Annotated in this window: 55 protein-coding genes, 1 pseudogene and 1 riboswitch (2 of these 57 running past the window's edge); of the genes and pseudogenes, 25 read left to right on the top strand and 31 right to left on the bottom strand. The window is 66.3% G+C overall.

Going from position 1 to position 54,841, the window contains the following annotated elements; all coding sequences use genetic code 11:
• The 3 genes in view from galE to cysQ are tightly spaced (each overlapping or abutting the next) and all read right to left on the bottom strand, a layout consistent with a single transcriptional unit that may run on beyond the window.
• Window positions 1-848: the 5' portion of a UDP-glucose 4-epimerase GalE gene (galE, locus tag BMX57_RS08775; protein ID WP_244892197.1), read on the bottom strand. It extends 163 nt beyond the left edge of the window; the window shows 848 of its 1,011 coding nt (coding positions 1-848); its start codon is at window positions 846-848; its stop codon lies beyond the left edge, outside the window.
• Window positions 845-1,645, bottom strand: coding sequence for a 3-deoxy-manno-octulosonate cytidylyltransferase (kdsB, locus tag BMX57_RS08770; protein WP_092365237.1), 801 nt, complete (start codon window positions 1,643-1,645; stop codon window positions 845-847). The genes galE and kdsB overlap by 4 nt, the downstream gene beginning before the upstream one ends.
• Window positions 1,645-2,442, bottom strand: a complete 798-nt coding sequence (gene cysQ, locus BMX57_RS08765; RefSeq protein ID WP_092365234.1) for a 3'(2'),5'-bisphosphate nucleotidase CysQ — start codon at window positions 2,440-2,442, stop codon at window positions 1,645-1,647. Before cysQ ends, kdsB begins: the two co-directional genes overlap by 1 nt.
• A gap of 150 nt (window positions 2,443-2,592) precedes the next feature.
• Between cysQ and BMX57_RS08760 the strand changes: the two genes are divergently transcribed.
• Window positions 2,593-3,390, top strand: coding sequence for an ABC transporter permease (locus tag BMX57_RS08760; protein ID WP_308419731.1), 798 nt, complete (start codon window positions 2,593-2,595; stop codon window positions 3,388-3,390).
• 11 nt (window positions 3,391-3,401) lie between these two features.
• Here the strand turns inward: BMX57_RS08760 and BMX57_RS08755 are convergent, their stop codons facing one another.
• Entirely contained in the window at window positions 3,402-4,004 is a 603-nt protein-coding gene (locus BMX57_RS08755) for an alpha-ketoglutarate-dependent dioxygenase AlkB family protein (RefSeq protein WP_092365228.1), read from the bottom strand.
• A gap of 223 nt (window positions 4,005-4,227) precedes the next feature.
• Between BMX57_RS08755 and dnaK the strand changes: the two genes are divergently transcribed.
• The 14 genes from dnaK to radC all read left to right on the top strand — a co-directional run bounded on the left by dnaK (window position 4,228) and on the right by radC (window position 16,261).
• Complete coding sequence (gene dnaK, locus BMX57_RS08750) at window positions 4,228-6,138, top strand: molecular chaperone DnaK (protein ID WP_092365225.1); 1,911 nt, start codon at window positions 4,228-4,230, stop codon at window positions 6,136-6,138.
• Window positions 6,139-6,214: 76 nt separating this feature from the next.
• The gene (gene dnaJ, locus BMX57_RS08745; RefSeq protein ID WP_092365222.1) at window positions 6,215-7,363 is read left to right on the top strand and encodes a molecular chaperone DnaJ; all 1,149 of its coding nucleotides are present in this window, start codon (window positions 6,215-6,217) and stop codon (window positions 7,361-7,363) included.
• Between the two features lie 152 nt (window positions 7,364-7,515).
• Window positions 7,516-7,860 carry a VOC family protein gene (locus BMX57_RS08740; protein WP_092365219.1) on the top strand — a complete coding sequence of 115 codons (345 nt, stop codon included), beginning with the start codon at window positions 7,516-7,518 and terminating at the stop codon, window positions 7,858-7,860.
• An 88-nt stretch (window positions 7,861-7,948) separates the two neighbouring features.
• Window positions 7,949-8,050, top strand: a riboswitch (TPP riboswitch).
• A 47-nt stretch (window positions 8,051-8,097) separates the two neighbouring features.
• Window positions 8,098-8,901, top strand: a complete 804-nt coding sequence (thiD, locus tag BMX57_RS08735) for a bifunctional hydroxymethylpyrimidine kinase/phosphomethylpyrimidine kinase (RefSeq protein WP_092365216.1) — start codon at window positions 8,098-8,100, stop codon at window positions 8,899-8,901.
• Window positions 8,898-9,875: an FAD-dependent oxidoreductase gene (locus BMX57_RS08730; protein ID WP_092365213.1), complete on the top strand. Its 978-nt coding sequence runs from the start codon at window positions 8,898-8,900 to the stop codon at window positions 9,873-9,875. The genes thiD and BMX57_RS08730 overlap by 4 nt, the downstream gene beginning before the upstream one ends.
• Window positions 9,859-10,053 (top strand): sulfur carrier protein ThiS, encoded by a 195-nt coding sequence (gene thiS / locus BMX57_RS08725; RefSeq protein ID WP_092365210.1) that lies wholly within the window; start codon window positions 9,859-9,861, stop codon window positions 10,051-10,053. The genes BMX57_RS08730 and thiS overlap by 17 nt, the downstream gene beginning before the upstream one ends.
• A gap of 3 nt (window positions 10,054-10,056) precedes the next feature.
• Complete coding sequence (locus tag BMX57_RS08720; protein WP_092365207.1) at window positions 10,057-10,827, top strand: thiazole synthase; 771 nt, start codon at window positions 10,057-10,059, stop codon at window positions 10,825-10,827.
• A complete protein-coding gene (locus BMX57_RS08715; RefSeq protein ID WP_092365204.1) occupies window positions 10,824-11,420 on the top strand; it encodes a thiamine phosphate synthase in 597 nt (198 codons plus the stop codon). The genes BMX57_RS08720 and BMX57_RS08715 overlap by 4 nt, the downstream gene beginning before the upstream one ends.
• Entirely contained in the window at window positions 11,417-12,382 is a 966-nt protein-coding gene (locus BMX57_RS08710; RefSeq protein WP_092365201.1) for a HesA/MoeB/ThiF family protein, read from the top strand. Before BMX57_RS08715 ends, BMX57_RS08710 begins: the two co-directional genes overlap by 4 nt.
• Window positions 12,383-12,404: 22 nt before the next feature.
• Window positions 12,405-13,340 (top strand): ABC transporter substrate-binding protein, encoded by a 936-nt coding sequence (locus BMX57_RS08705; protein ID WP_092365198.1) that lies wholly within the window; start codon window positions 12,405-12,407, stop codon window positions 13,338-13,340.
• Window positions 13,337-14,017 carry a thiaminase II gene (gene tenA / locus BMX57_RS08700; RefSeq protein WP_092365195.1) on the top strand — a complete coding sequence of 227 codons (681 nt, stop codon included), beginning with the start codon at window positions 13,337-13,339 and terminating at the stop codon, window positions 14,015-14,017. Before BMX57_RS08705 ends, tenA begins: the two co-directional genes overlap by 4 nt.
• Entirely contained in the window at window positions 14,017-14,745 is a 729-nt protein-coding gene (locus tag BMX57_RS08695) for an ABC transporter ATP-binding protein (protein ID WP_092365192.1), read from the top strand. Before tenA ends, BMX57_RS08695 begins: the two co-directional genes overlap by 1 nt.
• Complete coding sequence (locus BMX57_RS08690) at window positions 14,742-15,473, top strand: ABC transporter permease (protein WP_092365189.1); 732 nt, start codon at window positions 14,742-14,744, stop codon at window positions 15,471-15,473. Before BMX57_RS08695 ends, BMX57_RS08690 begins: the two co-directional genes overlap by 4 nt.
• Window positions 15,474-15,508: 35 nt before the next feature.
• Window positions 15,509-16,261: a RadC family protein gene (gene radC / locus BMX57_RS08685; RefSeq protein ID WP_092365187.1), complete on the top strand. Its 753-nt coding sequence runs from the start codon at window positions 15,509-15,511 to the stop codon at window positions 16,259-16,261.
• A gap of 4 nt (window positions 16,262-16,265) precedes the next feature.
• On the opposite strand, the gene BMX57_RS08680 is transcribed toward radC, so the two are convergent.
• From BMX57_RS08680 to secA, 3 genes are all read right to left on the bottom strand, one after another.
• Entirely contained in the window at window positions 16,266-17,825 is a 1,560-nt protein-coding gene (locus tag BMX57_RS08680) for a substrate-binding domain-containing protein (protein ID WP_092365184.1), read from the bottom strand.
• Between the two features lie 24 nt (window positions 17,826-17,849).
• Window positions 17,850-18,836 (bottom strand): hypothetical protein, encoded by a 987-nt coding sequence (locus BMX57_RS08675; RefSeq protein ID WP_092365556.1) that lies wholly within the window; start codon window positions 18,834-18,836, stop codon window positions 17,850-17,852.
• A gap of 101 nt (window positions 18,837-18,937) precedes the next feature.
• Window positions 18,938-21,676 (bottom strand): preprotein translocase subunit SecA, encoded by a 2,739-nt coding sequence (gene secA / locus BMX57_RS08670; protein ID WP_092365181.1) that lies wholly within the window; start codon window positions 21,674-21,676, stop codon window positions 18,938-18,940.
• 175 nt (window positions 21,677-21,851) lie between these two features.
• On the opposite strand from secA, the gene BMX57_RS08665 reads away from it, so the two are divergent.
• From BMX57_RS08665 to BMX57_RS08655, 3 genes are read left to right on the top strand one after another with little or no spacing between them, the layout of a single operon-like run.
• Window positions 21,852-22,703: a peptidylprolyl isomerase gene (locus BMX57_RS08665; protein ID WP_092365178.1), complete on the top strand. Its 852-nt coding sequence runs from the start codon at window positions 21,852-21,854 to the stop codon at window positions 22,701-22,703.
• Window positions 22,704-22,708: 5 nt separating this feature from the next.
• Window positions 22,709-23,935 (top strand): bifunctional glutamate N-acetyltransferase/amino-acid acetyltransferase ArgJ, encoded by a 1,227-nt coding sequence (gene argJ, locus BMX57_RS08660; RefSeq protein WP_092365174.1) that lies wholly within the window; start codon window positions 22,709-22,711, stop codon window positions 23,933-23,935.
• A complete protein-coding gene (locus BMX57_RS08655) occupies window positions 23,932-24,330 on the top strand; it encodes a (deoxy)nucleoside triphosphate pyrophosphohydrolase (protein ID WP_092365171.1) in 399 nt (132 codons plus the stop codon). The genes argJ and BMX57_RS08655 overlap by 4 nt, the downstream gene beginning before the upstream one ends.
• A 329-nt stretch (window positions 24,331-24,659) precedes the next feature.
• Here BMX57_RS08655 and infB read toward each other — a convergent pair whose 3' ends face one another.
• The 6 genes from infB to pip form a co-directional block, all read right to left on the bottom strand.
• Window positions 24,660-27,149, bottom strand: a complete 2,490-nt coding sequence (gene infB / locus BMX57_RS08645) for a translation initiation factor IF-2 (RefSeq protein WP_092365165.1) — start codon at window positions 27,147-27,149, stop codon at window positions 24,660-24,662.
• 8 nt (window positions 27,150-27,157) lie between these two features.
• Window positions 27,158-27,784, bottom strand: coding sequence for an RNA-binding protein (locus BMX57_RS08640; protein WP_092365162.1), 627 nt, complete (start codon window positions 27,782-27,784; stop codon window positions 27,158-27,160).
• A 16-nt stretch (window positions 27,785-27,800) separates the two neighbouring features.
• Window positions 27,801-29,426 carry a transcription termination factor NusA gene (gene nusA / locus BMX57_RS08635; RefSeq protein ID WP_092365159.1) on the bottom strand — a complete coding sequence of 542 codons (1,626 nt, stop codon included), beginning with the start codon at window positions 29,424-29,426 and terminating at the stop codon, window positions 27,801-27,803.
• Window positions 29,426-30,016, bottom strand: coding sequence for a ribosome maturation factor RimP (gene rimP, locus BMX57_RS08630; protein ID WP_092365157.1), 591 nt, complete (start codon window positions 30,014-30,016; stop codon window positions 29,426-29,428). The genes nusA and rimP overlap by 1 nt, the downstream gene beginning before the upstream one ends.
• Before the next feature lie 177 nt (window positions 30,017-30,193).
• A complete protein-coding gene (locus BMX57_RS08625; protein WP_092365154.1) occupies window positions 30,194-31,012 on the bottom strand; it encodes an ABC transporter substrate-binding protein in 819 nt (272 codons plus the stop codon).
• Entirely contained in the window at window positions 31,009-31,989 is a 981-nt protein-coding gene (gene pip, locus BMX57_RS08620; protein WP_092365151.1) for a prolyl aminopeptidase, read from the bottom strand. The genes BMX57_RS08625 and pip overlap by 4 nt, the downstream gene beginning before the upstream one ends.
• A 48-nt stretch (window positions 31,990-32,037) precedes the next feature.
• Here pip and ubiG point away from each other — a divergent pair, with 48 nt between their 5' ends.
• Window positions 32,038-32,787: a bifunctional 2-polyprenyl-6-hydroxyphenol methylase/3-demethylubiquinol 3-O-methyltransferase UbiG gene (gene ubiG / locus BMX57_RS08615; RefSeq protein WP_092365149.1), complete on the top strand. Its 750-nt coding sequence runs from the start codon at window positions 32,038-32,040 to the stop codon at window positions 32,785-32,787.
• Window positions 32,788-32,794: 7 nt separating this feature from the next.
• On the opposite strand, the gene BMX57_RS08610 is transcribed toward ubiG, so the two are convergent.
• From BMX57_RS08610 to BMX57_RS08595, 4 genes are read right to left on the bottom strand one after another with little or no spacing between them, the layout of a single operon-like run.
• A complete protein-coding gene (locus tag BMX57_RS08610) occupies window positions 32,795-33,232 on the bottom strand; it encodes a MarR family winged helix-turn-helix transcriptional regulator (RefSeq protein ID WP_092365146.1) in 438 nt (145 codons plus the stop codon).
• 13 nt (window positions 33,233-33,245) lie between these two features.
• Entirely contained in the window at window positions 33,246-34,076 is an 831-nt protein-coding gene (locus BMX57_RS08605; protein ID WP_092365143.1) for a carbon-nitrogen hydrolase family protein, read from the bottom strand.
• Window positions 34,076-34,333, bottom strand: coding sequence for a glutaredoxin 3 (grxC, locus tag BMX57_RS08600; RefSeq protein ID WP_092365140.1), 258 nt, complete (start codon window positions 34,331-34,333; stop codon window positions 34,076-34,078). The genes BMX57_RS08605 and grxC overlap by 1 nt, the downstream gene beginning before the upstream one ends.
• Before the next feature lie 15 nt (window positions 34,334-34,348).
• A complete protein-coding gene (locus tag BMX57_RS08595; RefSeq protein WP_092365137.1) occupies window positions 34,349-35,098 on the bottom strand; it encodes a ComF family protein in 750 nt (249 codons plus the stop codon).
• A 17-nt stretch (window positions 35,099-35,115) separates the two neighbouring features.
• On the opposite strand from BMX57_RS08595, the gene BMX57_RS08590 reads away from it, so the two are divergent.
• Together BMX57_RS08590 and hemH are read left to right on the top strand one after the other, a co-directional pair.
• On the top strand, window positions 35,116-35,946 hold the full coding sequence (locus BMX57_RS08590; protein ID WP_092365134.1) for a methyltransferase domain-containing protein: 831 nt from the start codon (window positions 35,116-35,118) through the stop codon (window positions 35,944-35,946).
• Window positions 35,947-36,005: 59 nt separating this feature from the next.
• Window positions 36,006-37,067, top strand: coding sequence for a ferrochelatase (gene hemH, locus BMX57_RS08585; RefSeq protein WP_092365131.1), 1,062 nt, complete (start codon window positions 36,006-36,008; stop codon window positions 37,065-37,067).
• A gap of 78 nt (window positions 37,068-37,145) precedes the next feature.
• Here the strand turns inward: hemH and BMX57_RS08580 are convergent, their stop codons facing one another.
• Together BMX57_RS08580 and BMX57_RS21090 are read right to left on the bottom strand one after the other, a co-directional pair.
• The gene (locus BMX57_RS08580; RefSeq protein WP_092365128.1) at window positions 37,146-37,328 is read right to left on the bottom strand and encodes a hypothetical protein; all 183 of its coding nucleotides are present in this window, start codon (window positions 37,326-37,328) and stop codon (window positions 37,146-37,148) included.
• A gap of 138 nt (window positions 37,329-37,466) precedes the next feature.
• Window positions 37,467-37,750: pseudogene (locus BMX57_RS21090) on the bottom strand (L,D-transpeptidase); the annotation flags it as partial.
• A gap of 266 nt (window positions 37,751-38,016) precedes the next feature.
• On the opposite strand from BMX57_RS21090, the gene dalA reads away from it, so the two are divergent.
• Window positions 38,017-38,517: a divisome-associated lipoprotein DalA gene (gene dalA / locus BMX57_RS08575; RefSeq protein ID WP_092365125.1), complete on the top strand. Its 501-nt coding sequence runs from the start codon at window positions 38,017-38,019 to the stop codon at window positions 38,515-38,517.
• Between the two features lie 75 nt (window positions 38,518-38,592).
• Here the strand turns inward: dalA and BMX57_RS08570 are convergent, their stop codons facing one another.
• The 7 genes from BMX57_RS08570 to BMX57_RS08540 form a co-directional block, all read right to left on the bottom strand.
• Window positions 38,593-39,057, bottom strand: coding sequence for a PTS sugar transporter subunit IIA (locus tag BMX57_RS08570; RefSeq protein ID WP_092365122.1), 465 nt, complete (start codon window positions 39,055-39,057; stop codon window positions 38,593-38,595).
• A 64-nt stretch (window positions 39,058-39,121) separates the two neighbouring features.
• On the bottom strand, window positions 39,122-39,685 hold the full coding sequence (gene hpf, locus BMX57_RS08565; protein ID WP_092365119.1) for a ribosome hibernation-promoting factor, HPF/YfiA family: 564 nt from the start codon (window positions 39,683-39,685) through the stop codon (window positions 39,122-39,124).
• A gap of 255 nt (window positions 39,686-39,940) precedes the next feature.
• Window positions 39,941-40,699 (bottom strand): LPS export ABC transporter ATP-binding protein, encoded by a 759-nt coding sequence (gene lptB / locus BMX57_RS08560; RefSeq protein WP_092365116.1) that lies wholly within the window; start codon window positions 40,697-40,699, stop codon window positions 39,941-39,943.
• Window positions 40,699-41,157 carry an LptA/OstA family protein gene (locus tag BMX57_RS08555; RefSeq protein ID WP_092365113.1) on the bottom strand — a complete coding sequence of 153 codons (459 nt, stop codon included), beginning with the start codon at window positions 41,155-41,157 and terminating at the stop codon, window positions 40,699-40,701. The genes lptB and BMX57_RS08555 overlap by 1 nt, the downstream gene beginning before the upstream one ends.
• Window positions 41,158-41,198: 41 nt before the next feature.
• Complete coding sequence (locus tag BMX57_RS08550; RefSeq protein WP_092365110.1) at window positions 41,199-41,798, bottom strand: LptA/OstA family protein; 600 nt, start codon at window positions 41,796-41,798, stop codon at window positions 41,199-41,201.
• Window positions 41,799-41,810: 12 nt separating this feature from the next.
• On the bottom strand, window positions 41,811-42,779 hold the full coding sequence (locus BMX57_RS08545) for a KpsF/GutQ family sugar-phosphate isomerase (RefSeq protein ID WP_092365107.1): 969 nt from the start codon (window positions 42,777-42,779) through the stop codon (window positions 41,811-41,813).
• Window positions 42,776-43,390: a ribonuclease D gene (locus BMX57_RS08540; protein ID WP_092365104.1), complete on the bottom strand. Its 615-nt coding sequence runs from the start codon at window positions 43,388-43,390 to the stop codon at window positions 42,776-42,778. The genes BMX57_RS08545 and BMX57_RS08540 overlap by 4 nt, the downstream gene beginning before the upstream one ends.
• Window positions 43,391-43,627: 237 nt before the next feature.
• Here BMX57_RS08540 and BMX57_RS08535 point away from each other — a divergent pair, with 237 nt between their 5' ends.
• Window positions 43,628-45,022, top strand: coding sequence for a hypothetical protein (locus tag BMX57_RS08535; protein ID WP_092365101.1), 1,395 nt, complete (start codon window positions 43,628-43,630; stop codon window positions 45,020-45,022).
• A gap of 45 nt (window positions 45,023-45,067) precedes the next feature.
• On the opposite strand, the gene BMX57_RS08530 is transcribed toward BMX57_RS08535, so the two are convergent.
• Genes BMX57_RS08530 through BMX57_RS08520 form a run of 3 tightly spaced genes read right to left on the bottom strand, consistent with a single transcriptional unit; the run spans window position 45,068 to window position 46,902 of the window.
• Window positions 45,068-45,952 (bottom strand): MBL fold metallo-hydrolase, encoded by an 885-nt coding sequence (locus BMX57_RS08530; RefSeq protein WP_092365553.1) that lies wholly within the window; start codon window positions 45,950-45,952, stop codon window positions 45,068-45,070.
• A gap of 23 nt (window positions 45,953-45,975) precedes the next feature.
• Entirely contained in the window at window positions 45,976-46,416 is a 441-nt protein-coding gene (locus BMX57_RS08525) for a DUF6691 family protein (RefSeq protein ID WP_092365098.1), read from the bottom strand.
• A 3-nt stretch (window positions 46,417-46,419) separates the two neighbouring features.
• Complete coding sequence (locus tag BMX57_RS08520) at window positions 46,420-46,902, bottom strand: YeeE/YedE family protein (RefSeq protein ID WP_342341975.1); 483 nt, start codon at window positions 46,900-46,902, stop codon at window positions 46,420-46,422.
• 239 nt (window positions 46,903-47,141) lie between these two features.
• On the opposite strand from BMX57_RS08520, the gene BMX57_RS08515 reads away from it, so the two are divergent.
• On the top strand, window positions 47,142-47,750 hold the full coding sequence (locus BMX57_RS08515) for a hypothetical protein (RefSeq protein ID WP_229724218.1): 609 nt from the start codon (window positions 47,142-47,144) through the stop codon (window positions 47,748-47,750).
• Here BMX57_RS08515 and BMX57_RS08510 read toward each other — a convergent pair.
• Window positions 47,716-51,069 carry a trifunctional glycoside hydrolase family 18/polysaccharide deacetylase/glycosyltransferase family 2 protein gene (locus BMX57_RS08510; RefSeq protein ID WP_143057914.1) on the bottom strand — a complete coding sequence of 1,118 codons (3,354 nt, stop codon included), beginning with the start codon at window positions 51,067-51,069 and terminating at the stop codon, window positions 47,716-47,718. The two genes, BMX57_RS08515 and BMX57_RS08510, sit on opposite strands and share 35 nt — an antisense overlap.
• A gap of 281 nt (window positions 51,070-51,350) precedes the next feature.
• On the opposite strand from BMX57_RS08510, the gene BMX57_RS08505 reads away from it, so the two are divergent.
• Window positions 51,351-53,912 carry a DUF3131 domain-containing protein gene (locus tag BMX57_RS08505; RefSeq protein ID WP_092365089.1) on the top strand — a complete coding sequence of 854 codons (2,562 nt, stop codon included), beginning with the start codon at window positions 51,351-51,353 and terminating at the stop codon, window positions 53,910-53,912.
• Here BMX57_RS08505 and betA read toward each other — a convergent pair.
• A protein-coding gene (betA, locus tag BMX57_RS08500; protein ID WP_092365085.1) for a choline dehydrogenase crosses the window boundary here: on the bottom strand, window positions 53,909-54,841 show its 3' portion. Its footprint extends 726 nt past the window's final position; only the last 933 of its 1,659 coding nucleotides appear in the window; the start codon falls outside the window, past its right edge — the gene reads right to left on this strand; its stop codon occupies window positions 53,909-53,911. The two genes, BMX57_RS08505 and betA, sit on opposite strands and share 4 nt — an antisense overlap.

The following is a 54,841-nucleotide window of genomic DNA, read 5'->3' as shown; positions in this document are numbered from 1 at the left end:
ACTTCGCGGTTGGTGACGGCCCGGGACTGCTCGATGACCTCCATCACCGAAAAGCCGCTGCCGGTGCCCAGGTTGAACACCCGGCTGCCCTTGCCGTCCTGCAACCAATTCAGCCCCAGAACATGCGCATCCACCAGGTCGCAGACATGTACATAGTCGCGGATGCAGGTGCCGTCGGGCGTGTCGTAATCGGTGCCGAACACGGTCAGCGCGTCGCGCTTTCCGTCGATGGCGTCCAGCATCAGCGGCACAAGATGGGTTTCGGGGCGGTGGAACTCGCCGACCTCGGCCTCGGGGTCGGCGCCGGCCACGTTGAAATACCGGAAGATCACCGATTGCAGACCGTGTGCGGCCTCGAAGTCGCGCAGGATGTCCTCGATCGCGCGCTTGCTGGCGCCATAGGCGTTCAGTGGTTGCTGCGATGTGTCCTCGTCCAGCACCACATTGTCATGCTCGCCATAGGTGGCGCAGGTCGATGAGAACACGAACCGATCACAGCCGGCGGCCACCGCGGCCTCGATCAGGTTGAGCGATCCGGTGACGTTGTTGGCCCAGTAGAGGCCGGGTTGTGCCATCGCCTCGCCGACCTGGCTGAGCGCGGCGAAATGCATCACCGCGGCCGGGCGGTACTGCGCGAACACCGCGTCCAGGCGCGCCCGGTCCAGCAGGTCGCCGCGCTCGAACGGGCCGAAGCGCACCGCATCCTGCCAGCCGGTGACCAGGTTGTCATAGGTCACGGGGGTGTAGCCGGCCGCCGCCAGCGCCTTGCAGGCATGCGAGCCGATATAGCCCGCACCGCCGGTTACGAGGACATTGCCCTTGTCAGAGCCTGTTTCCGCCGCCATCATGCGATCTCCATCGCCGCCATCATCGCCTCCAGGCGGGGAACGTCCTCGGGGTTGTTCAGCTCCCAGAACTGGCGCCCGCGGGCCTCGACCTCGACGCAGAGAACGCGGCGGCCGCTTTCGAGAAAGCGCAGCTGTTCCAGCCCTTCCAGCTGCTCCAGCGGGCCGACAGGCCAGGTCGGATAGCTGGCCAGCGCCTCGGGTCGGTAGGCGTAGACGCCGACATGGTGAAAGACCGGTGTGTCGGCATCGTCGGCATATCGCTCGGGCGTGTAGGGGATCACCTCTTTCGAGAAATAGAGCGCACTGTTGTCGGCGGCGAAGACCGCCGTTGTGCCGCCCACGCGGCCCTGGCGGCGATCATCGAGAAAGCCGTTCAGCGCCGCGCCGTCGCAGCGCAGCACCGGCGTCGCCACGCCCGCGCCGGCCATGTTGCGCAGACCGGCCACCAGTTCCTCGACGAACCAGTGCGGGGTCAGCGGCGCGTCGCCCTGCAGGTTCACGACGATCTCGTATTCCTCGGCCAGCGCGTCCTGCGCCTCGGCGCAGCGCTCGGTGCCGTTCTGGCAGTCGCTCGAGGTCATCACCACCTCGGCGCCGAAGTCCCGGGCGGCATCGCGGATGCGGTCGTCATCGGTGGCCACAACCACCCGGTCGACGCCCGAGACCTGGCGCGCGGCGCGCCATGACCGCTCGATCAGGCTCTGTTTCAGGCCCGTGGCACCCGTGAGCGGCACCAGCGGCTTGCCCGGATAGCGGGAGGACTGGTAGCGGGCGGGAATGACGATGAGGACGGACATCAGGCCTCCTTGAGTTCGACGCCGGGCGCGTGGGCGATGAAGAACGGGTTGGCGTAACCCTCTTTGCCATAGGTCAGCGGGGTGTGATCGTCAAACCGCACCACATGGCCGCCGGCCCCGGCCAGAACCGCGTGACCGGCGGCGGTGTCCCATTCCATCGTGCGCCCGACCCGCGGGTAGAGATCGGCCTCGCCGGTGGCCACAAGGCAGAATTTCAGCGACGATCCTGCGCTCTTGCTGTCCCGGACACGGTATTTCGCGATATAGTCTTCGGTCGCCTGGTCGCGGTGGGATTTCGACGCGACGACCATCAACGCGGCATTATCCGGCCGGGTGACGTGGATCGGATTGGTCTCGCCTGGCGTGGTCGGATCCAGCGCGCCGGTTTCTTCGACCGAAGATCCGTCGGGCAGGGTGTAGAACATCCGCCCCCGCGCCGGGGCAAAGACCACGCCGCGTGTCGGCACACCGCGTTCGACCAGCGCGATGTTGACGGTGAAGTCGCCGCGTCGGTTGACGAATTCCTTGGTCCCGTCCAGAGGATCGACGATCAGGAAGGTCTCGGCCCGTTCGGCATGCGATGCGGACTGCTCCTCGGTGACCACCGCGATGTCGGGAAAGGCGGCGCGCAAACCGGCCGAGATCAGCGCGTCGGCGGCCTCGTCCGCTTCGGTCACCGGGCTGCTGTCGCTCTTTACCTTCACGTCGAAATCGTCGGCTTCGTAGATCTGCATGATCCGCTCTCCGGCCTGGATCGCGAGCCGGCGGATGACGGGAATGAGGTCGCTGTATTTCAAGAAAAGCCTCCGGTTCTGTGCCTTGTTGATCTGTTCGCTTGTCGTTCTTATGATGGCGTGGCAACGGAACGGCAAGAATTCCGTGCGAGATTGCGGGCAGCGTTTCGGGAAAGCCTCTGAGTGTTTCGGTTCAGACAGAATAATTCCTTGTTGAGCGGTGCCTTCACCACCGCCGAACTGATCTTTCATTCCACCGTGAACAACTTGCGTGCGTCGCACAGCAACGCCGTCCTTGCGCTGGTGATCAACATCCTGCGGACGCTGGTCATCTTCGGTTCCTTCTACCTGATGTTCACCATCATCCCCGGTATGCGCAGAGCGGCTGCGATCCGGGGCGATTTCGTGCTTTATCTGATGGCCGGGGTGATGCTCTTCATGGCGCATATCCGGGCTGTGTCCAGCATAATGGGCGCCGGGAATCCCTTGGGCGGCATGATGCTGCACGCGCCGATGAACACGATCATTTCGATCGCTGCGGCGGGACTTTCGGCGCTCTATATTCAGGTATTGTCGATCAGCGTGATCCTGTTCGTCTACCATGCGCTGGTCAATCCGATCGTCATCGAGGATCCGGTCGGCGCCTTCGGCATGTTGCTGATCGCCTGGGGCACCGGATGCGCCTTCGGCCTGCTGCTGCTGGCGCTCAGGCCGTGGCTGCCGACCCTGACCGGGATCCTGGTGACCTTCCACCGCCGCGCCAACATGATCTTCTCGGGCAAGATGGTCCTGGGCAACTCGCTGTCGGGCTACATGCTGCCGCTGTTCGACTGGAACCCGTTGTTCCATGCCATCGACCAGTGCCGGGGCTTTGTCTTCCGAAACTATTTCCCGCAGAACTCCAGTTGGGAATATGCGGTCTGGGTCGGTGTCGGTCTGGTCATGCTGGGGCTGATGGGCGAGTTCTTTACCCGCCGCCGCGTGTCGATCAGCTGGTTCGCCCGGCGCTGACGCGAGCACGGTCAGCCGGCAACCCGCAGGGTCAGGTTGATCCGGCCGCCCTTGGGCAGCAGGCGGGACGAGCCGAAGCGGATGCGGTCGATCCCGTGATATGCCAGCCGGGCTTCGCCGCCCATCACCACCACATCGCCCGAGTGCAGCCAGATCGATTCGGTCTTCCCGCCGCGCGTTGTATTGCCGATCCGGAACAGCGCGTCGTCGCCCAGCGATATCGACACCACCGGCCAGGACAGGTCGGCCTCGTCCCGGTCCTGGTGCAGGCCCATGCGCGCATCGGCGCCATAGTAGTTGATCAGGCAGCTGTCCGGCCGGTGCTCCAGCTCGGTCACCCGGGTCCAGACCCGCAGCACCGGATCCGGGATCGCCGGCCAGGGCGTGCCGCGCGGGTGCCGTGGCTCGTAGCGATAACCGCGCCGGTCCGAGGTCCAGCCCAGCTCTCCGGCGGCACTCATCCGGACCGACAGTTTCTGCCCGCGCCGGGTCTCGGGCGTGGTCAGGGGCGCGCGTCTCAGAACCGGTCGCAGCGCCTCGAGGATGTCGGACTGTGCGGCGGCGTCCAGGCACCCTTTGTGGATGTCGAACCCGCGGACGGACAAACGTGGCATCGGCTGTCTTTTCGATCCTTTCACGCAGCTTTCCAAAAGGTTTTCATATTGCGCCCGGTTTCGTGAAAAGACGCAATTCGCGGTGCTTGCAGGCCCGCGGATACGCCCCTATATACGCCGGGACGCGCAGGGCAGACAGCCGTAGCGCAATGAAATCGGGGCCGGGATGCCGTTGCGGGTTCCGGCCGCGGGAAATCGCCTAAGACGAAAGGGATCGAAACACATGAGCAAGGTTATCGGTATCGACCTCGGGACCACCAACAGCTGCGTCGCCATCATGGACGGTTCGCAGCCCAAGGTAATCGAAAACTCCGAAGGGGCGCGGACGACGCCCTCGATCGTCGCCTTCACCGATGATGAGCGACTGGTCGGGCAATCCGCCAAGCGGCAGGCCGTCACCAACCCCGACAACACGATTTTCGGCGTCAAGCGCCTGATCGGCCGCCGCAATGACGACACGGATCTGGCCAAGGACAAGAAGAACCTGCCGTTCACCGTCATCGACGGCGGCAACGGCGACGCCTGGGTCGAAGCGAAGGGCGAGAAGTATTCGCCGTCGCAGATCTCGGCCTTCATCCTCGGGAAGATGAAGGAAACCGCCGAAAGCTATCTTGGTGAGGAAGTGACGCAGGCCGTCATCACCGTGCCCGCCTATTTCAACGACGCCCAGCGCCAGGCCACCAAGGACGCCGGCAAGATCGCCGGTCTGGAAGTGCTGCGGATCATCAACGAGCCGACCGCGGCGGCGCTGGCCTATGGCCTGGACAAGACCGAAAGCCACACCATCGCGGTCTATGACCTGGGCGGCGGCACGTTCGACGTGACCATCCTGGAAATCGACGAGGGCCTGTTCGAGGTCAAATCCACCAACGGCGACACGTTCCTGGGCGGTGAAGACTTCGACATGCGGATCGTCAACTACCTGGCCGACGAGTTCAAGAAAGAGCACGGCGTCGACCTGACCAAGGACAAGATGGCGCTGCAGCGGCTCAAGGAAGCTGCCGAAAAGGCCAAGATCGAGCTGTCGAGCTCGAGCCAGACCGAGATCAACCAGCCGTTCATCTCGATGGATCCCGGCAGCGGCCAGCCGCTGCACATGGTGATGAAACTCACCCGCGCCAAGCTGGAATCGCTGGTCGGCGACCTGATCAAGCAGTCGCTCAGCCCGTGCAAGGCCGCGCTCAAGGATGCCGGCATCTCGGCCTCGGACGTGGACGAGATCGTTCTGGTCGGCGGCATGACCCGGATGCCGAAAGTTGTTGAGGAAGTGACCAAGTTCTTCGGCAAGGAGCCGCACAAAGGCGTGAACCCCGATGAAGTTGTCGCGATGGGCGCCGCCATCCAGGCCGGCGTGCTGCAGGGCGACGTCAAGGACGTGGTGCTGCTGGACGTGACCCCGCTCAGCCTGGGGATCGAGACGCTGGGTGGCGTGTTCACCCGCCTGATCGACCGCAACACCACCATTCCGACCAAGAAGAGCCAGGTCTTTTCGACTGCCGAGGACAACCAGAACGCGGTGACCATCCGGGTGTTCCAGGGTGAGCGCGAAATGGCGATGGACAACAAGATCCTGGGCCAGTTCAACCTCGAGGATATCCCGCCGGCGCCGCGCGGCATGCCGCAGATCGAGGTGACCTTCGACATCGACGCCAACGGCATCGTGTCGGTCTCCGCCAAGGACAAGGGCACCGGCAAGGAGCAGAAGATCACGATCCAGGCGTCGGGCGGCCTGTCGGACGATGATATCGAGAAGATGGTCAAGGACGCCGAGGAGAATGCCGAGGCCGACAAGCAGCGCAAGGAGCTGGTCGAGGCGCGGAACCAGGCCGAGAGCCTGATCCATTCGACCGAGAAATCGCTGGAAGAGCACAGCGACAAGGTCGATCCCTCGACGGTCGAGGCCATCGAGCTGGCGATTGCCGCGCTCAAGGACGAGGTCGAATCGGACAATGCCGACAAGATCAAGGCCGGCATCCAGAACGTGACCGAAGCGGCCATGAAGCTGGGCGAGGCGATCTACAAGGCGCAGGCCGAGGAGACCGAAGACGAGCCGGCCGCGGCGGATGCGGCGCCCGAACAGGATGACATCGTCGATGCCGAGTTCGAAGATCTCGATGACGACAAGCGCAAATAACAGCTGAACCGGGCCAGGGCGGGCCGGTCCGGATCCCGGGCCGGCCCGACTACGTTGAGGCCAAAGGAAAAAACCCATGGCAAAACGCGACTACTACGATGTGCTCGGCGTGACCAAGGGCGCTTCGCCGGAAGAGATCAAGAAGGCCTTCCGCCGAAAGGCCAAGGAACTTCACCCCGACCGCAACAAGGACGACCCGGACTCCGAGGCGCAGTTCAAGGAGGTCAACGAGGCCTACGACATCCTCAAGGATGGTGACAAGAAGGCGGCCTATGACCGGTTCGGCCACGCGGCATTCGAGAACGGAACCGGGGCAGGGGCCGGGCAGCGGCCCGGCGCGGGTTTCGGCAGCGGCGATTTCTCGTCGGCCTTCTCGGACGTGTTCGACGACCTGTTCGGCGATTTCATGGGCAACCGCGGCGGCGGCGGACGGCGGGCCGCGCGGGGCTCGGATCTGCGCTACAACCTGCGCGTGACGCTGGAGGATGCCTATTCCGGCGCGCAAAGGACGATCCGCGTGCCCACCTCGGTCGCCTGTTCCGGCTGCGACGGGACCGGCTCGTCCGGCGGCGCGGAACCCAGCACCTGCCCTACCTGCTCGGGCATGGGCAAGGTGCGCGCGCAGCAGGGCTTCTTCACCGTCGAACGCACCTGCCCGACCTGTTCCGGCATGGGCCAGATCATCAAGAACCCCTGCGACAAATGCGGCGGCGCCGGCCGGGTCGAGAAGGACCGCTCGCTGAGCGTCAACATCCCCGCGGGGGTCGAGACCGGCACCCGCATCCGCCTGGCCGGCGAGGGCGAGGCGGGGATGCGCGGCGGACCGCCCGGCGATCTCTATATCTTCGTGGAGGTCGCGCCGCATGACCTGTTCGAAAGGGACGGTCCGAACCTTTATTGCCGGGTGCCTGTCAGCATGTCCAAGGCGGCCCTGGGCGGTTCGATCGAGGTGCCGACCATCGACGGCGGCCGCGGCCGCGTGCAGATCCCGGCCGGCAGCCAGTCGGGTCGCCAGATGCGCCTGCGTGGCAAGGGCATGCCCGCCCTGCGGGGTGGCGCTTCGGGCGACATGTTCATCGAGCTGGCGGTGGAAACACCGGTCAACCTGACCAGCCGGCAAAAAGAGCTGCTGCGCGAGTTCGAGGATCTGAGCGAGGACAACAACCCCGAGACCAAGAGTTTCTTCTCGACCGTGAAATCCTTTTGGGACGGGATGAAGGGCTGATCCTGCCCCGATCCGAAAACGCCAGGGAGGCCGTCCGTCTGGGCGGCCTTTTTCTTTGTGACCCGGCCAAAAGCGCCGAATCAGAGTCGATTTGGGCCAATGATGAACTTCGTCGGCCTTCATGCGATAAAGGATCAACAGCGGAGGAAACTATGCCGATTGAAAAGATCTATGCCCAGCTTGCCTGCAGCGATCTGGCGCGGAGCGTCCCGTGGTTCGAAACCCTGTTCGGGGGCAGCCCGGACGCGCGGCCGATGGATGGCCTCGCGGAGTGGCATCATGGAGACCACGCCGGACTTCAGGTTTTCGAGGATGCCTCGAATGCCGGGCGGGGAACGCTGACCCTTATCGTCAGCGATCTGAGGAACGAACACTCCCGGCTGTCCGACGCGGGGCTTGCGCCATCCGCCATTCAACCTGCCGATACGGCGAGCCTCGTCCGGTTGCGGGACCCGGATCGGAATCTGGTGGTGCTTGCGCAGCCCGGACCTGCGTGACGCCGGGCGGAGAGGCCCGGTCCGCGAGTGGAAGCCCCCCCTTATTGCAACGGGGACCTTGAATCTTGCCGCCAAGCCTGAGACTGTATCGCTGCCGTTGGGGTGCCCGTTGAGGCTGAGAGGCGCGTTGCGTCGACCCATCGAACCTGATCCGGGCAATACCGGCGGAGGGAACGGTCTCAGAGTATCGCAGACAGTCCGCCCCGCTATTGCCCGTAAAAAACGCGGAGCAAGTCCATGGCGAAGATCGCCCTCACGATTGCGGGATCCGACAGTGGCGGCGGGGCCGGGATTCAGGCCGACCTGAAGACCATGTCGGCCCTGGGTGTCTATGGCGCCAGTGTCATCACCGCCGTGACCGCGCAGAACACGCGGGCCGTGAGCGCCGTGCATCCGATCCCTGTAGATGTCGTCGGCGCGCAGATCGACGCGGTGCTGTCCGATCTGGATATCGGGGCGATCAAGATAGGGATGCTGGCCACACCCGAGGTGATCGAAGCCGTGGCCGCCCGGATCGCGGCCTATTCCGGCCCGGTGGTGCTGGATCCGGTGATGATCGCCAAATCCGGCGACCTGCTGCTGGCCCGTGATGCGGTCCGGACCCTGCGCGAGCGCCTGCTGTCGCGCGCCAGCTTGCTGACGCCGAACTTGCCCGAGGCGGCCTGCCTGCTGGATCGCATGGTGGCCGAGACGCCGGACGAGATGGCGCAACAGGGGCATGCGCTCTGCGCGCTGGGCGCCGGGGCGGTTCTGATGAAAGGCGGGCACGCCGGCGGAGACACCTGCCGCGATCTGCTGGTGCAGGCCGATGGCAGCGCGCGCGAGTTGGTCGCGCGGCGCCATCCGACCGGCAACACCCACGGAACCGGCTGCACCCTGTCGGCGGCGATCTGCGCCGGACTGGCCCGGGGGCTGGCGCTGGACGAGGCGGTGCGGGCGGCGCATGCCTATCTTCAGGGTGCCATCGCGCGGGCCGACAGCCTGCAGGTCGGTCACGGTCACGGCCCGGTCCATCACTTCCACGCGGTATGGAACCAATGAGACAAGTTGCCATCATGGGAGCGGGCGTTGCCGGGCTCTGCGTGGCCAGCGAGCTGGTCGCGCGCGGCGCCGGGGTCGAGGTCTATGACCCTGCCGGCGGCCCCGGCCCGCAAGCCTGCTCCTGGTGGGCGGGCGGCATGCTGGCGCCCTGGTGCGAATACGAGACTGCCGAGAAACCGGTGTTGCGGCTGGGGCAGGAGGCGATCGGCTGGTGGGCCGAACGAACCCGCGTCGAGCGCCGCGGAACGCTGGTCGTTGCCAACGCCCGCGACCTGCCGGATCTGCGCCGCTTCGCACGCCGCACCGAGGGATTTCGCAAGGTCGACACGGACGAAATCGCGCAGTTAGAGCCTGATCTTGTCGGGTTCGGCCAGGGACTGCTCTTCGCTGACGAGGCCCATCTGGATCCGCGCCAGGCCCTGACGGATCTGCACCGGCAATTGCGCGAGGCCGGGGTTGTGTTCCACCGGAAGCCGGCGCCGCAGGACCTGCCGCTGGCGGTGGATTGCCGCGGTCTGCGGGCGCGCGATGCGTTGCCCGACCTGCGCGGCGTGAAGGGCGAGATGCTGGTGATCCGCTGTCGGGACGTGGACCTGACCCGCCCGGTGCGCCTGCTGCATCCGCGGATGCCGCTCTACGTGGTGCCACGTGGCGACGGGATCTACATGCTGGGCGCGACGATGATCGAGTCCGAGGATGGCGGCCGGATCACCGCGCGGTCCATGCTGGAACTGCTCAGCGCCGCCTATGCGCTGAACCCGGCCTTCGGCGAGGCCGAGATCCTGGAGATCGGCGTTGATCTGCGCCCCGCCTTCGCCGACAACCTGCCGCGCATCCGGCGGCGGGGCCGGGTGATCCATGCCAACGGGCTCTACCGCCACGGCTATCTGATGGCCCCGGCGCTGGCGCGCGGGGTGGCGGGTCTGGTGCTCGAGGACAGACAGACGGAGTTGGTCGATGAAGATCGTGCTTAACGGAGAGCCGCAGGAGGTTGAGGCGCGCAGCTTGGCCGCGTTGCTGGAAGAGGCCGGCATCTCGGGTCGCGTCGCCACCGCGGTGAACGAGGCGTTCGTGCCCTCCGCCCTGCGCTCACGGCACATGCTGGCCGAGGGCGACCGGATCGAGGTCGTCGCGCCGATGCAGGGAGGTTGAGCCATGCGGCGTTTCTATGGTGTCGATTTGCGCGATCCGCTGATGCTGGGCACCGCGCAATATCCGAGCCCGGCGATCCTGGCCGAGGCGTTCCGCGTCTCGGGCGCGGGCGTGGCCACGGTGTCGCTGCGCCGCGAGGGCGCGGGTGGCGCGGGACAGAGCTTCTGGGCGATGATCCGCGAGCTGGGCGTGCGCGTGCTGCCCAACACCGCCGGCTGCCACAGTGTCAAGGAGGCGGTGACGACCGCCCATATGGCGCGTGAGGTGTTCGACACGCCCTGGATCAAGCTGGAGGTGATCGGCCATACCGACAGCCTGCAACCCGATGTGTTCCAGCTTGTCGAGGCCGCGCGGATCCTGACCGGGGAAGGATTCCAGGTGTTTCCCTATTGCACTGAAGATCTGGTGGTGGGCGAGCGGCTGCTGGCGGCGGGGTGCGAGGTGCTCATGCCCTGGGGGGCGCCGATCGGGTCCGGCCGGGGGCTGACCAACGAATATGGCCTGCGCGCCCTGCGGTCCGAGTTTCCCGACGTGCCGCTGGTGGTCGATGCCGGGATCGGCCTGCCCAGCCACGCGGCCCGGGCGATGGAGCTGGGTTACGACGCGGTCTTGCTGAACACCGCCGTCGCCCGGGCCGGCGATCCGGTCGAGATGGCGCGCGCCATGGCGCTGGCCGCCCGTGCCGGACAATCGGCGTATCGCGCCGATCCGATCGAGCCGCGCGACATGGCCACCGCGTCGACCCCGGTGATCGGAAAGGCGTTTCTCACATGACGCTCGACCGGTTCTACCCGATCTTCGAGGACGTGGCCTGGCTGGAGCGGATGCTGCCGTTGGGCGTGCGAGTGGTGCAGCTCAGGCTCAAGGACCGGTCCGAGGGCGAGATCCGCCACCAGATCGCCCGCGCCCGCGACCTGTGCGCCGAACAGGGCGCGGAGCTGGTGGTCAATGACCATTGGCGGGCGGCGATCGACCTGGGGTGCGAGTGGCTGCATCTGGGGCAGGAGGATCTGGACAGTGCCGACCTGGGCGCGATCCGCGATGCGGGTCTGAAACTGGGGATTTCCACCCATGACGCGGCAGAGCTTGACCGCGCATTGGCGCTTGAGCCCGATTACGTCGCCTTGGGGCCGGTCTATCCGACCATCCTGAAGAAGATGAAATGGCACCGGCAAGGCCTGACGCGCGTGACCGAGTGGAAGGCGCGGATCGGGGCGGTCCCCCTGGTCGGCATCGGCGGGTTGAGCGTCGAGCGCGCACCGGGTGTGCTGGAGGCCGGGGCCGATATCGTTGCGGCGGTCACCGACATCACCCTGAACCCGGACCCCGAGGCGCGGGTGCGGCAATGGATCGAGGCCACCAGATGAGCCGCTATGCCCGCCAGATGCAGCTGCCCGAGGTCGGATCGGACGGACAGGCCCGGTTGGCGGCCGCAAAGGTGCTGGTGATCGGCGCGGGCGGGCTGGCAGCCCCCGTCCTGCCGCTGTTGGCGGGGGCCGGAGTGGGGCAGCTGACCATCGTTGATCCGGACGTGGTCGAGATCGGCAACCTGCACCGGCAGACGCTTTTCGCGGAATCCGATTGCGGCCGGCCCAAGGCCGAGGCCGCCGCCCGCTATTGCCGGGCGCTCAACGCGGAAACAACCGCAGATGCCCTGACTCAGGCTCTGACCCCGGCCAATGCGCCCGCGTTGGTGGACGCGGCCGACCTGATCCTGGACTGCGCTGACAGCTATGCGGCCAGCTATACGCTCAGCGATGCCTGCCGCGACGCCGCCCGGCCCCTGATCAGCGCCTCGGTGCTGGGACTGGGCGGCTATGTCGGCGGGTTCTGCGGCGGCGCACCGTCGCTGCGCGCGGTGTTTCCCGATGCGCCCGACAGCGGTGCCAGCTGCGCCACGGCCGGGGTTCTGGGACCGGCGGTGGCGATGCTGGGCGCGATGCAGGCGCAGATGGCGCTGGCGGTGCTGCTGGGCTTTGATCCGTCGCCGCTGGGCCGGATGGTGCAATTCGACGCGCGCACCCTGCGCAGTAGCGGTTTCCGCTTCGACACCGCGCCCGAGCCGCCGGGCGGATTCCGCTTTGTCGCAGCTGAACAGCTGACCGCCGCCGACCGTATCGTCGATCTGCGCAGCGCCGCCGAGGCGCCCATCCCGGTACATCCGCTTGCCGAGCGGCTGGGCGCGGACGACCTGGCCGGTTGCCAAGGCGTGCGCGGTGGTCGGCTGGCGCTGTGCTGCGCCACCGGGCTGCGGGCCTGGCGCACGGCCGAGAGACTGAAACCGACCTGGCCGGACGAGATCGTGCTCGTCGCGGCCGCAACCTCCTGATGACTGAAAAGGAACCACTGACATGAAACGACTGATGACCGCCCTGGCGCTGTTCGCCGCCACACCGGCGATGGCGCAGGACAAGATGACGGTGATGCTGGACTGGTTCATGAACCCCGATCACGGGCCGATCGTCATCGCACAGGAGCAGGGCTATTTCGCCGAACAGGGGTTGGAGGTCGAGGTGGTAGCCCCGGCCGACCCGTCGGCTCCGCCGCGGCTGGTGGCTGCCGGGCAGGCGGATCTGGCTGTCAGCTATCAGCCGCAGCTGCACCTTCAGATCCACGAGGGCCTGCCGCTGAAACGGGTGGGCACCCTGATCGCGACGCCGCTCAATTGCCTTCTGGTGCTCAAGGACGGGCCGGTGCAGACGCCGGCCGACCTCAAGGGGCGCAAGGTCGGGTTCTCGGTGGCCGGGGTCGAAGAGGCGATCCTGACCACGGTTCTGGGCGAACACGGCGTGCGCCTGGACGAGATCGAGATGATCAACGTGAACTTCTCGCTGTCGCCGGCGCTGATGTCGGGCCAGGTGGATGCGGTGATCGGCGCCTACCGCAATTTCGAACTGAACCAGATGGAGATTGAAGGGATCGAGGGCCGGTGCTTCTACCTCGAGGAGGAGGGCGTGCCGCCCTATGACGAGCTGATCTATGTCGCCAATCCCGAGCGGATGGATGCGGGGCGGATCGCCCGGTTCCTGGAAGCCACCGAGAAGGCCACGCAGTTCATCATCAACAACCCCGAAGAAAGCTGGGAGATCTTCTCGGCCACCTCGACCGAGTTGCAGGACGAGCTGAACGAGCGCGCCTGGGCCGACACGCTGCCGCGTTTCGCTCTGCGCCCCGCTGCGCTGGATGCGGGGCGTTATGCGCGGTTCGAGACCTTTCTGAACGAGGCCGGGCTGATCCCCTCGGTGAACCCGGTCGACACCATCGCGATCGACGTGACCGCGCAATGAGTGACGCGGGTTACGGCCGGGCCTTCGGGCTGATGCGCCGCGCCGCCGGCGGGGCATGGCGGGACTATACCCGCCACGCCTTTGTCGGGGGGCTGGGCGACGGGTCGCTGCCCGAGGCGGCCTTTCTGCACTACCTGCGGCAGGATTACGTGTTCCTGACCCATTTCGCCCGCGCCTGGGCGCTGGCGGTGGTGAAATCCGAGACGGCCGCCGAAATGCAGGCGGCGGTGGGCACGGTCAACGCGCTGATCACCCACGAGATGCCGCTGCATGTGGGGATCTGCGCCGAGGCCGGGATTTCCGGCAAGGCGCTGTTCGCCACGCGCGAGCGGCCCGGCAACCTCGCCTATACCCGCTTCGTACTGGATGCGGGTTTCAGTGGCGATCTGGCCGATCTGCTGGCCGCGCTGATGCCCTGTGTGCTGGGTTATGGCGAGATCGGGGCGCGGCTGGCGCAGGAGGCGACGTCGCAGCGCTATCGCGACTGGATCGACACCTATGCGGGATCGGAGTATCAGGAGGCCTGCCGGGCGGCGGGTGCTTTGTTCGATCAGGCTCTGACACGGCGGATCGGCGCGGATTTCGAGGCGTCGCCGCGCTGGGCAAGGCTCTGCGACAGGTTCCGCACGGCCACCGAGCTGGAGATCGGATTCTGGCAGATGGGGATGCAGCCGTAATGGACAGCGCGCCGGAGATCACCTTTGACGGGCGTGCGGACGTGGATGGCGCGGCCCTGTTCGCCCCGCTCGCGCTGCGGCTGGAGGCTGGGCAGTGGACCTGCCTGCTGGGTGGCTCGGGCGTCGGCAAATCGACGATCCTGCGCCTGATTGCCGGGCTCGAAACTGGCGTGCGATTCTCGGGACGCATTGCAGCCAGTGACGGCGCGCCGGTGGCGCGGCGCGTGGCCTACATGGCGCAGGACGACCTGCTGCTGCCCTGGGCCAGCGTCGAGCGCAACATCGGCCTGGGCGCCCGGCTGCGCGGCGAGCGCCAGGACCGGGCGCGCCTCATGGACCTGCTGGACCGGGTGCGGCTGCGCGAGCATCTGGGCAAGCGTCCGGCCGAGCTTTCGGGCGGTCAGCGGCAGCGCGTGGCGCTGGCCCGCACCCTGATGGAGGACAAGCCGGTGATCCTGCTCGACGAGCCGTTCTCGGCGCTGGATGCGCGCACGCGGGCGGACATGCAGGATCTGGCCGCCGAATTGCTCAGCGGGCGCACGGTCCTTCTGGTGACCCATGATCCGGCCGAGGCGGCGCGGCTGGGCCATGCCATCAACGTGATGACGCCCGCGGGTCTCACGCAGGTATCACCCCCCGACGCGCCGGCCCCGCGCCATGTGGACGACCCCGAGACGCTGGGCGCGCAGGGCGCTCTGATGCGCCTGCTGCGGGCCGAGGCGGCATGAAATACGGTGCCGCCCTGATCGCGACGGTGTTCGCCCTGCTGCTCTGGCAGGCGGTGGTCCTGCTGACCGGGCTGCCGCGCTTCATCCTGCCGGGGCCGGCGGTGGTGGCCGAGGCCTGGTGGAGCAACCGCGCGGTGATTGCCGAACACACGCTGGTCACGGCGCTAGAGGTTCTGATCGGGCTGCTGCTGGGCGCGGCCCTGGGCGTGGTGACGGCGATCCAGCTGGCCACCTCGCGGCTGGCGCGGGTTCTGGTGCAGCCGATGCTGGTCTTCACCCAGGCGCTGCCGGTCTTTGCGCTGGCCCCGATCCTGACGCTGTGGATGGGCTATGGCCTGTGGTCCAAAGTGGCGATGGCGGTGCTGATCATCTACTTTCCCGTGACCTCGGCCTTTTTCGACGGGCTGATGCGGACGCCGCGCGGCTATCTGGACCTGGCGCAGACGATGCAGGCCGGCAAGCGGTCGGTGCTGTGGCACATCCGGGTGCCGGCCGCGCTGCCTTCGCTGGCCTCGGGGCTGCGGCTGGCGGCGGTCTATGCCCCGATCGGGGCAGTGATCGGCGAGTGGGTCGGCGCGTCGCGCGGGTTGGGATACCTGATGCTGCTGGCCAATGGCCGGGCCAAGACCGACCTGATGTTCGCGGCGATGCTGACGCTGGGGGTGTTCTCGGTCCTGCTGCATCTGGCGGTGCGGCGGGCGACGATGCGGATGGCGGGCGAGCATTAACCGCCTGGAAACCGAATCGGACCAGCATCCGGGCCATGGATCAGACAGGGTTTCACGAGGCGCGGCAGCTGTTCGACCCGGACGAGGCGCCCGCCCGTCCGGTGGCGGGGCGGCTGCCCTCCTACATCAGGGATCATCGCAAGCGCCTGCGCGAGCGGTTCATGACTGGCGGCGCCGCGGCGATGCCGGACTACGAGTTGCTGGAACTGGCCCTGTTCCGTGCGATACCGCGGCAGGACGTGAAACCGCTGGCGCGGCTGCTGCTGGACACGTTCGGGGATTTCAACCGCGTGCTCAGCGCACCGGCCGAGCGGTTGCGCGTGGTCAAGGGCGTGGGGGATGCGGTGATCTGCGAGCTGAAGCTGCTGGAGGCCTGCGCGCAGCGGCTTGCCCGCGCCCGGGTGATGCAGCGGCAGGTGATCTCGGGCTGGGACGCGCTCTTGGATTATTGCCACACCACCATGGCCCATCGCGAGACCGAGCAGTTCCGGGTCTTCTATCTCGACCGCAAGAACGTGCTGATCGCGGACGAGGAACAGGCGCGCGGCACCGTGGATCACGTGCCGGTCTATCCGCGCGAGGTGGCCAAGCGAGCGCTGGAGCTGAACGCCTCGGCGCTGATTCTGGTGCACAACCACCCGTCGGGCGATCCGACTCCGTCGCAGTCGGATATCGACATGACCGCCCGTGTCGGCGATGCCTGCGCAGCACTGGGGTTGACTCTGCATGACCACATCATTGTCGGGAAATCGGTCGAGCTCAGCTTTCGCGCGCAGGGCTATCTCTGAGCGGTCAGCGGATCCAGACCTCGACCCGGCGGTTGACCTGCCGGCCCCAGTCCGAGTTGTCGCAGGCCATCGGCAGCGCCTCGCCGAAGGCCTCGACTGCGATCTTCACCCGCCCGCGGTCAAATGTCTCGGCACTGTCCAGCACCGCATCGCGTACCGATTCCGCCCTGCGGCGGGCAATGCGCGCATTGGCCTCGGCCGGTCCCTGTCCGTCGCTGAAGCCGACAAAGACCAGCGTCTTGGCGTCATGCGCGCCGGATTCCAGGGCCTGCGCCAATTGCACGATATTGGCCCGCGACTGGGCATCGGGGCGCGAGGATCCGGTCTCGAACCGGAATGACGTGGTCAGGCGCGACATCGGCGACAGGACCGAGACCAGACGCTGCAGCTCGTCCAGCCCGGTCTCGGGGCCGGCCTGCGCGATGGCGTTGGCCAGCCGGTCGCCCTGTGCGCGCAGCGGGATCAGCTCGGGCATCTGGTCCACGAACCCGGCGCGGCGGATGACGATCTGCGCGGCGGGGCTGACCGCATAGGCGAGGAATTCGCGCGCGATCTTGGGCAGGCGCCGGGCCGGCAGATACAGGAACATCGGCGAGTTGAGGGGGTAGTCCTCGGTCTTGATGCTGCGCCGCGTTGCGGTCAGCGAAAAGCCGCAGGCGCCGCTCAGCGTCAGGGCGCGGGCGGGTCCGGTCTCGGCGAAGCTGGCCAGGCCGATGGCAAAGGGATCGGCTGTGACCGCGCGCGCCAGCTGGCTGCTGCGCTTGTGGCGCCGGATCTCAGGCGCCAGGGCGCGGCCGGCTGGTTTCAGCAGCCGGTCCTCGACCGCCTGCGCCAGGCCCGAGCCCGCATCCGGCAGGTGCAGCGCGATGGGTGCGTCGGGCCCGCCCAGTTCGGACCAGTTGACGATCTCACCCGAAAAGACCCGCGCCAGGTCCGGGGTCGAGATCCTGTCGATCGGGTTGTCGGGCGCAACCACCGGCACCATCGCGTCCAACGCCAGAACCCGCGAGCGGTTCGGCCCGGTCAGGTCGCCCATGCCGGCATCGCGGGCAAAGCGGCGTTCCTCGGGCCGGATCTCACGCAGGGCCATCACGATATCGGCCTCGTTGGCCAGCAGGTCGGCAAACCCCTCGTCGGTGGTCGAGACCCGGAACGAGAACCGGGCCACCGGCGACAACCGGTCCGGCTGGCTCAGCCGATAGGTGAAATGCGTGGCATCGTGGCTGCGGCGCTGGGTGCGATAGCCGTTGCGCAGGGCATAGCCCTCGACCAGCGCCGGCAGCAGCACCTCGGCCATCGTGGATGAGCCCGAGAAGGTCAGTTCGGCCACGAAATCGGTCAGGTTCGGGCAACCGGGCCCATCACAGGTGACGCCCGAGGAGTCGACGGTCAGTTCTCCGAACTTTGTATCGACGCGGTAGAACTCGCCGTCGAAGCCCAGCAGGGTGCCGGTGATCTCGACCTTGCCGTCATGCGAGGTCAGCGCGACATCTTCGGCCAGGCCCGGCCGGGCGGCGCAGAAAAGAGAAAGTGCGGCGAAAACCGCCGCACGACACCAAGCCATCTGGAACCTGAATTTGCCTGCGGGTTACTTGGCCGCGATCTTCAGGTCTTCGATCAGATTATTCAACACCAGAAAGTCGCCGGTGGCATCGCAATTGGGCATCGACAGCATCAGGTCGCGGGTGCGCAGCGGGCCTTCGCCGCGCAGTTCCAGCGATTGCGCGGTGATGTCACGGGCGCAGTTGTCGGCCGTGACCTCGGCCTCGATGCTGATCGACACCTCGCCGTTCCGCCCGGCATAGGCGGTCGGAAAGGTGTAGACTTGCGCCAGCTTCGGCGACAGTGTGTCGGTCCGGCCCAGGCGGACCACGGCGCCCGCACCCTTGGCCGCGGAGGCCGCCCAGACATGGCCCGGGCCGCCATAGTCGGCGCCGAATTCGCGGGCGTGCACCTGCAGTTCCACCGGTCCGGCCCATTGCACGGCAACCCGGTCATAGGCGTGCAGGTCGTCGACCCGCGCCTGCACGACATTGCCCTTGCCGTTGTCGAGGGAGATGACGAAGACCGCCTGCCGGCTGAGCGCGGGCACGATGACGTCAAGCGCGCCCTCGGCATCGGTGACTTCGGTGAAGGCCAGGCCGCTGTGGTGGATCGTCACGCGTTGGCCGCCATAGCAGGGCGCGCTGATCGACAGTTCCACGCGCGCCATGGGCAGGACGCTGGCTTCGGCCGCGACCTGGCAGCCCAGGATCGGCACGGCGGGATCTTCGGGCGCGGCCTGTTCCACGCCGGCCATGCTGGCCAGGCGCTCGCCCTCCTGCAAGGGGAGGGTCAGGCGGTCGGGTTCGGGAATCTCGGTCAGCGCCGAGGTCAGAATGATCCCGGTCACGTCGAGCATGGCATAGTCGTCGACATCGGTGGACGGGTTGGGTGCGCGGACCGAAAGCTGCGCCACCGGCGACGGCGCGTGCATCACGCGTTCGGGCTGCGCGGTGCTCTGCATGACGAAGCCGATGCCGAGGGCACATCCGATCGTTCCGCCCCACATCATGACCCTGCGTTTGAAATCCATCCCCATCTCCATCGCCGACTGGCTCATCGTGAACTGTCGTCAACAAAGAGGGCCAAGATGTGACCGGCCTTGGGACTCTTTTTGTCAACCCCGGGGCAAGGTCAGGCCAGGCGTCCGTGGCAGTGCTTGAACTTCTTGCCCGAGCCGCAGGGGCATTTCTCGTTGCGGCCGGGATTGCCCCATGTGGTGGGATCATCCTCGACGAAACCTTGTGCGGCGGGGGCGTCACCGCCGGCCTCGGCCAGCGCCGGTTCGCGCGCCGGCTCGGCTGCCGGTTGTTCGGCGGCCGGCTCCTCGGCGGGCTGTGCCGCGGCTGGCTGGGCGGCCATCTGGGCCAGCATCTGCTTCTGCTCTTCCTCGGTCAGCGGACGCACCCGCGACAATTGCTGCGTGACCGTCTCGCGCAGGCTGTCGAGCATGGATTCGAACAGCTGGAAGCTCTCGTTCTTGTATTCGTTCAGCGGATCGCGCTGGGCGTATCCCCGGAACCCAACGACCGAGCGGAGATGTTCGAGCGTCAGAAGATGCTCGCGCCATTTCGCGTCGATGGTCTGCAGCAGGATCTGCTTTTCGATGTTCCGCATGGTCTCGGGGCCGAACTCGACGGCCTTCTTGGCCATCAGTTCGTCGGTCTCCTTGACCAGCCGCTCGCGCACGACATCGTCGTCCACGCCCTCTTCGGCCAGCCAGTCGATGATCGGCAGGTCGGCACCCAGGTTTTCGATCACCGCGGCATAGAAACCCTCGGCGTCCCACTGGTCGGCATAGGTCTTCGGCGGCATGAACTGGTCGACCAGGTCGTCGATCACCTGGCGGCGCATGTCGCCGACAATTTCCGACAGGTCCTCGGCGGCCATGATCTCGCGCCGCTGGCTGAAGACCACCTTGCGCTGGTCGTTCATCACGTCGTCGAATTTCAGCACGTTCTTGCGCATGTCGAAATTGCGGCCCTCGACCTTGGCCTGGGCCCGTTCCAGCGACTTGTTCACCCAGGGGTGGATGATCGCCTCGCCCTCTTTCATGCCCAGCGAGGTGAGCACCTTGTCCAGCCGCTGGGATCCGAAGATCCGCATCAGGTCGTCCTCGAGGCTGAGGTAGAACACGGTGCGACCCGGATCGCCCTGACGGCCCGAACGGCCGCGCAGCTGGTTGTCGATGCGGCGGCTCTCGTGCCGCTCCGAGGCCATCACGTAGAGGCCGCCCGCCTCGATCACCTTCTGCTTCTCCTCGGCATGCTTTGCCTCTTCGCGCTTGCGCAGCTCGACGGGGTCGGCTTCGGGGTCTTCTGCCAGCGCCGCCAGAACCTGCATCTCGACATTGCCGCCCAGCTGGATGTCGGTGCCGCGACCGGCCATGTTGGTGGCGATGGTCACTGCGCCCAGACGGCCGGCCTCGGCGACGATCTGCGCCTCCTTGTCGTGCTGGCGCGCGTTCAGGACGTTGTGCTTGATGCCTTCCTTGGTCAGCAGCTGGCTCAGCTGTTCCGACTTCTCGATCGAGGTGGTGCCTGCCAGGACCGGCTGCCCCTTCTCGTTCGCCTTCTTGATCTCGGCGATCATGGCAGCGTATTTCTCGGCCACCGTGCGATAGACCTGATCGTCCTGGTCGTCGCGCGCGATCGGCTTGTTGGTCGGCACCTCGACCACGCCAAGACCGTAGATCTCGCCGAATTCCTCGGCCTCGGTGGTGGCGGTGCCGGTCATGCCGGCCAGCTTGTCGTAGAGCCGGAAATAGTTCTGGAACGTCACGCTGGCCAGGGTCACGTTCTCGGGTTGGATGGTTGCGCCCTCCTTGGCCTCGATTGCCTGGTGCAAGCCGTCGGACAGGCGGCGGCCCGGCATCATCCGGCCGGTGAATTCGTCGATCAGCACGACCTCGCCATCGCGGACGATATAGTCCTTGTCCTTGGTGAACAGGATATGCGCGCGCAGGCCCTGGTTCACATGGTGCACCACCGTCGTGCTCTCGGGGTCATAGAGTGTGTGCTCGGGTTCCAGAAGGTCGCGGGCCTTCAGCTGCTCTTCGAGAAACTCGTTGCCCTCGTCGGTAAAGGTCACGTTGCGGGTCTTCTCGTCCAGCTCGTAATGTTCGGGCTTGAGCAGCGGGATGATGGCATTGATCGTGACATAGAGATCCGACCGGTCCTGCGAGGGCCCCGAGATGATCAGCGGCGTGCGCGCCTCGTCGATCAGGATCGAGTCGACCTCGTCGACGATGGCGAAGTTGTGGTGCTTCTGGAACAGCTGGCTCAGTTCCGATTTCATGTTGTCGCGCAGGTAATCGAATCCCAGCTCGTTATTGGTGGCATAGGTGATGTCGCAGCCATAGGCGGCGCGCTTTTCCTCTTCGGGCATGCCCGACCAGATCACGCCGGTGGTCATGCCGAGCGCTGCATAGACCTTGCCCATCCATTCGGCGTCCCGCTTGGCCAGGTATTCGTTCACCGTGACGATATGCACGCCCTTGCCGGTCAGCGCGTTCAGATAGGCGGGAAATGTGGCGACCAGGGTCTTGCCCTCGCCGGTCTTCATCTCGGCGATGTTGCCCTGGTGCAGGAACACCCCGCCCATCAGCTGCACGTCGAAGGCGCGCAGGCCCAGGGCGCGCTTGGCTCCCTCGCGGACATTGGCAAAGGCTTCGGGGATCAGGTCGTCCAGGCTCTCGCCCTCCAGCGCGCGCTTGCGCAGCTCTTCGGTGCGGGCCTTCAGGCCGTCATCGTCCAGCTTGGCGAACTCGTCTTCCAGCGCGTTGATCCTGTCGATCAGCGGGCGGGTCGCCTTGATCTTGCGGTCGTTCGGCGTTCCGAACACCTTTTTGGCGAGCGTTCCGAGTCCCAGCATGTTCACTCCGGCTGATCTGTATCTCTTGGCATTCGAGACAGACTTGTCCGTCCAGCACACAACCCATAGATACGGGGCGAACGGCGGTTCTGTCCAAGGCTTGCAGGCGATGTAAGCGGCAGGCCGAAAAGTGTCAACGCCGCGCCCTGTCGCGGCAAGAGAATAGGAAGAATCCATGCCCAAAGGTCTCACATTTCTGGCATCCGCGACGCTCGCACTTACGCTGGCCATGCCACTGGCCGCCGAAGAGGCGCCCGGGGCCGACACGGTCGTCGCCCGCGTCAACGGCGAAGAGATCACGCTGGGCCACATGATCGTCGCCCGTGCCGGGCTGCCGCAGCAATACCAGCAGCTGCCCGACGAAGTGCTTTACGAGGCGATCATGGACCAGCTGATCCAGCAGAACCTGATGCAGCAGGCGCAGGGCGGCGAGGTTCCCAAGCGGATCGAGCTGCAGCTCGAGAACGAACGCCGGTCTCTGATGGCGGCCGAGCTGATCGAGGGGGTGATGCAGACGGCCACGACCGAGGACGCGATCCAGAAGGCCTATGACGCGGCCTATGCCGACGGGTTCGGCGGCGAGGAATACAACGCCTCGCACATCCTGGTGGAGTCCGAGGACGAGGCCAAGGCGATCCGCGCCGACCTGGAAGGCGGCGCCGATTTCGCCGCCACCGCCAAGGAGAAGTCGACCGGACCGTCCGGGCCCAATGGCGGCGAACTGGGCTGGTTCTCGGAAGGGTCGATGGTGCCGCCCTTTGAGGAGGCGGTGATGTCGCTGGAGAAGGGGCAGATTTCCGACCCGGTGCAGACGCAGTTCGGCTGGCACGTGATCGTTCTGAACGACAAGCGCATGGCCGAGGCGCCCGAGCTGGACGAGGTGCGCGACGAGCTGGCACAGCAGGTCCAGCGCGCGGCGGTCGATGCCAAGGTCGCCGAGCTGACCAAGGGCGCCGAGATCGAGCGCCCGGAGATCGAAGACCTCGATCCCTCGATCCTGAGTGATCTGAGCCTGATCGAGGAGTAATCGCGGTGGCCACGATCACCCATGTCTCGCCGCTGGCGCCAGAGGCGTTTCCCGACCTTCCGGCGATCGGAGGCGTGCGATTTGCCACCGCCGCGGCCGGGGTCAAGTACCAGGATCGGCCGGACGTGATGCTGGCCGTCCTCGATCCCGGCAGCGCGGTGGCGGGGGTGTTCACGCGCTCGTCGACCCGCGCCGCGCCGGTGCTGGACTGCCAGGCCAAGATCGGCGGGGCCAGTGACGGGCCGGCGGCGATCCTGGTCAATTCCGGTAACGCCAACGCCTTCACCGGGCATTACGGACAAAGCTCGGTCGCCGCGGTCACGCAAGCGGTGGCCGAGGCGACCTCGGTGCCGGTATCGCGGGTGTTCACCTCATCGACCGGGGTGATCGGCGAGCGCTTGCCGCATGAGCGGATCGTGGCCCGGCTGAGCGACCTGGCGGCGGGGCTGTCGGCGGGTGCCATCGGCGATGCCGCGCGGGCGATCATGACGACCGACACTTTTCCCAAGGGCGCATCGCGCGAGGTGACGGTTGGCGGCAAGACCGTCCGCATCGCCGGGATCGCCAAGGGATCGGGCATGATCGCGCCCGACATGGCCACGATGCTGGCCTATATCTTCACCGACGCCGCCATCGAACAGTCGAAGCTGCAGGAGATGCTGGGCGCGCTGTCCGACCGGACATTCAACTGCATCACCGTGGACAGCGACACCTCGACCTCGGACAGCGTGCTGGTCTGCGCGACCGGGGCGGCGGGCGTTGACGCCACGGACGATCCCGCGTTCCGCGAGGCTCTCGAGGCGGTGATGCGGGACCTGGCGCAGCAGGTCGTCCGCGACGGCGAGGGTGCCAGCAAGTTCGTCGAGATCCGCGTGACCGGCGCCGTCTCGGATGCCGAGGCAAGGGTGCACGGGCGGGCCATCGCCAACTCGCCGCTGGTCAAGACCGCGATTGCCGGTGAGGATCCCAATTGGGGCCGTATCGTCATGGCGATCGGCAAGTCCGGCGCCACGGCGGATCGCGACCGGCTGAGCATTTCCTTCGGCGACATCCCGGTTGCGGAAAAAGGCTGGGTCAGCCCCGACTACAGCGAAGATGCCGCGGCCGCCTACATGAAAAGGCCCGAACTGGTCATCTCGGTCGATCTGGGGCTTGGCGAGGGCCGGGCCACGGTATGGACCTGCGACCTGACCCACGGATACATCCGGATCAACGCGGATTACCGCTCGTGAAGACGCTGCTGGTGTCCGCGGTGGCCCTGATCGACGTGGACGGGCGCGTGCTGCTGGCGCAGCGGCCCGAGGGCAAGTCGATGGCGGGGCTGTGGGAATTTCCCGGCGGCAAGGTCGAAGAGGGCGAGACGCCGGAACACGCGCTGATCCGCGAACTGGACGAGGAGCTGGGCATCAACACCTGGGAATCCTGCCTTGCGCCGCTGACCTTCGCCAGCCATTCCTATGACGGCTTTCATTTGCTGATGCCGCTGTTTGCCTGCCGCAAATGGGAGGGGATACCGCAGGCCCGCGAAAACCAGGCCCTGTCCTGGGCGCGGCCCGCGGACCTGCGCGACTACCCCATGCCGCCTGCGGACATCCCCCTGATCCCGATCCTGCGCGACTGGCTCTGACGGGCGAACGGGACTCCACCGGCGATTTTACGTTTGCGGCGAAGTAAATCCGGTCTAGGATTTCCGAATTGGGACCTCATCGGGGGGATTGCGGAATGCTTCGCACCATCGTGATGGGCAGTTGCGTGTCTGTGCAGGGCGAATTCGTCCAGTCTCTGCCGGATGGCCGCGTCAAGGTTAGGGTTGGTGACAGGGTATATGTGGGGCGGCCGGTTCAGGCCGCGGCCTGACTGCCTCAAGACCAGGGATCCGGGCGACGCGCCCCGGCACCCGAACGAAAAACGGCGGCCCTTGCGGCCGCCGTTCCCTTGCCTGCCCAGTGGCGCGGATCAGTCGAGCTTGCGCTCGACCTCCTCGCGCTCGAAGATCTCGATCACATCGGCCGGGCGGATGTCCTCGTAATTCTCGAAGGCCATGCCGCATTCCTGGCCGGATTGCACCTCGGCAACTTCGTCCTTGAACCGCTTGAGCGTCTTCAGCGTGCCTTCGTGGATCACCACGTTGTCGCGCAGCAGACGCACACCGGCCGACCGGCGGGCAATGCCCTCGGTGACCAGACAGCCGGCGACCTTGCCGACATTCGAGACCTTGAAGACCTCCTTGATCTCGGCATAGCCGATGAAGGTCTCCTTGATCTCGGCGCTCAGCAGGCCCGATGCGGCGGCTTTCACGTCGTCCACCAGGTCGTAGATCACCGAGTAGTAGCGGATCTCGACGCCCTTCTGGTTGGCGGTGTTGCGCGCCGAGGCGTTGGCCCGGACGTTGAAGCCCATGACCGGCGCGCCCGATGCCTCGGCCAGTCCGATATCGGTCTCGGTGATGGCGCCGACGCCCGAATGCAGAACGCGCACGCGGACCTCGTCGTTGCCGATCTTCTCCATCGCCTGAACGATGGCCTCGGCCGAGCCCTGCACGTCGGCCTTCACCAGGATCGGAAGCTCGTTGACGCTTTCGTCCTCCTTGGCCTTCTGCATCAGCTGTTCCAGAGTGGTCGCGGCACCGGCGGCGGCGCGCTTGTCCTTGGCGGCGTTCGCACGGTATTCGGCGATCTCGCGGGCCTGCGCCTCGGTCTCGGTGACGTTCAGAACGTCGCCGGCCTCGGGCGTGCCGTTGAGGCCCAGCACCTCGACCGGAACCGACGGGCCGGCCTCCTTGACGCGTTCGCCCTTGTCGTTGATCAGCGCGCGGACCTTGCCGTATTGCTCGCCCACGACGAAGATGTCGCCCTGGCGCAGCGTGCCCTTCTGCACAAGGACCGTCGCCACGGGGCCGCGGCCCACGTCCAGCTGCGCCTCGATCACCGCGCCCTGCGCCGCCCGGTCGGGGTTGGCGTTGAGCTCCAGGATCTCGGCCTGCAGGGCGATCGCCTCCAGCAGCTCGTCCAGGCCCTGGCCGGAAATGGCCGAGACCTCGACATCCTGCACGTCGCCTGACATCTTCTCGACGATGACCTCGTGCTGCAGCAGGTCGGTGCGCACCTTGTCGGGGTCGGCGTCGTGCTTGTCGATCTTGTTGATCGCCACGATCATCGGCACTTGCGCCGCCTTGGCGTGGTTGATGGCCTCGATGGTCTGCGGCATGACCGCGTCATCGGCGGCCACCACCAGCACCACGATATCGGTGACCTGCGCCCCGCGCGACCGCATCGACGTGAACGCCGCGTGGCCGGGCGTGTCGAGGAAGGTCAGCACCGCGCCGCTGTCGGTCTTCACCTGATAGGCGCCGATATGCTGGGTGATGCCACCGGCCTCGCCCGCGACCACCTTGGCGTCGCGGATCGCGTCCAGCAGCGAGGTCTTGCCGTGGTCCACGTGGCCCATGATGGTGATGACCGGCGGGCGCGGCTTGAGGTTGCCCTCGTCGTCGTCGATATCGGCGATGACGTCTTCGACATCGGAATCCGAGACCCGCACGACCTTGTGGCCGAATTCCTCGATGATGAGCTCGGCGGTGTCGGCGTCGATGGTCTGGTTCTGCGTAACCATCATGCCCATGTTCATCAGCGACTTGACCACGTCGGCCACGCGCTCGGCCATCCGGTTGGCCAGTTCCGAGACCACGATGGCCTCGGGCAGCTGCACGTCGCGGATCACCTTTTCGCGCTCGATCGGGCCGCCCATCGCCTTCTGGCGGGCGCGCTCCTGCTTGCGCTTCATCGCGGCCATCGACCGCTGGCGGCCGCCTTCGCCGCCGCGCAGCGCCTGGTTCAGGGTCAGCTTGCCGGAGCGGCGGTTGTCGTCGCGGCCCTTGCCGCGCGACTGACGGTCGTCGCGTTCCCGTTCGGGCTTGCGCGCGGCCGCGGGCGGCGGGCCGGACTTGGGCGCGGCCCGGTCGGGCTTGGGCCCTTCCTTGGCAGCCACGGCCTCGGCTTCGGCACGCTTTTCGGCCGCCTCGGCCTCGGCCCGGCGCTGTTCTTCCTGCTCCGCCTTTTGGCGGGCCTTTTCCTCGGCCTCGCGCTGCTCGCGTTCCTTGGCCTCGGCCTCGGCGCGGCGGCGTTCACGCTCTTCGGCGCGGGCCTTTTCCTCGGCTTCGCGCTGCTGCGCCTCCTCGGCCTCGCGGGCCTTGGCGGCCTGAAGCGCCTTCATGCGGCGGTCCATCTCGGCATCCGAGATCCCGGCCGGGCGACGCGACGGGTTGCCAGCGGGCGCCGAGCCGCCGCCGGCGGCGGGTTTCGAGGCGCCCGGCTTGGGAACCACGACGCGTTTGCGCTTGGTTTCCACAACGACATTCTTGGTCCGTCCGTGGCTGAAACTCTGTTTCACGTTCCCCGGTCGGGAGCCACGCAGACCCAATGTCTTCTTGCCGTCACTATCGCTCATAAAGCTACTTATCCTTCCGAGCGGCCCTTGCCGCCGTCATCCGTCGTTTCGCGCAATCCGCGCAAGCGTTGCGCTTCCTCTACAACACGTTTGGCGAGTCCACCAGAGGCCAGCGCCGCATGTATCACTGTTTGGCGTCCAAACGCCATGCCCAATTCATCCGCCGTGAGCCAGCCGATATAGCTGCCGCGATGCGGTGTGCTCAGCTTCGACTTGCCCCGTGCCGAGCCGTCTTCGGCCTGGATCAGGACCCGGGCCTCTTCCTTGTCGAGCCAGGCCTTTACCTTCTCGTATCCGGCCACCGCGTCGCCCGACTTGCGGGCCAGGCTGATCAGCTCGACCACGCGGCGTGCCAGCTGCCGTTCGACCTCCTCGCCCAGATCCTCGGGCACCGTCACCGGCATCTTCAGCCCACGCGCGAACAGCTTCTTGCGCGCGGCGGTGTCGATCGCCTTTGCATCGGCGGCGACATAAACGCCCCGGCCGGGCAGCTTGCCGGCCACATCGGGGACGATCTGCGCGTCGGGACCGGCGACGAAGCGGATCAGCCCGTGTTTCGGGCGCAGCTCGCCGGTGGCGATGCACTTGCGCTCGGGACCGTCGGGCCGGTCCTTGACTGCTCCGCCGCGGCTCACCTCGCGCCCCTCCGGATCAGGCCTCGGCCTCGGCTTCGGTTTCCTCGCCCTCGGCGTCGCTCTCTTCCTCTTCGGACACCAGATCGGCGGGGTCGACCCAACCCAGGTTGATGCGTGCGGTCATGACCATGTCCTGGGCTTCCTCCAGCGACAGGTCGAAGGGTTCCAGGATACCGTCATCCTTGACCCGCTGGCCATCGACCGTCGTCCAGCCGCCGGCCAGTTCCCAGTCGGCGCAGGTGGCGAAATCCTCGAGTGTCTTCACATCGTCCTTCGCCAATGCCTCAACCATCTGGGGGGTCAGGCCCTCGAATTCAATAAGGCTGTCCTCGGCGCCCAGCGCGCGGGCATTCTCGAGCGCCGCCTTGGCCTGCGCCTCGAGGAAGTCGCGGGCACGGGCCTGCAGCTCCTCCGCGGTGCCCTCGTCGACGCCGTCGATCACCAGCAGCTCGTCCTGCTCGACATAGGCCACCTCTTCGAGATTGGTGAAGCCCTCCGAGACCAGCAACTGGGCAAAGAACTCGTCCAGGTCCAGGGTTTCCATGAACAGCTGGGTGCGGATCTCGAATTCCTTCTGACGGCGGGCGGATTCCTCCTCCTCGGTCATGATGTCGATGTCCAGGCCGGTCAGCTGGCTGGCCAGGCGCACGTTCTGGCCGCGGCGGCCGATGGCCAGGCTCAGCTGCTCTTCGGGCACCACCACCTCGATCTTGCCGGCCTCTTCGTCCAGCACGACCTTCGAGACCTCGGCGGGCTGCAGCGCGTTCACCAGGAAGGTCGGCTGATCCTCGTTCCAGGGGATGATGTCGATCTTCTCGCCCTGCAGCTCGTTGACCACCGCTTGAACCCGGCTGCCGCGCATACCGACGCAGGCACCCACCGGGTCGATGGAGTTGTCATAGGAGATCACCGCGATCTTGGCGCGGCTGCCGGGGTCGCGGGCCACCGCCTTGATGTCGATGATGCCGTCATAGATTTCCGGCACTTCCATCTTGAACAGCTCGGCCATGAACTCGGGCGCGGTGCGGCTGAGGAAGATCTGCGGCCCGCGCGGTTCGCGGCGCACGTCCTTGATGTAGCAGCGGATGCGGTCGTTGGGGCGATAGCTCTCGCGGCCGATCTTCTCGTTGCGGCGCAGGATCGCCTCGCCGGTGCCCACATCGACGATGACGTTGCCGTATTCCTCGCGCTTGACCATGCCGTTGATGATGGTGCCGGCGCGGTCCTTGAATTCCTCGAACTGGCGGTCGCGCTCGGCCTCGCGCACCTTCTGCAGGATCACCTGCTTGGCGCTTTGTGCCGCGATGCGGCCCATTTCAACCGGGGGCACCTCTTCGACGAAAGTGTCACCGACCTTGGGATCTTCCAGGTATTGCCTGGCCTGCTCGACGGTCATTTCCGCCTGGTAGTTCTCAAGCTCCTCGTCCTCGACCACGGTGCGCACGCGGGTAAAGGTCGCGCGGCCGGTCTTGCGGTCGATCGCCACCCGGATGTCCATTTCCGAGCCGTAGCGGCTCTTGGCGGCGCGGGCGAGGCTCTCCTCCATCGCCTCGACCACCAGCCCCGGGTCGATCATCTTTTCGCGGGCCACCGCCTCGGCGGTTTGCAAGAGCTCCAGCTGGTTCGCGGACGTGATTGCCATTACTTTGTCTCCTCTTCGGACCCTTCGGTCACGATCTCGTCGAATTCGTCTTCGTTGAGCGCCCCGGCCGCCTTGCGCTGGCGCAGCATTTCCTTGATCAGGTCGTCGGTCAGCACGAGCTTGGCATCGGTCAGCCAGTCGAATTGCAGGCCGATGGTTACCGTGTCGCCGTCCTGGGGAATGTTGATCAGGACCTCGCTGCCCTCGACGCCCGCCAACTCGCCCTTGAATCGGCGGCGCCCGTCGATCAACTCGTCGGTTTCCAGCTTGGCCTCGTAGCCCTCGAACGCGTCGAAATCCTTGATCCGGGTCAGGGGCCGGTCGATGCCGGGGCTGGACACTTCTAGCGTATAGGCATCCAGGATCGGGTCCTCGACATCCAGCGTTGCGCTCACCGCATTCGAGATCTCGGCGCAATCGTCCACCTCGATGCCGCCATCGGGCTTGTCGGCCATGATCTGCAGCGTGGTCTGCTTGCCGCTCATCAGCCGGATGCGCACCAGCTCATAGCCCATGTCCTCGATCACCGGAGAGATGATCTCGGCCAGTCGGCGGTCGATCGCGGCCTTTGCTATCAGGTCGTTCGTCATAGGGTCCAAACACAAAAAAACGGGCGCGCGGCCCGTCGAAATTCCCGGTGGAGCCTTCGGACCAGAACCCGACGCGCCGCTGTTGAGGGGGATATACGCGGGCCGGAACGAGTCTGCAACCCCCGGCTTCCTCTTGCTGCAAATATCCTCGCCGAAGGCATCGCGCGCAGCGCGATTTCAGACCATCCACCACCGTTCCGCGATCCGCCCGTCATCCAGCGGTGCGGTGGCGCCGATCCGGCGCGGAAGCCCGACGGCGGGTGCTATGGCCAGGTCCATCGCCGCCTCGGACGGGTGATAGCGGAAGCGCCCGCGCTCACCCAGGCCGTCCGGGTCGGGCAGGGCGGCCACGTCCACGAACCCGTCGCGCAGCGCCTCGGCGCGCACGGCGGCATCGGGGATCACGATGATCTCCAGCGTGTCGATCCAGCCCGCCTGGCCCTGCCGGTAGTGGCCGGCCACCTTGCGGGCGCGGAAATGGTGGTCGTCGCGGGCCCGTTCCACGCGGTAGCAGCCGGTGCCGTTGGCGTGCTCCAGCGGCGTGACGGTCTCGCCCGCCCGCGGAACGGCAAAGCGGCCCTCCGCCAGCCGCAGCGGCAGATCCGGATCCGGTTCCGCCAGCTCAAGCCGCAGGGCCTTCCGGCCGGTGGCCTCGGCCCGGCCCAGATCGGCGAGCGCCGCGGCGGCATCCTCGACGCGCAGGGGGGTGCCATCGTGAAACACGGCGTCGCCGCGCAGGTCGAAATGCCAGACCCGGGCGCCGGTCTCGGACCGCCAGCCGGTCGCCAGCTCGCCGCGCAGGGTGCCGTCGGGGGCGATCTCGGTCAGCGTGTCGAAGACCGCGCCGCGGGCCACGCGGTCCAGGCTGCCGTCGCGCGGCACTGCCAGGCGCAGCGTGCCGCCGGGGCGCGGGGTCTGCGCGGTCAGTCCGGTCGCCGCCAGCAGCGCGGCGGCGGCACCCGATGCAAACAGCGCGCGGCGGTCCAGCCTGCTCATGCCGCCTCCTGTTCCGCGATACGGTCCATGATCCGCACCAGCTCGGCGCTGATGCCGGGTTCCGACAGCGCATGACCGGCATTGCGCACCATCCGCAGCTCGGCCCCGGGCCACAGCTCGGCCAGCTTCCAGGCCGAGGCCGGCGGGCAAATCATGTCATAGCGGCCCTGTACGATGCGTCCGGGAAGATGCGATATCCGGGCCATGTTGGCGAGGATCTGGCCATCGAATTCCAGGAACCCGCCATTGGTGAAATAGTGGTTTTCGAGCCGGGCGAAGGCGCGGGCGTAATCGCCGGGCGATTCGCCCGTGGTGCCGTCGGAATGGATCGAGGCCAGCGCGTTCTCCCACGCCGCCCAGAGCTTGCCGAAGCGGGTCTCCTCGGCCAGGTCGCCCGAGAACAGGCGACGGTTGTAGGCCGCGATCAGGTCGTGGCGCTCGACCTCGGGGATGGGCGCCACGAACCTGGCCCAGGGTTCGGGCCAGAACCGGCCGGCGCCGCCGCCATAGAACCAGTCCAGTTCGGACCGGGTCATCAGGAAGACCCCGCGCAGGACAAGTTGCCGCACCCGGTCGGGATGCGACTGCGCATAGATCAGCGCCAGCGTCGCGCCCCAGCTGCCGCCGAAGACCAGCCAGGCGTCGATGTCCAGCAGCCGGCGGATCGATTCGATGTCGGCGACCAGGTGCCAGGTCGTGTTGTGAGCCACCGAGGCATGCGGGCGCGACCTGCCGCAGCCGCGCTGATCGAACAGAATCACCCGGTAGTTCTCGGGATCGAAATAGCGCCGCATCGCCGGGCTGCAGCCGCCGCCGGGCCCGCCATGCAGGACCACGACCGGCAGGCCATCGGGATTGCCGCATTGCTCGACATAGATGCGGTGCCCGTTTCCGACGTCGACCATGCGCTGATCGAAAGGGTCGACCGGCGGGTATAGATACTGCACTGCGCGCTTTTGGTCGGGATACTTGTCCATTACCGCCCTATATAGTCCGCCAGAGTAAAAGAGCATACGGAGACAGGAATGCAAGCGCCGCAAACAACGGTCGATCCCACCGAGATCGCCAAGTTCGAGGCGATGGCCGCCGAGTGGTGGGATCCCGATGGCAAGTTCAAGCCGCTGCACATGCTCAACCCGTGCCGGCTGGATTACATCACCGCGCAGATCGCCGCGGAATTCGACCGCGACACCGCCGGCCCGGCGCCGTTTGCGGGGCTGCGGCTGCTGGATATCGGCTGCGGCGGCGGGTTGCTCAGCGAGCCGATGGCGCGGCTGGGCGCCGAGGTCGTGGGCGCCGATGCCGCCGAACGCAACATCCCGGTCGCGCGGATCCATGCCGAGCAATCGGGGCTGAAGATCGACTATCGCCACACCACCGCCGAGGCCCTGGCCGAGGCCGGAGAGCAGTTCGACGTGGTGCTGAACATGGAGGTGGTCGAGCATGTGGCCGATCCGCTGGCCTATCTGACCGCAACGCGGCAATTGCTGAAGCCGGGCGGCCTGCAGGTCTGCTCGACGATCAACCGCAATCCGAAATCCTGGGCCATGGCCATTGTCGGCGCCGAGGTGGTGATGCGCTGGCTGCCGCGCGGCACGCATGAATGGTCCAAGTTCATCACGCCCGACGAGCTTTACGACCTGCTGCGCCGGGCCGGGCTGGAGCCGGTGGACCGCAAGGGATTCGTGTTCAACCCGATCACCTGGGGCTGGTCGCTGTCGGCGCGCGACCTGAGCGTCAACTACGTAACGGCCAGCGTGAAACCGGCGGGCTGAGCCCGGCTCAGTCCTCCAGCTTGCGGCGCAGGTCGCGCAGCACCGGCAGGGTGGCGCGCACCCGATCCGGGCCGATATCGCCGACGACCTGGTTGATCAGCGGCGTGATCGAGGAAATCGCCTGGTCCCGCGCGCGGCGTCCCGCGGGGCTGATGGCCACCATCTTGCGGCGGGCATCGTCCCAATCCGGGCGGATATGGACGTATCCGGCCCATTCCAGCTTGGCCAGCGTGTTGGTCATGGCACCGCGCGTGACGTGGAAGGTGCTGGCCAGCTGAGCCGGCGTGCGTTCGGCGGCGATGAAGGCCAGGTGGTTGAGCACCGAGAAATGCGAGATTTCCATGCCCTTGGGCATCACCCGCCCCAGGCGGTTCCGCAACAGCTGGTCGGCGGTCAGGATCTCACTGAACAGCGAGACGGCAAGGGCATTGGTTTCATCGGACATCGCGCCATGCGGATCAGGGGCCGTCCAAGGGACGGGAATGGGTCAGGGACGGGACCCGTCTGCGGGCCTCGGCAACAGCTTTAGCATCCAGATCGAGAAAGTGAATGCCCGGCCCCTCACCGCCGTCGATCAGCACCTCGCCCCAGGGCGACACCGCCAGGGAATGGCCGTATGTGCTGCGCTGCCGTCCGCGCGAGCACGGATGGGTGCCGGTCTGCGCCGGGGCCAGGACATAGCATCCGGTCTCGATGGCGCGGGCGCGCAGCAAGGGCTGCCAATGCGCGGCGCCGGTGACTGGCGAAAACGCCGCCGGAACGGTCAGGATGGTCGCCCCGGCCTGCGCCAGCGCGGAATAGAGATACGGGAAGCGGAGGTCATAGCAGACGGTCATGCCAATCCGCCCGAACGGGGTGTCGGCCAGAACCGCCTGCGACCCCGGCCGGAAATTGGCCGATTCCCGGTAGGTCTCGGTCTCCGAGACCTGCACGTCGAACATGTGGATCTTGTCGTAGCGGGCGGCAATGTCGCCATCGGGACCGATCAGAACCGACCGGTTGGCGAACCGGCCATCCGCGTCTTCGGTCCTGAGCGCCAGCGAGCCGATCAGCAGCCACAGGCCCAGGTTGCGCGCCTGCTCCCGCAGGGCCCCGAGCATCGCATCCTCGGCCTCGGGCCGCAGGACGGTGCGCTGATGCGTGGTGCTGGTGCTCAGGCAGTTGGTGACCTCGGGGGTCAGGACGAACCCCGCGCCATCGGACGCGGCCCGCGCGATCGCGGTGCGGATCCGGTCGAGATTGTCCGCCGGGTCGTCGGACGAGGTGAACTGGATCAGCGCGGTGCGCATCACGCGGCCAGCAGCGGGTCGAGCTTGCCGGCGCGGTCCAGTTCGTAGAGATCGTCGCAACCGCCCACATGGGTCTCGCCGATGAAGATCTGCGGAACGGTGCGGCGGCCGCCCGCGCGGTCGATCATCTCGGCCTTGCGGCCGGGATTCGTCAGCACGTCGATCTCGGTGAAGCTGACGCCTTTCTGGGTCAGCAGCCGCTTGGCGGCGTGGCAGAAGCCGCAGAGCGGCGATGTGTAAAGTTCAACCGGTTTCATGGTCCATCCCCTGGATCAGCGACAATCTAGGGTCATTTGGGCATCCTTTGCAACGCGTGCCAGCACCAGGACGGATACCCGGGTTGCGCCGGCCTCATGGCACGCGCAGGTGCAGGCGGTCAGCGTGGCCCCCGAGGTCATCACGTCATCGACCAGCAGAATCTCGCGCCCGGCCAGCCGGTGACGGCGTTTGGGGTGCGGGCGGATGGCGTCGGCCAGAATCGCGCTGCGTTCGGCGGTGCCGCGCCCGTCCAGCATGGGCGTACGCCGTGTGCGGATCAGCAGGTCGGGACAGCAGGCCAGCCCGGTCTCGCGCGACAGGGCCTGCGCCAGCAGCGCGGACTGGTTGTAGCGCCGCCGCGTCAGGCGCGTCCAGTGCAGCGGAACCGGCGCGATCAGCATGTCGTCGCGCAGCAGCGGCCGCGCGGCCCGCGCCAGCCAGAGCGCGGCGGGCCGGGCCAGCTCGGCCCGGTCGCCATGTTTCAAAGCCAGCACCAGCCGCCGCGCCCGTCCCGCATAGAGCAGCGCCGCACGCCCGTTGTCCCAGGGCCGATCCGCATCCATGCAGGCGTCACATTCGATCCGGTGGCCGTCGGCATGGCCCGGCAGCGGCGTGCCGCAGGCCTCGCAGACGGTGCCGTCGATGAACGGCGTGTCGCGCCAGCACGGCCCGCAGAGGCCGAAATCCGAGGTCACAAGGTCGCCGCAGCCCAGGCAGCGGGGCGGGTAGACCATCTCGATCGCGGTTTGAATCCTGTGCCACATGCGTTATCCCGCGCCTCATGAAGATCCCCGGACCCGACGCACCCGTCCTGGTCGACCGCGCCGCGTTGCAGGCGCGGCGCGGCCGCGTGCGTCCCGAGGCGTTGTTCCTGCACCGGGCGGCGCTGTCCGAGGTCGAGGATCGGCTGGAGTTGGTTAACAGGGGGTTTACGGCCCCCGCCATCGTGACGCCGTTTCCCGCGATCTGGTCGCCGGCCTTTCCGCAGGCAAGGATCGCCCCGGATGACGATGTGCTGGCGCTGGAGCCGGGCGCGCATGACCTGGTGATCCACGCCATGGCGCTGCACTGGGCCAACGATCCCGTGGGGCAGCTGATCCAGTGCCGCCGCGCCCTGCGCCCTGATGGGCTGCTGCTGGCGGTGTGCCTGGGGGGGGACACCTTGCGCGAATTGCGCGCCGTGCTGGGGCAGGCCGAGACCGAGGTGGCGGGCGGCCTCAGCCCCCGGATCGCGCCGATGGCCGAGATCCGCGACCTGGGCGCGCTGCTGCAGCGCGCCGGGCTGGCGCTGCCGGTGGCCGACAGCGTGCCGCTCAGCGCGGCCTATCGCGATCTTGTGCACCTGATGCACGATCTGCGCGACATGGGTGAGACCAACGCGCTGATGGCGCGGCTGCGCCGTCCGACCCGGCGGGCGGTCTTTGCCCGTGCCGCGACGCTCTATGCCGACCATTTCGCCGATGATGACGGACGGCTGCCCGCCACGTTCGACCTGATCTGCCTGACCGGCTGGGCGCCGGATGACAGCCAGCCCAAGCCGCTGCGCCCGGGCTCGGCCAAGGCCTCGCTGGCGCAGGCGCTGGGCACCGACGAGACGAAACTGCGCGATTGACCAGAGGCCGGAACCCGTTATCTCAGGCAGAACCGCAGAAGAAAGCCAGGACGCCCGACATGCTCGATGCCACTTCGCCCGCCATTCGCCCGACCCATGCGCCCGCCGACCACCCCAAGGTGCGGATTGGCAAGGTGGGGGTGCTCCTGGCCAATCTGGGCACGCCGGACCACTACAGTTACTGGCCGATGCGGCGCTATCTGAACGAGTTTCTGTCAGACCAGCGCGTGATCGACTATCCGGCCTGGAAATGGCAGCCGATCCTGCAGGCAATCATTCTGACCAAGCGGCCATTCAGTTCCGGCGCGGCCTACAAGTCGATCTGGAACGAGGACAAGGGCGAAAGCCCGCTGATGACGATCACCAGGGACCAGACCGCCAAGATGGCCGAGGTTCTGCGGGCGCGGCACGGCGACCGGGTGATGGTGGATTTCTGCATGCGCTACGGCAATCCCTCGACCCGCTCGAAGGTGCGCGAGATGGTGGCGGCCGGATGCGAGCGGCTGCTGTTCTTTCCGCTGTATCCGCACTATGCCGGGGCGACCACGGCGACGGCCAACGACCAGTTCTTTCGCGCGCTGATGGAGGAGACCTGGCAGCCGGCGAGCCGCACGGTTCCGGCCTATTTCGATCACCCCGCCTATGTCGACGCGCTGGCCCGGTCGGTCGAGACCGCCTATGCCGGGATGGACACGGCGCCGGACGTCCTGGTGTGTTCCTATCACGGCATGCCCGAGCGCTATCTCCGGCAGGGCGATCCGTATCACTGCCAATGCGTCAAGACCACGCGCCTGCTCAAGGAGCGGCTGGGATGGGAGGACGACCGGATCGTCTCGACCTTCCAGTCCCGATTCGGTCCGGAGGAATGGCTGAAACCCTACACGGTGGACCACGTTGCCGATCTGGCGCGGCAGGGCCGCAAGCGGATCGCGGTCATCGCACCGGCGTTTTCGGCCGATTGCATCGAAACGCTGGAAGAGATCAACGAGGAGATCCGCGAAAGCTTCGAAGAGGCGGGCGGCGAGGACTTCACCTATATCCCGTGCCTGAACGATGACGACGCCCATATCGCTGCGCTGGCGGACGTGGTGGATGCCAACCTGGGCGGCTGGCTGGACTGACGCCCGGCACCAGTGAAGGCCAAAGAAAAAAGGCGGTGGATCGCTCCACCGCCTTTCCGGTTTTCTTCGCGCCTGGCCTTAGCCGGCTGCGATTGCCGCGCCTGCGATAACCAGCAGGATCAGGGGCAGCAGGATGCCGCTGGACGAACCGCGGGTTTCTTCGACGACGACGGGCGCCTCGACGATCGGCTCTTCCAGGTTGCCCGCATAGGCGGTCGATGCAGCAGCAGTCAGCGCGGCGGCGAGAACGAGTTTCTTCATAGTATCCTCCAGAATTTGCACGAATCCCCAGATGGGACCGCGCACCCAAGACTTTCCTCGTGCATTTTTCTAAGCAGCAAGCGTGTTTGATTGCAAACGCTTGTTGGCACCGAAGCCACTTAGAAATCGCCAATGTCGTCAAATTAGCAACACTTGGGCGCCCTTCCCGGTCATGGCGAAAAGCTCGGCAATTTGTTCATTGAAAAAGCCCGATGCGGCCGTTCGAAGATCTTGCGCCTGTCGCGGGTGCCGTGGATGCGGCAAAACGTCCACCCCAGGTAGGGCGCGTGGGTTCCAAGCGGGTTGTCCGGGTCCGGCGGGACGACATCGGGCCGTTACGGGTTGGGCCGCTTCGTCGTCGGGGTCAGTGCCCAACAGGGGCCTTCAACCTTGCGGGTGACGCTGGTGCGGTCGCGGCGGGTCTTTGCTGATCCCCTGCGCCAGTGCCGGCGCATCGATCGTTGCCGCAGCGCCCATCAGAAATGCGCGTCGGGTTCAGGCGGATCCCGTCCGTTTCACCATGTCACCCGCCATCATCCAGTCGTGTCCTGACCCGGCGTCGTTTTATGGCCGGAAAGCCGCACTCGCAAATCAAACAGGAAGAACTTGGCCGATTGTGGACTTGCGGCATTTGCGCCGTCGTGCCTGTCGGGGTATGTCGCTTTGGAAATCACGAATGGATTGAACGATGTTGCGTAGTCTTGTCCTGCTGATCGCGAGCGTCCTGGCCCTCGCAGCCTGCACCCCTCCGAACGATGTCGGAACCGGTGATCCGGGGCAGAAGATTTACCGGATCCGTGGCAATTCGGACAAGGTGCAATTCCGGATGCTTGATTCGGTGAACGCGCTGCGGTCGGCTTCGAACCTGCAGCAGGTGCAGCTGAACGCGCAGCTGAACGCCGCCGCGGCCACTCACGCCAAGGACATGGCCGCGCAGAACCGGCCCTGGCATTTCGGGTCCGACGGATCCTCTCCGCTCGACCGTGCGGCCCGGGCCGGGTACCCAGGCACGTTTTTGGGTGAGGCGATCGCGGAAACCTATGAGACCGAGTTGGAAACGCTTGCGGCCTGGATGGACGAGCCCGGTACGCGATCGATCATCCTGGACCCCACGGCCCGCGACCTGGGCTTTTCCTGGCATCAGGAGCGCGGCGGCAAGATCTGGTGGGCGCTGGAAATGGGCGGCTGAGCCCGGAACCCAGGCGCAGAGATGACAAAGGCCCCGGGATCGGGGCCTTTGTATTATGTCGACACGTCAGATCCGTCAGGTGACCTGAACGGCCTGAGGTTCGGTCAGGATCGTGTAGAGTTTGACCGGATCGAGATTCGACCGCAGCTTGTTGCACAGGGCCTGGTCGCGCAGCGTGCGCGACACCAGCGCCAGGGCCTTGAGATGCTCGACGCCGGCATCTTCGGGGGCGAAGAGCGCAAAGGCGATATCCACCGGCTGACGGTCCACCGCGCCATAGTCGATGGGCTTTTCCAGCAGGACGAACACGCCCGATACATCCTGAACCGTCGACAGCCGGGCGTGCGGCAGCGCCACGCCATGCCCCACACCCGTCGGCCCCAGGCTCTCGCGGTCCAAGAGCGCCTCGACCGTGGCCTGCGGCTTCAGCCCCAGCGCCGAGAAGCCGACATCGCCGATTTCCTGGAACAGGCGCTTCTTGCTGGACGCGGCCGACAATACACGGACGGCCTCAGGCTTGAGGATGCTGGAAAGCAGCATGAATGGCTTGCTCCGCGCGGCGGGTGCGCCGTGGGATCGGCGCACACCTGGTTCTGTTCCTGCCTTACGGGTCGATCCAGCCGATATTCCCGTCCTCGCGGCGGTACACGACATTCAACCCGTTCTTGCCCTCGTTGCGGAACACCAGCACCGGCGCTCCGGCCAGCTCCATCTGCATCACTGCTTCCCCGACCGACAGCGAGGGGATCTGTGTCTCCATCTCGGCCACGATCATGGGTTGCAGCGAGTCCGGCTCGGGTTCCGCATCCGATTCGTCAGAGGCGAGGATATAAGAGGACGCTCCGAGGAGTTCAACCGGCTCGCTGCGGTCCTTGTGGTGGTCCTTGAGGCGGCGCTTGTAGCGCCGCAGCTGCTTGTCCATCTTCTCGACGCAGGCCTCGAACGCGGCATAGATCTCGGTCGCATGCGCCTTGGCCTGAGCGGTCAGCCCGGTGGACAGATGCACCGTGGCCTCGCACACATATTCATGCGCCGAACGGGAAAAGACGACGTTGGCGTCGGTCGGGCGCTGGGCGTATTTTGCGACCGTCTCGCCCAGCTCGGTCTGCACGTGGGTCTGCAGGGCCTCACCGATGTCGATCTGTTTTCCGCTGATTTGGTAACGCATGTGATCTCCTTCGCAATGCTCACCCGGTTTGGCGCCGGCAACGGCGCGCCTGTTGTTATCGGGTGACGGGAACTGGCACGACAGGTGTTTGTCCGGCAACGCGCCTTTCGAAAAGGGGTCTGTCGGGGCCAGCATGGACACACTGTTTTGCCATGCTCCAATTGAGGCAAGAGACGCGGGGAGAGTCAATCAAAAGCGGCAGGGCGATGCCGGTTTTCAGGCCGGCGCGGCGGCGCTCCGGCGCGGGCCGCGCGGTCATGAAATGCGGAAATTGTCGCCCAGATAAACGCGCCGCACATTCTCGTTCTCGACCACTTCCGCCGGCGACCCGGACATCAGGACCTGGCCGTCGTGCAGGATATAGGCGCGGTCGACGATCTCCAGCGTCTCGCGCACGTTGTGGTCGGTGATCAGCACGCCTATCCCGCGTTTCCTGAGGTCGCCCACCAGGTGGCGGATGTCGCCCACGCTGATCGGATCGACCCCGGCGAAGGGTTCGTCCAGCAGCAGGTATTTCGGCTCGGCGGCCAGGCAGCGGGCGATTTCGACACGCCGTCGCTCACCGCCCGACAGGGCCAGCGCCGGCGCGCGCCGCAGGTGCTCGATCGAGAAGTCCGACAGCAGCTCCTCGAGCCGTTCGCGGCGCTGGTGGACATGCTTGACCGTCACGTCCAGCACCGCCGAGATGTTGTCCTCGACGCTGAGCCCGCGGAAGATCGACATTTCCTGCGGCAGGTAGCCGATGCCCATCCGTGCCCGGCGATACATCGGCAGGGCGGTGGCGTTCTGGCCGTCGATGGTGACCCGCCCCGCCTCGGGAAAGACCAGCCCGGCGACGGCGTAGAAGGTCGTCGTCTTGCCCGAGCCGTTCGGCCCCAGCAACGCCACGACCTCAGACCGGTCCAGCGTCATCGACACGTCGCGGATCACCGTGCGCTTGCGATAGGACTTGCGCAGCCGTTCGATCCGCAGGCCCGAGGAGCCCTGGGTCACCGTAAGGTCCGGGCCATCCATCAGTCGTCTCCGTCAGGTATGAGGATGGTCTTGACCCGGCCCACCATCTGCGCGGTGCCGGTCTGCAGGTTCACGGTCATCTTGTTCGAGGTCAGTGCATTCGCGCCCTGGGTCAGCAGCACGTCGCCGGTCATCACGATGACCCCGCTGCCGATGGTGTAGTCGGCGCGCTCGGCCTGGGCGGCGTCCGGGCCGCTGACCAGAAGCACGTCGCCGGTGGCCTCAAGCCGTTCGATGCCGGAGTTGTCGCTGTTGTAGATGACCAGGACCTGCCGGGCGTTCAATCGCATCTCGCCCTGACCCACGCGCACGTCGCCGCGAAAGAGGGCGGTCCCGTCCTCCTGGTTCACGTCCAGTGTCTCGGCCGTGACCTCGACCGGCAGGCCGGGATCGGCCTTGATCGTGCCGAAGGCGACATTGGCCTCCTGGGCGGCCAGAACGACCGGAGCGAAACACATGAGACAGGAAATCAGCAAACTGCGTATCGGAAACACGGGGACTATCTTTCAACCGTTTCAGGCTCGTATATCAGTTTCACGCCATTGGTGAAACGGATATGGATCGGTCCCTCGGCGTTTTCCGGGCCGAATTCCATCGCTCCGGCGGTAAGTTGCCCGATCGGCCCCTCGGCCTCCACCCTGCCGGGCGTGCTGCCCGAGACGCCGGTCAACGCCGCCTCGAGCGTGTCGGTGGTGACGGTCAGGCCATCCGAGGTGCGGATCACCACGTTTCCCATGAACGTGGCCACATCGGCATCCAGCGCCACCTCGCCGTGATCGGATTTCATCGTGATCCGCCGGCCGCCCTCCAGGGTGATGCGTGCCTGCAGCGTCTCGGCCAGTGCGGGCCCGCCCTCGCGGCCGGGTCGGGCGATATCGGCGGCCACGACGATTTCCTCGCCGCGCGAGGTCACGCCGGAATAGAACGGCGCCGTCACCTGCTGGTCGCGCAGCCGGTCGGCCATGTCCTGATCAGTGAAGGGGATCGTGCTTTCGGGGGTGATGCTGCGCGACAGCAGGAACACGGTGGACAGGAGTGCAAGCGCCGTCAGCGGTAACAGCACCTTGAGATACTGGACGATGCGGGAATGGGAATCCACCGCTCCGGCCCCTCAGCCCAGCCCGGCGCGCAGGCAGTCGTGGATCGTGAGGATACCTGCCGCCTTGCCCGGGGCCTCGGGATCGATCACGAACAGGCAGGTGATCTTGCGGTTGTCCATGACCGCAACGGCCTCTTCGGCCATCGCGTCGGGGGCGATCGTCGTCGGGGTGCGGGTCATCACGTCGCCGGCGGTCTGGTCGAGCAGCCCGGCCATGTGGCGGCGCAGGTCGCCATCCGTGATGATCCCCGCAAGGCTTCCGTCGCTTTCGGTGACGCCGACCACGCCAAAGCCCTTGCGGCTCATCTCGAGCAGGGTTTCGCCCATGCCGGTGCCGGTCCCGACCATCGGCAACTCATCGCCCGCATGCATCAGGTCGCGCACCCGGCTGAGCCGCGATCCCAGCTTGCCGCCGGGGTGGAAGGCACGGAAATCCTCGGGCCGGAAATCGCGATACTTCATCAGGGCCACGGCCAGCGCATCGCCCATCGCCAGTGTCAGGGTGGTCGAGATCGTCGGCACGATGCCAAAGCCGCAGGCCTCGCCCATCGACGGGATCAGCAGCTGCACGTCGGATTGCGTCATCAGTGTGCTGTCGGGATTGCTGGACAGCCCGATCAGGGGAATTCCAAAGCGGCGGGTGAAGGCCAGCAGGTTGACCAGTTCGGGCGCTTCGCCCGAATTCGAGATCGCCAGCACCACGTCGTTGCCCGAGACCATGCCCAGATCGCCGTGGCTGGCCTCGGCGGGATGCACGAAATAGGCCGGCGTTCCGGTCGAGGCGAGGGTTGCGGCGATCTTGTGGCCGATATGGCCGGACTTGCCGATGCCGCTGACGATGACACGGCCGGTGGCGCCGTGGATCAGCCGCGCGGCGTCGGCAAAGCGGTCATCCAGCGCACCGGCCAGCACCTCCAGCGCCCTTGCCTCGTCGGCGACCACTTGCCTTGCGGTGGCCAGGAATGCCTCGGTCTCGGTCATGAGTGTGCAAAGATGTCGATTTCGGGCCAGCCGGCCAGATCCAGCCGTGCGCGCATCGGCAGGAACTCGAAACAGGACCGTGCCATGTCGACGCGGCCCTCGCGCTCCAACCGGTGATCCAGCTCGTCGCGCAGGCGGTGCAGGTAGAGCACGTCCGAAGCGGCGTAGTCCAGCTGCGCCTCGCTCAGGGTTTCGGCGCCCCAGTCGCTCATCTGCTGCTGTTTCGAGATGTCGATGCCCAGAAGCTCGGAACACAGGTTCTTGAGCCCGTGCCGGTCGGTATAGGTGCGCACCAGCCGGCTGGCGATCTTGGTGCAGTAGACCGGCGCGGCCAGCGCGCCGAAAGCGTGATAGAGCGCGGCGATGTCGAAGCGCCCGAAGTGGAAGAGTTTCAGCACCTGCGGATCCTCCAGCATCGCGGCCAGGTTGGGCGCGCGATCCTGTCCCTTCTCGACCTGCACGATATGGCTGTCGCCATCGCCGCCCGACATCTGCACCACGCAGAGCCGGTCCCGGTGCGGGTTCAGTCCCATGGTTTCGCAATCGATCGCGACGATCGGGCCCAGGTTCAGCCCGTCGGGAAGATCGTTCTTGTAGAGGTGGTTCGCCACGCGCCGTGTCCTTTGTGGGTTTTCTGGCCCGAGATAGGCGCTTTGCGCGGCAAACTCAACTCTGGCCGTGCCGGGAACGGCAGAAGGCGACCAGCCGCCACGATCCGTTAGAAAACACCGGAAATGCCACAATTCCGATCAATTTCCGCCATGCCCAGAGCAGGATTCCCGTGCGTTCTGTTCCCAGGGTAATGCAACCGGGCGGATCTCGCCCAAGCTGGACGCGGGCGAAAACCAATGCCAAGCAGCACGTTCGGACAATTTCTGCAATCGTTGCTCGGCTACGAGTCGGGCTGGGATCGTCCGCGCTACGACAAGGGGATCATCCTCGAAAGCGAACTGGACGACTGGGCCGGCGGAAGCGTGGCGGAGTTCTTCCCCGGCTACGAAAGCTGGGGCCAGCTGACCGATACCGAGTGGGAGGAGATGTCCTATCGCTCGAAGAACTCCCTGGGTTTCGTCGGCTACCAGTTCGGCGAGGCGTTGCTGATCGACCTGGGATATTACGACGCCGACGTGTTCTATGGCAGCGGCGCGCCGGTCAACACCTGGACCGGCAGTTGGACCGGCAAGAACGGGATCGACTCGCTGGATGCTTTCCTGACCGCCGACGCGCAGGAGGTGGCGATCCGCGAGGCGTTCGGCCTGAACCTCGGGCTGATCTCGGACGGCCTGGCCGAGCATGGCCGGGCGATCGAGGACTTCCTGGGCACCACGGCGACCTATCATCAAGACGGCGCGCCGGTCACGGTTCAGCTGACCCAGTCGGGCCTTCTGGCAGCGGCGCATCTGGGGGGTGCAACGGCGGTGGCCGATCTGTTGCTGAACGGGGCGGTGGCGCAGGACGAGTATGGTACAACGCTTCTGCAGTATGTCGAACAATATGCCGGGTTCGACACGCCCACGGTGGCCGACTCGATCGCCTATTTCCAGGATCGCCTGACCGGGGACGAGGGGCTTGGCCCGCAGACGCTGCCCCCGGGGATGTTCGATGGTGACGGAATCACCGTGGCCTCGGCGGATGTGGCGGTTGTCTGGGCGTGGGGCACCCACAAGGTCATCGACGATTTCGACCCCGCGCGGGACACGCTGTTCATCGACTGGTTTTCGGCCGAGCAGATCGACATCGCCGACACGCCACAGGGCCTGCTTCTGGCCGTTCCGTCGAACCAGCAAAGCCTGCTGCTGAGCGGCGTGACCGCGGCGCAGCTGGATCCCGGCAACGTGCATGCGCGCGACGACAGCGTCCGCGCGGAACTGGCCGACCTGGCCCAGCGCGGGGACATGCCGGTGCTGTTGGGCGCGGCAACCTCCTGCGAGCCCTTCGGGCCGCAGGCCGAGCAGGTGGAGCTGGACTGGAGCTGGGGCGCCCATCGCCAGATCGTAGGCTTCGATCCCGAATGCGACCAGCTTGTGTTCAAAAGCTCGGCGCCATCGGACATTTTGGTCTCACAGGCCGGCGGTGATCTGGTGTTCGGGTTGCCCGGCAACAACAGCAGCCTGACACTGACCGGTATCCGGGCCGACCAGATGTCCCGTGACGCGTTTCTGGCGGCGGATCTGGACAGCCTGCTCGACGCCGCAAGCCCGTTGCTGCAACAGCTTCAGGATCTGGGCATGGATCTGCTCTGAGGGCGATGTCCCCGGGGTCGCATGCCGGCCTGATGCGGCCGGATATCAGAGCTTGTTGACCGGCACCTTGAGCTGCGGATTGCCATCTTGGTCGGTCGGGATCTCTCCGGCGCGCATGTTCACCTGAAGCGACGGGATGATCAGCCGCGGCATGGCCAGCTGCGCGTCCCGCTCGGTGCGGAACTTGATGAACTCCTCGCGCGTCTTGCCGCCGCCGACATGGATGTTGTTGGCCTTTTCCTCGGCCACGGTCGTCTCCCACTGGATGTCGCGGCCGTTGGGGCCGTAATCGTGGCACATGAACAGGCGCATGGCGTCGGGCAGGGACAGCACCTTCTGGATCGAGTCGTAGAGCGTGCCGGCATCGCCGCCGGGAAAATCGGCGCGGGCCGAGCCGCCATCGGGCATGAAGAGCGTGTCGCCCACAAAGGCCGCATCGCCCATCACATGCACCATGCAGGCGGGCGTATGCCCCGGCGTGAACATGGCAAAACCCTGCATGTGGCCCACGGTGTAGGTATCGCCATCCTGGAACAGGGCGTCGAACTGGCTGCCGTCGCGCTGGAACTCGGTGCCTTCGTTGAAGATCTTGCCGAAGGTGTCCTGCACCAGCTGGATATTCGCCCCGATGCCGACCTTGCCGCCCAGCTTGTCCTGGATATAGGGCGCGGCGGACAGGTGGTCGGCATGGACATGGGTCTCGATGATCCATTCCAGCGTCAGGCCGCGCTGCCGGATCGTGTCGATCAGCCTGTCGGCATGGTCATGGGTGATGCGACCGGCGGCATAGTCGATGTCCATCACGCTGTCGACGATGGCGCAGGCGTCCGATGTCGGGTCCTGCACGATATAGCTGATCGTGTTGGTCGCCTCGTCGAAGAACGCATCGACCTTGGGCCGGAGGTCCATGTTCACGGGGTATTGGGCCATGTCGAAATCCTCGTGATGCGGGGTCATGCGGGCGCGTCGGTGTTGCGGCGCCGCATGGTGGATTGGATCGCGCGGGCCAGCAGGATACCCGCAATCAGGGCCGCGACAAAGATCGCGACCTCGAACCGGCCGGTTCCCAGCGCCGGCAGGGCGCCGCCGGGGCAGAAGCCGGCAATGCCCCAGCCCACCCCGAACAGAGCCGATCCGCCGATCAGTTTCGGGTCCAGGTCGCGTTTCGTCGGCAACTGGAATTCCGGTCCCATGACCGGTGCGGAGCGGGACAGGACCAGGCGGTAGCCCAGGAAGGTGACGGCCAGCGCGCCACCCATCACAAAGGCCAGCGACGGATCCCAGGATCCCGCGATGTCAAAGAAATTCAGGACCTTGGCCGGATTTATCATGCCCGAGACCGAGATGCCGATGCCGAAGATCAGGCCGATCGCATAGGTGACGAGAAGGCGCATGGGTCAGGCTCCGATCACGTGGCGGATGACATAGACGGTGGCGAAGGTCGCCGCCATGAAGGTCGCCGTCGCGGCGATCGACCGGGGCGACAGACGAGCCATGCCACAGACCCCGTGCCCCGAGGTGCAACCGGATCCGAAGGTGACACCGACACCGACGATCAGCCCGCCCAGCGCCAGCATCGGGGTCGAGACCGGGACCTCGATTTCCGGCATCGAACCGGTCAGCGCCAGAACAGCCAGCGGTCCCGAGATCATGCCCAGGATCATCGCCGCGCGCCAGGCAAACTCGCGCGGGTTCGCCGGGGTCAAAAGGCCGGCAAGTATCCCGGTCGCCCCGAGGATGCGACCCAGCGAGAGCATCAGCAGCACCGCCGCGACGCCGATCAGCGCGCCGCCGGCCAGCGAGGCGAAAGGAGTGAATTCGGTTTCCATGCTGCGTCTCCTGTTGCTTGCGTCTCGGGTGCGGGTGGCGCGCCGAAACATTCTCTGGTTCGAATATGTAGGGCGAATTCGCGGCTTTTGGAAGGGGGTCTTGTGCAAGATCCTCTTGGTCCTTGGCGGCGGCAAGCGGTGGCGATCGACCTGAATCCCGGCGATCATTTGCTGATCACGCCCGGTTTCCAGCATGTTTATGCCCATTTTATGCGCTTTCCTCGCCCTACCGATGACCTAATGTTGCGTAAGTTAAGGAAGGTGGAACGATAGCTGCGCGAAGGTGGGACATGAACAGAATTACCAGGCTGACGCTGACCCTTGGACTGGCCGCCGTACTGAGTGCGTGTTCCACCGGCAATCCCACCGCAAGCCGGGCGAACCTGCCGAACTCCGAGCTTGAATCGGTGAGCGCCGTCCGTGCGGCCCCGCGCGAGCGCAGCTTCCCGGCCTATATCACCGGATACAGTTTCTGGGACAATACCCCCCGCGGATCCGCCGCCATCGCGCGCCCGGTGTTGCGCCGCTCTGCCGGCGGCACCGGAACCTACACCGACCCGATCACCATTGCCGTGGGCCATGTCATCTCGGGCGGGCGCCAGACGCTGGACTACCCGGCGGGCACCCGGTTCTACCTGACCAAGCTGCGGAAATACGTGATCGTCGAGGATGTGTGCGGCGATGGTCTGCGTCCGCAGGATGGCCCGTGTCACAGCGGGCACAGGGGGCTTCCGTGGCTGGATGTCTATATCGACGGGCGGCGGGCCGGCGAGACGCGCGCGACGCAATGCGCCTATTCCTTCACCGGCGTGCAGAAGATCATCATGAACCCCCAGCCGAACTATCCGGTTGCCCGCGGGCCGATCACCGAGAGCGGCTGCCGGACGTTTCCGACGTAAGCGCATAGGCCGGTTGTTGTTTGACAAGTTCCGCCAGATTCACCGAGGCCGTGCGCCGCAGCTTGCTCCAGCTGGCCAGCCGGCCGGTCAGCGCGCGCCACAGGGCGCGGTAGACGGTGAGTGTCAGCAGCGGGCGGAAAAAGATGCGCTGCATGGGCAGGACCAGCAACAGTCTCCTGCTTGCCCTCGGTTCCAGCACGAACGCCGTTACGGTTACGATCGTCTCGATAACCGGCAGAACCAGGCACCCGGCCAGAACCATCCCCGACACAGGCCCGTCCAGAATCGGTGTGCCCTGCACCAGGTCGACGGCTATGCCGGCCAGTGCGAGCAGGATGACCAGGTCCACGACCGGCGCAAAGACCGGGATCAGCACGCCGAAGATCAGCAGATCGGGAAAGGTCCAGCGGCCCAGCGCGCCCTGCTCGCGCAGCGCGCGGCGGTGTTTCCAGGCGGTCTGCATCATGCCCAGCGACCAGCGCAGGCGCTGCGCGAGGAAGGCGCGAACGGTCTCGGGCGCTTCGGTAAAGGTATAGGCCCGCTCCTCGAAGCGGACCTGGTAGCCGCAGCGCAGGATCGAGACGGTGAGGTCGGCATCTTCGGTCATGGTTTCCGCCGAATAGAGCCCGGCATCATGCACGGCGTCAACGCGCCAGGCGCCGATCGCCCCGGGGACGACCATCATCGCGTTGCGGGTCTCGAAGGCGCGGCGGTCGATGTTCTGGGCGGTGATGTATTCGACCGATTGCAGCCGGGTCAGCAGGTTGCCCGGGTTGCAGACCATGACATTGCCGGCCACGGCGCCGACATCGGGATCGGCGAAATGCGGAACCAGCCGGCCGATCGCCTCGGGATCGACCAGCGTGTCGGCGTCGATGGCCACAACGATCTCGCTGGTCACGCTGCCGAAGGCCGTGTTGGCGGCTTTCCACTTACCCTGGTTTCGCTGGGACAGCAGGGTCACGCGCGGATCGTTGGCGAATTCGCGCTGCACCACGCCCTTGGTGTCGTCGGTGGATCCGTCGTCGACGACCATCACCGACAGGTTCCGATAGCGCGAGGCGAGGATCGACCGCACGGTGCGGACGATGACCTTTTCCTCGTTATAAGCCGGCACGAGCACGGTGACACTGGGCCGATGCAGGGGAAGGACCGTGCTGTCGCGGCCGCGCCGCAGGGCCAGCGTCAACATGACAAGCGCCCGGAACAGGCCCAGCCCGATCACCACCCAGAACGCGACTTTCAGAACGCTCAAACCGCCGCCCAGGGCGGCGATCGCGTAGCGTTCGAAGACCTTGCGCGACCCGAACTCCACCGGCATCAGGTCAGCGCGGCCCAGTCCGGCCAACTCGTCGAGGTTGACGAAGCGGTAGCCTTCGGCGCGCAGTCCGCTGATGACGGCGGGCAGGGCTTCGACAGTGGCGCTGCGGTCGCCGCCGCCGTCATGCAAAAGGATGACGTTGCCATCGCCGTCCAGCACCGAGCGGATGATGAATTCGGTGATCTGGTCGGCGCTCTCGATCTCCCAGTCGGGGGGCACGATCTCGCTGCCGAGGGTCAGATAGCCTATCTGGTCGACCATGTGCATCTTCTGCGCGATCGTCCCGGCAATCGGCCCGCGCCCGCGCACGAAGGGTGCCCGGAACATGACCGGCGTGTGCCCGGCCACGCTGGCCAAGATCCGCGCCTGCAGGTTCAGCTCGGTCCGGATGCGCCGGTCGCTGACCTGATCCATCTGGCTGTGAGAGAAGCTGTGCGAACCGACCAGATGGCCCTCGTTGATGACCCGGCGAACCATGTCCCGTTCGACCAGCATCTGCGTTCCGACCGGGAAAAAGGACGCCGTGACACCGGCCTCGGCCAGAATGTCCAGGATCGGCCCGGTCGCCGCCGTGTCCGGGCCATCGTCGAAGGTCAGCGCCACGACCTTTTCGTCCGGCCGGCCCCAGCGCCGCACCGAGTAGGGGCGCGGCAGAGCGGCATAGCGCAGGTCGGCGACGCGGCCGGTCTGCGCATCGATGCGAACCGTCCGGCGTCCGGCAGCGCCGCTTTCAGTGAAATCCAGGAACGGGCCTTCGCCCGAATAGCGGACGTGACCGGACAGATCGACCTGTTCCAGAAGAGGCAGCGCGGTCTCGGCGTCGAGCGTGGCTTCGGTCAGAAGCGGCCACAGGCTGGGATCCTCGCGGCCGAGGCCCCAGATCCCGATATTGCGCACCCCGGCGCTCCGCGCGTCGAGCATCTGGTTGTAGGTCGTCGCGGCTCCGGCAAGCCAGATCTGATGCCGCCTGCCTGTCGAATCCAGATAGGTGATCAGCGTGTTTTCCGACGCGGTTGCGAATTTGCTGCGACCGCGGTTGCCCGCAAGCCCCTCCATCGCAGTGGCATAATCGATGGCAACGCTGCCCGACCGGCCGCTTTCCCAGGCGCGGCCACCCGCGCCCAGCATCAGGACCAGGCGTTCGGGCGAGATGGCTGTGGTTGCGGCAGCGAGCGTGTCGCGGTACCAGTCCCGACCAGAGACCGGGGTCGGCGTCCCGCTGTCCAGCCTGTGCCGGAACGCCTTGACGAGAACCCTGTCGGTGATGTCCAGCAAGCCGCTGGCGCCGCCGTCCAGAGCGTCGGCGCCAAGCGCGATGCAGCTGTCCCGGCCGGTGTCCGACACCGCGCGCGCGAACTCCGAAACGAAGGTGCCCATGCTGCCCAGCTGTCCAACGGGCAGGGCCGACAGGTCGACGCATACGCCGGCATGATCGGGAAAGGTCGTGACGCGCGCCAGTTCGCGCACCAGCCGCGCCCGCGAATCGGGCTCGGTCAGATGTACCAGCGCATCAGGCGCATCGCCCGGCACCCGCACCACCGGCATCGCCTGGTATCCGGTGCCAAGCCCGTCCAGGGTCACGCCGTTGTCCGCGGCAGGAGCGGTGTTGGCCAGCGTCCTGAGCCCAGCGTCGTCCAGGTGGTACCACTCGGGCATCACCACATCGACCGCGTCGCACGCCTGCGCAAGCGAGGTTTCCATCCATTCCAGTTGCACCGGAACTGTGGCGAAGACATTTTGGAACCCGGCGCGACCGGGCGTGACGCCCTTGGTGCAGCCCTGCGGCGCGGCGGCAGCGTGATCATGGGAATGCGGCTCGACCACCGCCAGATCCACTGCGCCGTCGGTTTCGAAATCGAACAGCGGCTGCGTTCCCGGGGTGTGAGCATTCCGGGCCACAAGGTTCTGCCCTTGCGGTCCCTGTTCCATCAGAACGCTGAGCGTCAGGCCCGCAACCCACAGGCCGAGAAGGATGAAGAAGGACGAGGCAAGCGCCACGAGGACCTTGCCCCGAACAGGCGAACCCGCGCCAAAAACCTGATTGATGCCGCCGCCCTGCCGACGGATCGGCCCGACGGAGGGCTTGAACCCACCAAAACGCAAAACGTAGCCCCCCCGGACCAGGCACGATCAAGTAATGATGACCGCGCGCCGTTTGATTAAAGCTCTATAGTTCGGGGGTGTCCAAGGGAAATGCGCGCAAGCGCGGCGCCGGAGATCCGGTGCAACTATCGCAAAGGTTGTTGGACTTGCAGAGTGGACTGAACAGGCGACAGATCTTGCAGGCCGGTGCCGCCGGGCTGGCCGCCACGTCCTTGCGCGCGGTCCCGCTGCGGGCCGAGGTCGGATCGACGAATGTGTTCCTGGTGTTCTCCGACGTCTCGCCCGCCGTGCCCGAGCCGGTTCTGCGCGCTTTGGTGACGCCGCTGGCGCAAGCCGGGATCGCGTTCACCTTCTCTTTCGACATCGCGTGGTGGCGGGGAACCGACCCGCTGCGCACGGCCGCGTTGCGACGGTTTTTTTCGCGCCTGGCGCTGAACTATTCGGGGCTTGGTGAGATTGCCTTGCACATGCAGGGAATTAGCAAGATGAAGCCCTATTTCCAGGGGCGTACGGCGATGGAAATCCGTGCCCGGATACTCGAAGCCTTTGCCGATGGCGACGGCGATATTGGTGCGATCGACCGCGTTGTCACCGCCACGGACGACTGGCCTGACAGGATCGAACGGCCGCGCGGATTCCGCGCCGCCGGCCTGCGAAACCTGCTCATTCTGCCGCCCGGAAACATCCGGCCGCTCTATGAATACTCCGACCGCGAGATCCTGCGCGTGGCCGGCGGGGCGACCTGGATGATCTCGGAATCTGACGCGCGGCTGCAATCAGCAGTAGAATTTCTGGCGGACCAGTCCAACCCGGGGACTCTCAAGATTGCCCTCAGAAACATCGACAATCTGTCGGAATCCGAGGCGAATGTCCTGGGATCCGCGATTGTGGAGCGGGTTTTTGGCGCGGTCGCGAATGGTCGAATCAACCTGGCCCTGCCATCGGATTTTCACCTCCAAAGCCTGCCGGGGTATCGCCGGAAGATCCACCTGGTTCTGGACCCCTCACAACCGGACCCGCCGGCATCTGCGCTGGAGGATTTCGCCCGGCGCCTGGCGGATGTCGGCATCCGCGGGCTTTCTTCGGGGGCCATTGCGGCCCCGGCCCCGGAAAGGCCGTTCCAGCCCGTGAATTGCCCGACCTTCCGCCTGCCGGGCGACGGGCTGGACGCGGCGCAGGATGACACCGCACCGACGCCCCTGTGCTGGCCGCGGGACGAGGGGGGCGCGCGGCGCGCGACGGAATGGGTCGGGGCGGCGCTGCAACAGCCGGGCCAGACGCAGGGCATCGACGCCGATGGGCATCTGCGCATGGGGCGGGTCGTGGATCTGCGCACGGCCACGGATATCGCGCGGCTGGACGGGATGTTGTCCCGCTACCAGGATGCGGTGATCCGCATCGCACCGGATCTGCTGGCCTCGGGCGGCGAGCGGGTGCGCCTGGCGGCGGCGCTGGGCGATCTGGTCGAGGGCGCGGGCACCGAGTTCGTGGACCGCGCGGCCTATCTGGCGACGCATACGCCCATCGACCCGGTGTTCGACAAGTTCCGGCGCGAACAGAACCTGCGGGACCTGGCCGCGCCGCTTGTGCCAGCCGGCAAGACCGGGCGTGAGGACCGGCTGCTGATGAAGGACGCGGAACTGGCGTTGACCTATCTGGAAAGCCGGCGGCACGAGCGCACGGGCCTGGTTCCGGCCACCGTGTTCGACCGGCCCGGTCGCGACTTCGTCTATGACAAGATCACCATGTGGGATATCGGCTCCTACCTTCTGGGGCTGCAATCGGCCGGAAATCTCGCGCTTCTGCCGCGAGCGGAATTCCTGGCCCGGGCGGAACAGGTGCTCGGCCTGCTTCCGGTGAGCGAGATCAACGGCATGCGCCTGCCGGCCAGCGAGATCTCGGCCAAGAGCGGGCGCGTGCTGACGCGGGAATTCAACGCCTGCGACAATGGCCGGCTTTTCTCGGCCCTGACGCGGCTACGGCAGGAGCCGGAGTTGCTGCCTATCATCGATGCCAAGGTCGAGGAATGGGACATCGCCGCCACGATCTCGGACGGGATCTATCACAATGTGGAACGCGGCCGCGCGGCGCCGTTCTACCTGTCGCACTGCACCCACTACATGACCCGGGCCTTCGAGCGGATCGACAAGCCCGTGCGTTCGCCCTATCGCTATGATCCGGCGTCGTCGTCGCAGGCGGACCAGAGGATGCGGCTTCTCTATGCCGCGGATGAGATCGGTCTCCTCGGGGCCGAGCCCTTGCTGCTCGAGGCGATCGAGCTGGGTTGGTCGCCCGAGACACGGTATCTGGCCGATGTGCTGTTCACCGAGCAGGCGCAATCCTATGCCCGGACCGGGGATCTGGTCTGCGTATCCGAAATCCCGGTGAACCAGAGCCCGTGGTTCACCTATCAGGGGCTGGACATCGGATCGGAGGCGCGGCGCTGGGGCGTCGAGACGGTGTCCGACGATCCCCGGTATTCAACCGAGACCTTCCAGCGCAAGATCGCGCTGGTCAGTTCCAAGGCCGCCTATCTGTGGCATGCGGTGCATCCGCATCCCTACTCCGAGTTGCTGATGAAACACGTCCGCGACCGCGCGCGGATCGAGGGTCTGGGATTTTCCACCGGCGTCTTCGTCGAGACCGGCCTGCCGGTCGAGAACTATTCCGACGTCAACACCAACTCCATCATCCTGCAGGCCATCGCCCACCGGCTCGGGGCCGGAAACCAGCTCTAGCGCTGGCTGCTCTTCCAGTCGGGATGCATCCACGGCCGGTCGTTCGCGGGCGGCAGGGCATCGCGCCCCAGCAGGTGATCGCTGACCTTTTCGCCGACCAGGATCGACGGCGCGTTCAGGTTGCCGTTGGTGATGCGTGGAAAGATCGAGCTGTCGGCCACGCGCAGCCGATCGACCCCGATCACCCGGGCGTGGGGGTCGACGACCGCGCCGGGATCGTCCGCCGCCCCCATCCGGCAGGTCCCGCAGGGGTGATAGGCGCTTTCGGCATGCTCGCGGACAAAACCGTCCAGCTCGTCATCTGTGGTCCGGTCGGCCCCCGGCAGGATTTCGTGTTTGACATAAGGCGCAAAGGCCTCCTGCGCGAAGATCTCGCGGGTCAGCCGCAGGCAGGTGCGAAAATCGACCCAGTCCTGCTCGGTCGACATGTAGTTGAAGAAGATGCGCGGTGCGGCCTTGGGATCGGCGCTCTTCAGCGTGATCTCGCCGCGCGAGGGCGAGCGCATCGGGCCGGTATGGGCCTGGAATCCGTGCCCCTCGGCGGCGGCCTTGCCGTCATAGCGCACCGCCATCGGCAGGAAGTGATACTGGATGTCGGGATATTCCACGCCGGCACGTGAGCGGATGAAGGCGCAGCTCTCGAAATTGTTGGATGCGCCCAGCCCGGTCTTGGTGAACAGCCATTGCGCGCCGATCACGCCTTTCCAGAACAGGTTCCAATAGCGGTAGAGCGTGATCGGCTGCTTGCTGGCCATCTGGAAATAGATCTCCAGGTGGTCCTGCAGGTTCTGGCCCACGCCTGGACGGTCGGCGATCACCTCCAGCCCGTGTTCGGCCAGATGCGCCGCCGGACCGATTCCCGACAGCATCAGGAGCTTGGGCGAGTTGATCGACGAGGCGGCCAGAACCACCTCGCGCCGGGCGCGGAT

The sequence above is a fragment of the Cribrihabitans marinus genome (assembly GCF_900109035.1).
Classification (GTDB): Bacteria; Pseudomonadota; Alphaproteobacteria; order Rhodobacterales; family Rhodobacteraceae; genus Cribrihabitans; species Cribrihabitans marinus.
The sequence above is the reverse complement of the archived record's forward strand: the minus strand, read 5'-3'. Positions and strand labels throughout refer to the sequence as shown.

Excerpts from the sequence above, each read along its gene's own strand:
- kdsB (WP_092365237.1), bottom strand. The coding sequence starts at position 1,645 with ATGTCCGTCCTCATCGTCATTCCCGCCCGCTACCAGTCCTCCCGCTAT.
- BMX57_RS08755 (WP_092365228.1), bottom strand. The coding sequence starts at position 4,004 with ATGCCACGTTTGTCCGTCCGCGGGTTCGACATCCACAAAGGGTGCCTG.
- dnaK (WP_092365225.1), top strand. The coding sequence starts at position 4,228 with ATGAGCAAGGTTATCGGTATCGACCTCGGGACCACCAACAGCTGCGTC.
- dnaJ (WP_092365222.1), top strand. The coding sequence starts at position 6,215 with ATGGCAAAACGCGACTACTACGATGTGCTCGGCGTGACCAAGGGCGCT.
- BMX57_RS08740 (WP_092365219.1), top strand. The coding sequence starts at position 7,516 with ATGCCGATTGAAAAGATCTATGCCCAGCTTGCCTGCAGCGATCTGGCG.
- thiD (WP_092365216.1), top strand. The coding sequence starts at position 8,098 with ATGGCGAAGATCGCCCTCACGATTGCGGGATCCGACAGTGGCGGCGGG.
- BMX57_RS08730 (WP_092365213.1), top strand. The coding sequence starts at position 8,898 with ATGAGACAAGTTGCCATCATGGGAGCGGGCGTTGCCGGGCTCTGCGTG.
- thiS (WP_092365210.1), top strand. The coding sequence starts at position 9,859 with ATGAAGATCGTGCTTAACGGAGAGCCGCAGGAGGTTGAGGCGCGCAGC.
- BMX57_RS08720 (WP_092365207.1), top strand. The coding sequence starts at position 10,057 with ATGCGGCGTTTCTATGGTGTCGATTTGCGCGATCCGCTGATGCTGGGC.
- BMX57_RS08715 (WP_092365204.1), top strand. The coding sequence starts at position 10,824 with ATGACGCTCGACCGGTTCTACCCGATCTTCGAGGACGTGGCCTGGCTG.
- BMX57_RS08710 (WP_092365201.1), top strand. The coding sequence starts at position 11,417 with ATGAGCCGCTATGCCCGCCAGATGCAGCTGCCCGAGGTCGGATCGGAC.
- BMX57_RS08705 (WP_092365198.1), top strand. The coding sequence starts at position 12,405 with ATGAAACGACTGATGACCGCCCTGGCGCTGTTCGCCGCCACACCGGCG.
- tenA (WP_092365195.1), top strand. The coding sequence starts at position 13,337 with ATGAGTGACGCGGGTTACGGCCGGGCCTTCGGGCTGATGCGCCGCGCC.
- BMX57_RS08695 (WP_092365192.1), top strand. The coding sequence starts at position 14,017 with ATGGACAGCGCGCCGGAGATCACCTTTGACGGGCGTGCGGACGTGGAT.
- BMX57_RS08690 (WP_092365189.1), top strand. The coding sequence starts at position 14,742 with ATGAAATACGGTGCCGCCCTGATCGCGACGGTGTTCGCCCTGCTGCTC.
- radC (WP_092365187.1), top strand. The coding sequence starts at position 15,509 with ATGGATCAGACAGGGTTTCACGAGGCGCGGCAGCTGTTCGACCCGGAC.
- BMX57_RS08680 (WP_092365184.1), bottom strand. The coding sequence starts at position 17,825 with ATGGCTTGGTGTCGTGCGGCGGTTTTCGCCGCACTTTCTCTTTTCTGC.
- BMX57_RS08675 (WP_092365556.1), bottom strand. The coding sequence starts at position 18,836 with ATGGATTTCAAACGCAGGGTCATGATGTGGGGCGGAACGATCGGATGT.
- secA (WP_092365181.1), bottom strand. The coding sequence starts at position 21,676 with ATGCTGGGACTCGGAACGCTCGCCAAAAAGGTGTTCGGAACGCCGAAC.
- BMX57_RS08665 (WP_092365178.1), top strand. The coding sequence starts at position 21,852 with ATGCCCAAAGGTCTCACATTTCTGGCATCCGCGACGCTCGCACTTACG.
- infB (WP_092365165.1), bottom strand. The coding sequence starts at position 27,149 with ATGAGCGATAGTGACGGCAAGAAGACATTGGGTCTGCGTGGCTCCCGA.
- nusA (WP_092365159.1), bottom strand. The coding sequence starts at position 29,426 with ATGGCAATCACGTCCGCGAACCAGCTGGAGCTCTTGCAAACCGCCGAG.
- rimP (WP_092365157.1), bottom strand. The coding sequence starts at position 30,016 with ATGACGAACGACCTGATAGCAAAGGCCGCGATCGACCGCCGACTGGCC.
- BMX57_RS08625 (WP_092365154.1), bottom strand. The coding sequence starts at position 31,012 with ATGAGCAGGCTGGACCGCCGCGCGCTGTTTGCATCGGGTGCCGCCGCC.
- pip (WP_092365151.1), bottom strand. The coding sequence starts at position 31,989 with ATGGACAAGTATCCCGACCAAAAGCGCGCAGTGCAGTATCTATACCCG.
- ubiG (WP_092365149.1), top strand. The coding sequence starts at position 32,038 with ATGCAAGCGCCGCAAACAACGGTCGATCCCACCGAGATCGCCAAGTTC.
- BMX57_RS08610 (WP_092365146.1), bottom strand. The coding sequence starts at position 33,232 with ATGTCCGATGAAACCAATGCCCTTGCCGTCTCGCTGTTCAGTGAGATC.
- BMX57_RS08605 (WP_092365143.1), bottom strand. The coding sequence starts at position 34,076 with ATGCGCACCGCGCTGATCCAGTTCACCTCGTCCGACGACCCGGCGGAC.
- grxC (WP_092365140.1), bottom strand. The coding sequence starts at position 34,333 with ATGAAACCGGTTGAACTTTACACATCGCCGCTCTGCGGCTTCTGCCAC.
- BMX57_RS08595 (WP_092365137.1), bottom strand. The coding sequence starts at position 35,098 with ATGTGGCACAGGATTCAAACCGCGATCGAGATGGTCTACCCGCCCCGC.
- BMX57_RS08590 (WP_092365134.1), top strand. The coding sequence starts at position 35,116 with ATGAAGATCCCCGGACCCGACGCACCCGTCCTGGTCGACCGCGCCGCG.
- hemH (WP_092365131.1), top strand. The coding sequence starts at position 36,006 with ATGCTCGATGCCACTTCGCCCGCCATTCGCCCGACCCATGCGCCCGCC.
- BMX57_RS08580 (WP_092365128.1), bottom strand. The coding sequence starts at position 37,328 with ATGAAGAAACTCGTTCTCGCCGCCGCGCTGACTGCTGCTGCATCGACC.
- dalA (WP_092365125.1), top strand. The coding sequence starts at position 38,017 with ATGTTGCGTAGTCTTGTCCTGCTGATCGCGAGCGTCCTGGCCCTCGCA.
- BMX57_RS08570 (WP_092365122.1), bottom strand. The coding sequence starts at position 39,057 with ATGCTGCTTTCCAGCATCCTCAAGCCTGAGGCCGTCCGTGTATTGTCG.
- hpf (WP_092365119.1), bottom strand. The coding sequence starts at position 39,685 with ATGCGTTACCAAATCAGCGGAAAACAGATCGACATCGGTGAGGCCCTG.
- lptB (WP_092365116.1), bottom strand. The coding sequence starts at position 40,699 with ATGGATGGCCCGGACCTTACGGTGACCCAGGGCTCCTCGGGCCTGCGG.
- BMX57_RS08555 (WP_092365113.1), bottom strand. The coding sequence starts at position 41,157 with ATGTGTTTCGCTCCGGTCGTTCTGGCCGCCCAGGAGGCCAATGTCGCC.
- BMX57_RS08545 (WP_092365107.1), bottom strand. The coding sequence starts at position 42,779 with ATGACCGAGACCGAGGCATTCCTGGCCACCGCAAGGCAAGTGGTCGCC.
- BMX57_RS08535 (WP_092365101.1), top strand. The coding sequence starts at position 43,628 with ATGCCAAGCAGCACGTTCGGACAATTTCTGCAATCGTTGCTCGGCTAC.
- BMX57_RS08530 (WP_092365553.1), bottom strand. The coding sequence starts at position 45,952 with ATGGCCCAATACCCCGTGAACATGGACCTCCGGCCCAAGGTCGATGCG.
- BMX57_RS08525 (WP_092365098.1), bottom strand. The coding sequence starts at position 46,416 with ATGCGCCTTCTCGTCACCTATGCGATCGGCCTGATCTTCGGCATCGGC.
- BMX57_RS08520 (WP_342341975.1), bottom strand. The coding sequence starts at position 46,902 with ATGTTTCGGCGCGCCACCCGCACCCGAGACGCAAGCAACAGGAGACGC.
- BMX57_RS08515 (WP_229724218.1), top strand. The coding sequence starts at position 47,142 with ATGAACAGAATTACCAGGCTGACGCTGACCCTTGGACTGGCCGCCGTA.